General features: G+C 61.0%; 56 protein-coding genes and 4 tRNA genes (2 of these 60 cut by a window edge). 41 read left to right on the top strand and 19 right to left on the bottom strand.

The genetic code is table 11. The features are described from left to right. The 18 genes from V7Q10_RS01495 to cysE all read left to right on the top strand — a co-directional run. A protein-coding gene (locus tag V7Q10_RS01495) for a DNA-packaging protein (RefSeq protein ID WP_333867329.1) crosses the window boundary here: on the top strand, positions 1-1,017 show its 3' portion. The gene continues 327 nt to the left of window position 1, outside the view; 1,017 of the gene's 1,344 nt are visible here — the last part of the coding sequence; its start codon lies off the left edge, out of view; the stop codon is at positions 1,015-1,017. A gap of 117 nt (positions 1,018-1,134) precedes the next feature. Next, positions 1,135-2,322 (top strand): phage portal protein, encoded by a 1,188-nt coding sequence (locus tag V7Q10_RS01500; RefSeq protein ID WP_333867265.1) that lies wholly within the window; start codon positions 1,135-1,137, stop codon positions 2,320-2,322. Beyond that, positions 2,319-2,564, top strand: coding sequence for a GTA head formation protein, RCAP_rcc01685 family (locus V7Q10_RS01505; RefSeq protein ID WP_333867266.1), 246 nt, complete (start codon positions 2,319-2,321; stop codon positions 2,562-2,564). Before V7Q10_RS01500 ends, V7Q10_RS01505 begins: the two co-directional genes overlap by 4 nt. 9 nt (positions 2,565-2,573) lie before the next feature. After that, positions 2,574-3,137, top strand: a complete 564-nt coding sequence (locus V7Q10_RS01510; RefSeq protein ID WP_333867267.1) for an HK97 family phage prohead protease — start codon at positions 2,574-2,576, stop codon at positions 3,135-3,137. Positions 3,138-3,172: 35 nt separating this feature from the next. Then, positions 3,173-4,381, top strand: coding sequence for a phage major capsid protein (locus V7Q10_RS01515; RefSeq protein WP_333867268.1), 1,209 nt, complete (start codon positions 3,173-3,175; stop codon positions 4,379-4,381). Positions 4,382-4,472: 91 nt separating this feature from the next. Next, entirely contained in the window at positions 4,473-5,072 is a 600-nt protein-coding gene (locus V7Q10_RS01520) for a head-tail connector protein (protein WP_333867269.1), read from the top strand. Continuing rightward, entirely contained in the window at positions 5,069-5,407 is a 339-nt protein-coding gene (locus V7Q10_RS01525) for a head-tail adaptor protein (RefSeq protein ID WP_333867270.1), read from the top strand. Before V7Q10_RS01520 ends, V7Q10_RS01525 begins: the two co-directional genes overlap by 4 nt. Then, positions 5,404-5,802: a DUF3168 domain-containing protein gene (locus V7Q10_RS01530; protein WP_333867271.1), complete on the top strand. Its 399-nt coding sequence runs from the start codon at positions 5,404-5,406 to the stop codon at positions 5,800-5,802. Before V7Q10_RS01525 ends, V7Q10_RS01530 begins: the two co-directional genes overlap by 4 nt. A gap of 75 nt (positions 5,803-5,877) precedes the next feature. Next, the gene (locus tag V7Q10_RS01535; RefSeq protein ID WP_333867272.1) at positions 5,878-6,291 is read left to right on the top strand and encodes a phage major tail protein, TP901-1 family; all 414 of its coding nucleotides are present in this window, start codon (positions 5,878-5,880) and stop codon (positions 6,289-6,291) included. Then, positions 6,291-6,608, top strand: a complete 318-nt coding sequence (locus V7Q10_RS01540; RefSeq protein WP_333867273.1) for a gene transfer agent family protein — start codon at positions 6,291-6,293, stop codon at positions 6,606-6,608. The genes V7Q10_RS01535 and V7Q10_RS01540 overlap by 1 nt, the downstream gene beginning before the upstream one ends. Continuing rightward, positions 6,605-6,844, top strand: coding sequence for a rcc01693 family protein (locus V7Q10_RS01545; protein ID WP_333867274.1), 240 nt, complete (start codon positions 6,605-6,607; stop codon positions 6,842-6,844). Before V7Q10_RS01540 ends, V7Q10_RS01545 begins: the two co-directional genes overlap by 4 nt. Beyond that, complete coding sequence (locus tag V7Q10_RS01550) at positions 6,801-7,454, top strand: phage tail tape measure protein (RefSeq protein ID WP_333867275.1); 654 nt, start codon at positions 6,801-6,803, stop codon at positions 7,452-7,454. The genes V7Q10_RS01545 and V7Q10_RS01550 overlap by 44 nt, the downstream gene beginning before the upstream one ends. A gap of 9 nt (positions 7,455-7,463) precedes the next feature. Further along, positions 7,464-8,096 (top strand): DUF2460 domain-containing protein, encoded by a 633-nt coding sequence (locus tag V7Q10_RS01555; RefSeq protein ID WP_333867276.1) that lies wholly within the window; start codon positions 7,464-7,466, stop codon positions 8,094-8,096. Further along, positions 8,096-8,971, top strand: coding sequence for a DUF2163 domain-containing protein (locus V7Q10_RS01560; protein WP_333867330.1), 876 nt, complete (start codon positions 8,096-8,098; stop codon positions 8,969-8,971). The genes V7Q10_RS01555 and V7Q10_RS01560 overlap by 1 nt, the downstream gene beginning before the upstream one ends. Then, positions 8,971-9,411 (top strand): peptidase, encoded by a 441-nt coding sequence (locus V7Q10_RS01565; RefSeq protein ID WP_333867277.1) that lies wholly within the window; start codon positions 8,971-8,973, stop codon positions 9,409-9,411. The genes V7Q10_RS01560 and V7Q10_RS01565 overlap by 1 nt, the downstream gene beginning before the upstream one ends. Before the next feature lie 3 nt (positions 9,412-9,414). Beyond that, entirely contained in the window at positions 9,415-13,326 is a 3,912-nt protein-coding gene (locus tag V7Q10_RS01570) for a baseplate multidomain protein megatron (RefSeq protein ID WP_333867278.1), read from the top strand. A gap of 2 nt (positions 13,327-13,328) precedes the next feature. Next, complete coding sequence (locus V7Q10_RS01575; protein ID WP_333867279.1) at positions 13,329-13,613, top strand: DUF7742 family protein; 285 nt, start codon at positions 13,329-13,331, stop codon at positions 13,611-13,613. 57 nt (positions 13,614-13,670) lie between these two features. Next, positions 13,671-14,480 (top strand): serine O-acetyltransferase, encoded by an 810-nt coding sequence (gene cysE, locus V7Q10_RS01580; RefSeq protein WP_333867280.1) that lies wholly within the window; start codon positions 13,671-13,673, stop codon positions 14,478-14,480. Between the two features lie 53 nt (positions 14,481-14,533). Here cysE and V7Q10_RS01585 read toward each other — a convergent pair whose 3' ends face one another. The 6 genes from V7Q10_RS01585 to V7Q10_RS01610 form a co-directional block, all read right to left on the bottom strand. Next, positions 14,534-15,808, bottom strand: coding sequence for a pyruvate dehydrogenase complex dihydrolipoamide acetyltransferase (locus V7Q10_RS01585; RefSeq protein WP_333867281.1), 1,275 nt, complete (start codon positions 15,806-15,808; stop codon positions 14,534-14,536). Positions 15,809-15,818: 10 nt separating this feature from the next. Further along, a complete protein-coding gene (locus V7Q10_RS01590; protein ID WP_333867282.1) occupies positions 15,819-17,177 on the bottom strand; it encodes a pyruvate dehydrogenase complex E1 component subunit beta in 1,359 nt (452 codons plus the stop codon). 13 nt (positions 17,178-17,190) lie between these two features. Further along, positions 17,191-18,180 carry a pyruvate dehydrogenase (acetyl-transferring) E1 component subunit alpha gene (pdhA, locus tag V7Q10_RS01595; RefSeq protein ID WP_333867283.1) on the bottom strand — a complete coding sequence of 330 codons (990 nt, stop codon included), beginning with the start codon at positions 18,178-18,180 and terminating at the stop codon, positions 17,191-17,193. 151 nt (positions 18,181-18,331) lie between these two features. Beyond that, positions 18,332-18,634, bottom strand: coding sequence for an FtsB family cell division protein (locus V7Q10_RS01600; protein ID WP_333867284.1), 303 nt, complete (start codon positions 18,632-18,634; stop codon positions 18,332-18,334). 134 nt (positions 18,635-18,768) lie between these two features. Continuing rightward, entirely contained in the window at positions 18,769-19,698 is a 930-nt protein-coding gene (locus V7Q10_RS01605) for a class I fructose-bisphosphate aldolase (RefSeq protein WP_333867285.1), read from the bottom strand. A gap of 143 nt (positions 19,699-19,841) precedes the next feature. Next, positions 19,842-21,065 (bottom strand): phosphoglycerate kinase, encoded by a 1,224-nt coding sequence (locus V7Q10_RS01610; protein WP_442885802.1) that lies wholly within the window; start codon positions 21,063-21,065, stop codon positions 19,842-19,844. 85 nt (positions 21,066-21,150) lie between these two features. Here V7Q10_RS01610 and V7Q10_RS01615 point away from each other — a divergent pair, with 85 nt between their 5' ends. Together V7Q10_RS01615 and V7Q10_RS01620 are read left to right on the top strand one after the other, a co-directional pair. Then, a complete protein-coding gene (locus V7Q10_RS01615) occupies positions 21,151-21,660 on the top strand; it encodes a peptidylprolyl isomerase (RefSeq protein ID WP_333867287.1) in 510 nt (169 codons plus the stop codon). Continuing rightward, the gene (locus V7Q10_RS01620) at positions 21,650-22,216 is read left to right on the top strand and encodes a peptidylprolyl isomerase (RefSeq protein ID WP_333867288.1); all 567 of its coding nucleotides are present in this window, start codon (positions 21,650-21,652) and stop codon (positions 22,214-22,216) included. The genes V7Q10_RS01615 and V7Q10_RS01620 overlap by 11 nt, the downstream gene beginning before the upstream one ends. 90 nt (positions 22,217-22,306) lie before the next feature. On the opposite strand, the gene tyrS is transcribed toward V7Q10_RS01620, so the two are convergent. Then, positions 22,307-23,557: a tyrosine--tRNA ligase gene (tyrS, locus tag V7Q10_RS01625; protein ID WP_333867289.1), complete on the bottom strand. Its 1,251-nt coding sequence runs from the start codon at positions 23,555-23,557 to the stop codon at positions 22,307-22,309. 57 nt (positions 23,558-23,614) lie between these two features. On the opposite strand from tyrS, the gene V7Q10_RS01630 reads away from it, so the two are divergent. After that, positions 23,615-24,709, top strand: a complete 1,095-nt coding sequence (locus V7Q10_RS01630; RefSeq protein ID WP_333867290.1) for an anhydro-N-acetylmuramic acid kinase — start codon at positions 23,615-23,617, stop codon at positions 24,707-24,709. Here V7Q10_RS01630 and rarD read toward each other — a convergent pair. The 3 genes from rarD to V7Q10_RS01645 all read right to left on the bottom strand — a co-directional run bounded on the left by rarD (position 24,706) and on the right by V7Q10_RS01645 (position 26,973). Continuing rightward, on the bottom strand, positions 24,706-25,602 hold the full coding sequence (rarD, locus tag V7Q10_RS01635) for an EamA family transporter RarD (protein WP_333867291.1): 897 nt from the start codon (positions 25,600-25,602) through the stop codon (positions 24,706-24,708). The two genes, V7Q10_RS01630 and rarD, sit on opposite strands and share 4 nt — an antisense overlap. Before the next feature lie 73 nt (positions 25,603-25,675). After that, positions 25,676-26,563: a fatty acid desaturase gene (locus V7Q10_RS01640; protein WP_333867292.1), complete on the bottom strand. Its 888-nt coding sequence runs from the start codon at positions 26,561-26,563 to the stop codon at positions 25,676-25,678. Further along, positions 26,560-26,973, bottom strand: a complete 414-nt coding sequence (locus V7Q10_RS01645) for a cupin domain-containing protein (RefSeq protein WP_333867293.1) — start codon at positions 26,971-26,973, stop codon at positions 26,560-26,562. The genes V7Q10_RS01640 and V7Q10_RS01645 overlap by 4 nt, the downstream gene beginning before the upstream one ends. Positions 26,974-27,031: 58 nt before the next feature. On the opposite strand from V7Q10_RS01645, the gene V7Q10_RS01650 reads away from it, so the two are divergent. Continuing rightward, entirely contained in the window at positions 27,032-28,087 is a 1,056-nt protein-coding gene (locus tag V7Q10_RS01650; protein ID WP_333867294.1) for an NAD(P)/FAD-dependent oxidoreductase, read from the top strand. A 54-nt stretch (positions 28,088-28,141) separates the two neighbouring features. On the opposite strand, the gene eno is transcribed toward V7Q10_RS01650, so the two are convergent. The 5 genes from eno to V7Q10_RS01675 all read right to left on the bottom strand — a co-directional run bounded on the left by eno (position 28,142) and on the right by V7Q10_RS01675 (position 33,547). Next, entirely contained in the window at positions 28,142-29,419 is a 1,278-nt protein-coding gene (eno, locus tag V7Q10_RS01655) for a phosphopyruvate hydratase (RefSeq protein WP_333867295.1), read from the bottom strand. A 108-nt stretch (positions 29,420-29,527) separates the two neighbouring features. After that, a complete protein-coding gene (locus tag V7Q10_RS01660) occupies positions 29,528-30,820 on the bottom strand; it encodes an HlyC/CorC family transporter (protein WP_333867296.1) in 1,293 nt (430 codons plus the stop codon). Between the two features lie 54 nt (positions 30,821-30,874). Then, the gene (locus tag V7Q10_RS01665; protein WP_333867331.1) at positions 30,875-31,825 is read right to left on the bottom strand and encodes a tyrosine recombinase; all 951 of its coding nucleotides are present in this window, start codon (positions 31,823-31,825) and stop codon (positions 30,875-30,877) included. An 11-nt stretch (positions 31,826-31,836) separates the two neighbouring features. Then, positions 31,837-33,423: a hypothetical protein gene (locus V7Q10_RS01670; protein ID WP_333867297.1), complete on the bottom strand. Its 1,587-nt coding sequence runs from the start codon at positions 33,421-33,423 to the stop codon at positions 31,837-31,839. Further along, on the bottom strand, positions 33,413-33,547 hold the full coding sequence (locus tag V7Q10_RS01675; protein ID WP_333867298.1) for a hypothetical protein: 135 nt from the start codon (positions 33,545-33,547) through the stop codon (positions 33,413-33,415). Before V7Q10_RS01675 ends, V7Q10_RS01670 begins: the two co-directional genes overlap by 11 nt. Positions 33,548-33,739: 192 nt before the next feature. Between V7Q10_RS01675 and V7Q10_RS01680 the strand changes: the two genes are divergently transcribed. Further along, positions 33,740-34,282 carry a shikimate kinase gene (locus V7Q10_RS01680; protein ID WP_333867299.1) on the top strand — a complete coding sequence of 181 codons (543 nt, stop codon included), beginning with the start codon at positions 33,740-33,742 and terminating at the stop codon, positions 34,280-34,282. A 1-nt stretch (position 34,283) separates the two neighbouring features. Continuing rightward, entirely contained in the window at positions 34,284-35,402 is a 1,119-nt protein-coding gene (aroB, locus tag V7Q10_RS01685) for a 3-dehydroquinate synthase (protein WP_333867300.1), read from the top strand. Here the strand turns inward: aroB and V7Q10_RS01690 are convergent, their stop codons facing one another. Further along, positions 35,403-36,014 carry a TetR/AcrR family transcriptional regulator gene (locus tag V7Q10_RS01690; RefSeq protein ID WP_333867301.1) on the bottom strand — a complete coding sequence of 204 codons (612 nt, stop codon included), beginning with the start codon at positions 36,012-36,014 and terminating at the stop codon, positions 35,403-35,405. It lies immediately after the preceding gene. Between the two features lie 86 nt (positions 36,015-36,100). Between V7Q10_RS01690 and tgt the strand changes: the two genes are divergently transcribed. The 9 genes from tgt (at position 36,101) to V7Q10_RS01735 (ending at position 42,481) form a co-directional block, all read left to right on the top strand. Beyond that, entirely contained in the window at positions 36,101-37,231 is a 1,131-nt protein-coding gene (gene tgt, locus V7Q10_RS01695; RefSeq protein ID WP_333867302.1) for a tRNA guanosine(34) transglycosylase Tgt, read from the top strand. A 202-nt stretch (positions 37,232-37,433) separates the two neighbouring features. Further along, the gene (gene lon / locus V7Q10_RS01700) at positions 37,434-39,842 is read left to right on the top strand and encodes an endopeptidase La (protein WP_333867303.1); all 2,409 of its coding nucleotides are present in this window, start codon (positions 37,434-37,436) and stop codon (positions 39,840-39,842) included. 142 nt (positions 39,843-39,984) lie between these two features. Next, entirely contained in the window at positions 39,985-40,380 is a 396-nt protein-coding gene (locus V7Q10_RS01705) for an HU family DNA-binding protein (protein ID WP_333867304.1), read from the top strand. Positions 40,381-40,393: 13 nt separating this feature from the next. Then, positions 40,394-40,468 (top strand) — tRNA-Val (locus V7Q10_RS01710). A 112-nt stretch (positions 40,469-40,580) separates the two neighbouring features. After that, positions 40,581-40,656, top strand: a tRNA-Val gene (locus tag V7Q10_RS01715). 101 nt (positions 40,657-40,757) lie between these two features. Further along, a complete protein-coding gene (locus tag V7Q10_RS01720; protein ID WP_333867305.1) occupies positions 40,758-41,696 on the top strand; it encodes a pirin family protein in 939 nt (312 codons plus the stop codon). An 81-nt stretch (positions 41,697-41,777) separates the two neighbouring features. Next, positions 41,778-41,854, top strand: a tRNA-Asp gene (locus V7Q10_RS01725). Between the two features lie 191 nt (positions 41,855-42,045). Beyond that, positions 42,046-42,122 (top strand) — tRNA-Asp (locus V7Q10_RS01730). Between the two features lie 137 nt (positions 42,123-42,259). After that, a complete protein-coding gene (locus V7Q10_RS01735; RefSeq protein WP_333867306.1) occupies positions 42,260-42,481 on the top strand; it encodes an RND transporter in 222 nt (73 codons plus the stop codon). Here the strand turns inward: V7Q10_RS01735 and V7Q10_RS01740 are convergent. Together V7Q10_RS01740 and V7Q10_RS01745 are read right to left on the bottom strand one after the other, a co-directional pair. Next, the gene (locus V7Q10_RS01740) at positions 42,478-42,921 is read right to left on the bottom strand and encodes a GNAT family N-acetyltransferase (protein ID WP_333867307.1); all 444 of its coding nucleotides are present in this window, start codon (positions 42,919-42,921) and stop codon (positions 42,478-42,480) included. The genes V7Q10_RS01735 and V7Q10_RS01740 overlap by 4 nt on opposite strands. Then, positions 42,918-44,288, bottom strand: a complete 1,371-nt coding sequence (locus tag V7Q10_RS01745; RefSeq protein ID WP_333867308.1) for a M20/M25/M40 family metallo-hydrolase — start codon at positions 44,286-44,288, stop codon at positions 42,918-42,920. Before V7Q10_RS01745 ends, V7Q10_RS01740 begins: the two co-directional genes overlap by 4 nt. Positions 44,289-44,389: 101 nt before the next feature. Here V7Q10_RS01745 and V7Q10_RS01750 point away from each other — a divergent pair, with 101 nt between their 5' ends. The 4 genes from V7Q10_RS01750 to ispG all read left to right on the top strand — a co-directional run bounded on the left by V7Q10_RS01750 (position 44,390) and on the right by ispG (position 48,639). Further along, positions 44,390-44,785: a hypothetical protein gene (locus V7Q10_RS01750; protein ID WP_333867309.1), complete on the top strand. Its 396-nt coding sequence runs from the start codon at positions 44,390-44,392 to the stop codon at positions 44,783-44,785. A 101-nt stretch (positions 44,786-44,886) separates the two neighbouring features. Continuing rightward, entirely contained in the window at positions 44,887-46,110 is a 1,224-nt protein-coding gene (gene hemA, locus V7Q10_RS01755) for a 5-aminolevulinate synthase (protein WP_333867310.1), read from the top strand. A 114-nt stretch (positions 46,111-46,224) separates the two neighbouring features. Continuing rightward, a complete protein-coding gene (locus V7Q10_RS01760; RefSeq protein ID WP_333867311.1) occupies positions 46,225-47,436 on the top strand; it encodes a helix-turn-helix domain-containing protein in 1,212 nt (403 codons plus the stop codon). 87 nt (positions 47,437-47,523) lie between these two features. Beyond that, positions 47,524-48,639, top strand: coding sequence for a flavodoxin-dependent (E)-4-hydroxy-3-methylbut-2-enyl-diphosphate synthase (gene ispG / locus V7Q10_RS01765; protein WP_333867312.1), 1,116 nt, complete (start codon positions 47,524-47,526; stop codon positions 48,637-48,639). Here the strand turns inward: ispG and V7Q10_RS01770 are convergent, their stop codons facing one another. Next, a complete protein-coding gene (locus tag V7Q10_RS01770; protein WP_333867313.1) occupies positions 48,640-49,395 on the bottom strand; it encodes a DsbA family protein in 756 nt (251 codons plus the stop codon). Between the two features lie 86 nt (positions 49,396-49,481). Here V7Q10_RS01770 and V7Q10_RS01775 point away from each other — a divergent pair, with 86 nt between their 5' ends. From V7Q10_RS01775 to prfB, 4 genes are all read left to right on the top strand, one after another. Next, positions 49,482-50,624 carry a pyridoxal phosphate-dependent aminotransferase gene (locus tag V7Q10_RS01775; RefSeq protein WP_333867314.1) on the top strand — a complete coding sequence of 381 codons (1,143 nt, stop codon included), beginning with the start codon at positions 49,482-49,484 and terminating at the stop codon, positions 50,622-50,624. 37 nt (positions 50,625-50,661) lie between these two features. Beyond that, positions 50,662-51,861, top strand: coding sequence for an N-acetylmuramoyl-L-alanine amidase (locus V7Q10_RS01780; protein ID WP_333867315.1), 1,200 nt, complete (start codon positions 50,662-50,664; stop codon positions 51,859-51,861). Between the two features lie 113 nt (positions 51,862-51,974). Further along, positions 51,975-54,527: a penicillin-binding protein 1A gene (locus tag V7Q10_RS01785; protein ID WP_333867316.1), complete on the top strand. Its 2,553-nt coding sequence runs from the start codon at positions 51,975-51,977 to the stop codon at positions 54,525-54,527. A 73-nt stretch (positions 54,528-54,600) separates the two neighbouring features. After that, a protein-coding gene (prfB, locus tag V7Q10_RS01790; protein ID WP_333867317.1) for a peptide chain release factor 2 crosses the window boundary here: on the top strand, positions 54,601-55,448 show its 5' portion. 280 nt of this gene lie beyond the right edge of the window; 848 of the gene's 1,128 nt are visible here — the first part of the coding sequence; it begins with the start codon at positions 54,601-54,603; its stop codon lies beyond the right edge, outside the window.

Raw genomic sequence — 55,448 nt, forward strand, 5'->3', positions numbered from 1 at the left:
ATTCTTGCCTGCTCGCCCCCCGACAGACGGCCGGAATGGCAGGCCACGCGCAAGCAATTGCTTTGGCCCAATGGCGCGGTGGCGCAGGTCTATTCTGCGCATGATCCCGACAGTTTGCGCGGGCCACAGTTTGATGCGGCTTGGGTCGATGAATTGGCGAAATGGAAGCGCGGGCAGAAGGCTTGGGATCAGCTGCAATTTGCGCTGCGCTTGGGCAAGAACCCGCAGCAGGTGGTGACAACGACGCCGCAGAATGTGGCGGTGCTGAAGCAGATCTTGAAGAACCCCTCGAGCGTGATGACCCATGCCCCCACCGATGCCAATCGCGCGCATCTGGCGGCCTCGTTCTTGGAAGAGGTGCGCAGCCGATATGCGGGGACCTTGCTGGGCGCACAAGAGTTGCAGGGCCTGTTGGTCGAAGATGTGCAGGGCGCGCTGTGGTCAACCGCCACGCTGGAGGCGCAGCGCATCGCACAAGCCCCGCGCTGTCAGCGCATTGTGGTGGCAGTGGATCCGCCTGTCACCGGGCATGGTGGATCGGATGCTTGCGGCATTGTGGTGGTGGGGGCGATCACTGAAGGCGCGCCGCAAAGCTGGCGGGCGGTGGTGCTGGAAGACGCCTCGGTCACGGGGGCCAGCCCCGAGCAATGGGCGCGTGCGGCCATCGCTGCGATGGAGCGGCATAAGGCAGACCGGCTGGTGGCAGAGGTCAATCAGGGCGGTGATCTGGTGGAGGGGGTGATCCGGCAGATTGACCCCTTGGTGCCTTACCGCGCTGTGCGGGCCAGCCGTGGCAAGGGCGTGCGGGCCGAACCGGTCTCGGCGCTTTATGAACAGGGGCGGGTGGCGCATCTGCGCGGGATGCCAGAGCTGGAGCTGCAGATGTGTCAGATGACGGCGCAGGGCTATCTGGGCAAAGGCTCGCCTGACCGCGTGGACGCTTTGGTTTGGGCGCTGACCGATCTGATCGTCGAGCCTTCCGAGAAATACCGCAACCCTCAGATGCGTAGCCTGTAGCCGCAGAGCAGCGCGCGCTGGTCTTAGAGCCTTTAAACTTTTCCGCTTTAGAACGGTTTGCAGACAAGAGGGCGGGCGGTCGTCAAAGGCCGCAGCCACGGATAGGAGCTTTGACAGATGGTTTTCGATTTCCTGAAACGTGCCCCCGAGATGCAGGCTGCCCCTGTGACCGAGACCAAGGCTTCGGCAGTGGGGCGGGTGGTGGCCTTTGGCAGCTCGGGGCGGGTGGCTTGGAGCGCGCGCGATCTGGTGTCCTTGGCCAAGACCGGATTTCAGGGCAACCCGATGGGCTTTCGCGCCGTCAAGCTGATTTCAGAGGCCGCAGCCGCGCTGCCTTTGGTGCTGCAGGACCACGAGCGGCGCTATGACAGCCATCCGGTGTTGGATCTGATCCGCAGGCCGAATGCGGCGCAGGGGCGGGCCGAGTTGTTCGAGGCGATCTACGGGCATCTGTTGCTTTCGGGCAATGCCTATATCGAGGCGGTGCCGGGGATGGACAAGCTGCCGGGCGAATTGCACGTCTTGCGCAGCGACCGCATGGCGGTGGTGCCGGGGCCAGACGGCTGGCCTGCGGGCTATGATTACACCGTAGGCGGGCGCAAGCACCGCTTTGCGATGTCAGAAGAGATGCAGCCGATCTGCCATCTGAAAACCTTTCATCCCGCCGACGATCACTATGGCTTTAGCCCGTTGCAGGCGGCGGCGGTGGCGATTGATGTGCATACTTCGGCCAGTGCTTGGTCCAAGGCGCTGCTGGACAATGCAGCACGGCCATCGGGGGCGATTGTCTATAAGGGCGCGGATGGGCAGGCGCAGCTTTCCAGTGATCAATACGACCGGCTGGTCAGCGAGATGGAGATGCACCACCAAGGCGCGCGCAACGCCGGCCGCCCGATGTTGCTGGAAGGCGGTTTGGATTGGAAACCGATGGGGTTCAGCCCCTCGGATATGGAATTCCAAAAGACCAAAGAGGCAGCCGGGCGCGAGATTGCCACCGCTTTTGGCGTGCCGCCGATGCTGATGGGGATCCCTGGGGATGCGACCTATTCGAACTATCAAGAGGCCAATCGGGCGTTTTACCGCCTGACGGTGCTGCCCTTGGTGGCGCGGGTGACGGCGGGGATTTCGCATTGGTTGTCGATGTTTAGCGGCGAGGTGGTCGAGCTGCGGCCCGATCTGGACCAGATCCCCGCCTTGGCGGTCGAGCGCGATCAGCAATGGGCGCGGGTGGGGGCGGCAGATTTCCTTACGGCTGCAGAAAAGCGGGTGCTTTTGGGCCTGCCTCGGCTGTCGGAGGAGGCATGACCCAGCGCTCTGGCTCGGAAGGTTCGCGCTATGTCTACGACAGCTTTGACGCGGCATCGGCGCGGATAGAGGCGAATGAGCGTGTCGCCCAAGAGCGCTGGGCCGCACTTGAGTATCGGCTGGGCCAAATTGATGCGGTGCTCGAGCGGTTGGAAAAGCGGATTTGGCTCGGCGTTTACGGGGTGGCGGCGTTTTTACTGGCGCAGATGGCCGAGACCCTGCTGCGCGCGGCTGGCAAATAGGAGAATGCGATGAATTGGAAGATGCAAGGCGCGCCCGAGCGCAAATATCACCAGCCAGAGGCCGGTTTGACCGTGACCGATGGCGCCACGGTGGCGGGCTATGCCAGCCTGTTTGGCCGCGTCGATCAGGGCAATGATGTGGTGCAAAAGGGCGCTTATGCGGCCAGCCTTGCCCGGCTTGCGGCCCGCGGCGGTGCGGTGAAAATGCTGTGGCAGCACGACCCCACCCAGCCAATCGGCGTCTGGGACGAGGTGCGCGAAGACGCCACAGGCCTTTGGGTCAAGGGCCGCATTTTGACCGAAGTTGACAAGGGGCGCGAGGCCGCAGCCCTTTTGGGTGCGGGGGCGATTGACGGTTTGTCGATCGGCTATCGCACCGTCAAGGCGGAACGCAACGGCAAGGGGCAGCGCCTTTTGTCCGAGCTGGAGCTTTGGGAGGTCTCGCTTGTGACCTTTCCAATGCTTCCTGAGGCGCGGGTTCAGGCCAAGGGCGATCTGCCCCAGGCCGAGGACTGGCGCGAGCTGGCAGCGCTGTTTCAGACGGCTGCCGAAACCCTGGCCCAGCGCAGCTAGCGCGGCCCCTCACGACCAAACTCAAGGAAACCATGATGACCGAGACAAAGGCTCGGGCTGGGGAAGTTATGCCTCACGCCCAGGAAACAGCCGCCAATCCGGGTGCGGACGTGAAATCCGCGATGGCTGGATTTTTGAATGCCTTCAGTGGCTTTCAAGGCGACGTTAAGAAATCACTGCAGCAACAGGAAGAGCGACTGACCATGCTTGATCGTAAACAGATGACCTATTCCCGCCCCGCGCTTTCGGTTCACGCCGAGCAAGATGTGCCTCATAAAAAGGCCTTTGCGGCCTATGTGCGTTCGGGCGATGACGACGCGATGCGTGGGCTGACGCTGGAAGGTAAGGCGATGTCTTCGGCGGTGGCGGCCGATGGTGGCTATCTGGTGGACCCGCAAACCGCCGACAGCATCCGCACCATGTTGGTGTCAACCTCGTCGCTGCGGGCTTTTGCCAATGTGGTGCAAGTCGAGGCGACCTCTTATGATGTCTTGGTTGATCGCACCGAGGTGGGTTCGGGTTGGGCCACAGAGGCCAGCGCCACCACCGAGACCTCGACCCCGACCATCGAGCGGATCTCGATCCCGCTGCACGAGCTGTCGGCGATGCCGAAGGCCTCGCAGCGGCTGCTGGATGACGCGGCCTTTGATGTTGAAGGCTGGCTGGCGGGCAAGATTGCCACCCGCTTTATTCGCGCCGAGGCTGCGGCCTTTATCAACGGCGACGGAGTGGACAAGCCCAAAGGCGTTTTGCTGGCGCCAAAGCTTGCCAATGACGTTTGGGCCTGGGGCAGCCTTGGCTATGTGGCGACAGGGGCTTTGGATGATTTTGCCACCACCAATTCGGTCGATTGCATCATCAGCTTGGTCTATGCGCTGGGGGCTGATTACCGCGCCAATGCGGCGTTTTTGATGAATTCGAAAACCTCGGGGGCGGTGCGCAAGATGAAGGACGCCGATGGCCGCTTTATGTGGTCGGACGGCTTGGCTGCGGGCGAGCCTGCGCGGCTGATGGGCTATCCGGTGATGATCTGTGAAGACATGCCCGATATCGCCGCCAATGCCTATGCGATTGCCTTTGGCGATTTCAAAGCCGGCTATACCATCGCCGAGCGCCCAGATCTGCGCATTCTGCGCGACCCCTTCTCGGCCAAGCCAAACGTGCTGTTCTATGCCTCCAAGCGCGTGGGCGGCGATGTCACCGATTATGCGGCGATCAAACTGCTGAAAATCGCGGTGTCCTGACATCTGATAAGATGCCCGGCCCACTGTGGGGGCCGGGCATTGGACGGCGCTTGCGGTCACAACAGCAGCGGGTTTCGCGAAGGGAATGGAAATGACGTTAACAGAGATCACCAGCTTTGCCGCCAGCGCCTTGCCCTTGCAGGCGATGAAGCAGCACCTGCGGCTAGGCACAGGGTTTTCCGATGACGCGCTGCAAGACGGGCTGATCGAGAGCTATTTGCGCGCAGCGGCGGTGGCGATTGAGGGGCGGATTGGCAAGGCGCTGTTGCAGCGGCGGTTTCAGCTTTGCCTTGCCGATTGGCGTGGCTTGGACGAGCAGCCTTTGCCGATTGCGCCGATCAGCGCCTTGGTGTCGTTGCGGCTGATAGATGCGAGCGGGGCGGCGGTTGAGGTGGCCCCCGCGCGCTACCGCTTGGTGGCGGATCTGCAGCGGCCAAAGCTGGTGGCTGTGGCTGGGTTTTTGCCTGCGGTGCCAAGTGGCGGCAAGATCGAGCTGGTGTTTGACGCAGGCTTTGGTCCCGATTGGGCGGATGTGCCGCCCGATCTGGCGCAAGCGGTGCTGCTGCTGGCGGCGGAATTTTATGAAAACCGTCACGAGCAAAGCCCGCGCGCGGCGGGTCTGCCGGTCAGCGTGCAGATGCTGATCGAGCGGTGGCGCATCGTGCGGGTGCTGGGGGGGGGCGGGCAATGAGGCCAATCGCTTTGTCGCGGCCTTTGACGCTGGAGGCTTCGCAGACCGTCGCCGATGGTGCGGGCGGCTTTAGTTTGGCTTGGCAGGCGCTTGGCACGCTTTGGGCCGAGGTGGTTGCAGGTACGGGGCGCGAGGCGGCCGGCGAAGAGGTGACGCTGTCAACTGTTGCCTACCGCATCACGGTGCGCGCGGCCCCGATAGGCTCGCCAGCGCGACCACAGCCCAGCCAGCGCTTTCGTGACGGCGCGCGGGTCTTTGCCATCATCGCGGTCAGCGAGCGCGACGCCGAGGCCCGCTATCTGACCTGCATCGCCCGAGAGGAGAGCCCGACATGAGCTATCAGGCCGCAGCGGCGCTTCAGGCCGCAATTTATGCGCGACTGAGCAGCACGCCTGCGCTGGCGGGGGTCAGCATTGTCGATGCCGTGCCTGCGGGGACGAGTTTGGGCAGCTTTGTGCTGATCGGCCCCGAACAGGTGCTGGATCAAAGCGACAAAACCGGTGCCGGGGCCGAGCACCGCTTTGAAGTCTCGGTGATCAGCGATGCGGCGGGGTTTATGACCGCCAAGGATCTGGCGGCAGCGGTTTCAGAGGCGCTGTTGAGCCTGCCGCTTGTGCTGAGTGTCGGGCATCTGGTCTCGATCGGCTTTCAAAGGGCCACGGCGCGGCGCTTGGATCAGGGCGCTGTGCGGCGGATTGACCTGCTGTTTCGCGCCCGGATCGCGTTTTAAAGTTTCACTTATCGAACATTTTTTATCCATTTAGATAAAAATTTTCGACATATTTTTACAAGATCGGAGAGAAGCATGGCGGTACAGAATGGCAAGGACCTGCTGGTCAAGGTTGATATGATCGGGGATGGCAGCTTTGTCACCCTTGCGGGTCTGCGGGCAACGCGGATCAATTTTAACGCTGAAACCGTTGATGTCACCTCTTTGGAAAGTGCGGGCGGCTGGCGGGAATTGCTGGCGGGAGCGGGGGTGAAGACGGCCTCGATCTCGGGGGCGGGGGTGTTTCGCGATGCCGATACAGACGAGCGCGCGCGGCAGATCTTTTTCAACGCCGAAATGCCGCAGTTTCAGGTGGTGATCCCCGATTTCGGCGTGGTGGAAGGCGCGTTTCAGATCACCTCGATCGAATATGCCGGCAGCCATAACGGCGAGGCGACCTATGACATCTCTATCGCTTCGGGCGGCGCGCTGAGCTTTACGGCGCTGTGATGGTGAACCCCTATTGCGGCGAGGTGGCGATCACTTTGGACGGCCAGCGCCACATTGCCAAGCTGACGCTGGGGGCCTTGGCCGAGCTGGAAGCAGCACTTGAGGCGCAGTCTTTGTTCGATCTGGTCGAGCGCTTTGAGCAGGGGCGGTTTTCCAGCCGCGATGTGCTGGCGCTGATTGTGGCGGCTTTGCGCGGTGGCGGCTGGCGCGGCACCGCGGCGGATCTGGCCACGGTCGAGATCGGCGGCGGCCCGCTTGAGGCCGCAAGGGTGGCGGCAGAGCTGTTGGCGCGGGCCTTTGCGCTGCCGCAGCCATGAGCCGGCTGGATTGGGCGGGGCTGTTGCGTGCAGGGCTTGGGCAATTGCGCCTGACCCCGCCCGAGTTTTGGCGGCTTACCCCCGTCGAGCTGAGCATCATGTTGGGGGTCGATCAGGCAGAGCCCCCCCTGACGCGGGCGCGGCTTGAACAGCTTGCGGCGGCGTTTCCAGATCAACCAAAGGGGCCAAGCCATGACGACGGTGAAGGAACTACAAGATCAGATCACAGCGCTTGAAACCACGCTTGCGGGGTCCACCTCGATTGTGGGGGCCTTTGAGGGCGAGCTGTCGCGGATGCGAGAGTCGATGCTGTTTACCGGGCGCGAGGTGGGGGTGCTGTCCACCAGCATCGGCGGCGGGCTGCGGCGGGCCTTTGACGGTTTGGTGTTTGACGGGGCCAAGCTGTCGGATTCCTTGAAGATCGTCGCCAAGACCATGGTCGACACGGTTTACGGCATCGCGATGAAGCCGGTGCAAAACGCGGTGGGCGGCGCTGTGGCCAGTGGCATCAACGGGCTGCTCAGCGGGATTTTGCCGTTTGAAAAAGGCGGCAGCTTTTCCCAAGGCCGGGTGATGCCCTTTGCCAAGGGCGGCGTGGTGGCAGGGCCGACGCCTTTTGCGATGCGCGGCGGGCAGGGGCTGATGGGTGAGGCCGGGCCAGAGGCGATCATGCCGCTGGCGCGCGGGGCCGATGGCCGTTTGGGGGTGCAAACCTCGGGCGGTGGGCGGCCTGTCACGCTGGTGATGAACATCTCGACGCCCGATGTGCAGGGCTTTCAGCGCAGCCAAAGCCAGCTTGCCGCCCAAGCCCAGCGCTTGCTGGCGCGCGGCCAAAGAAATCGGTGAGGACCAAAGATGGCATTTCACGAGATCAGATTTCCCTCCAACGTCAGTTTTGGCTCGCAAGGCGGGCCAGAGCGGCTGACCGAGATCGTCACGCTGGCCAATGGCTTTGAAGAGCGCAACACGCCCTGGCAGGAGTCGCGCCGGCGCTATGATGCGGGCTTTGGTCTGCGCAGTCTGGAGGATCTGGACGCGCTTTTGGCGTTTTTCGAGGCGCGTCGCGGCCAGTTGCACGCCTTTCGCTGGAAGGATTGGTCCGATTATAAATCGGGCGCTTTGGCGCAGCCAACAACCGCGTTGGATCAGGAATTGGGCTATGGCAACGGCATCAAAACCCTGTTTCAGCTGTGCAAGACCTACCGCTCGGGCGATCAGACCTATCTGCGCCAAATCCGCAAACCGGTGGCCGGCACGGTGAAAATCGCCATCGCCGGCGATCCCAAGGTCGAGGGGCAAGAGTTCACGCTGGACCCCACCAGCGGCCTTGTCAGCTTTACCGTAGCGCCAGACATCAACGCGCTGGTCACGGCGGGCTTTGAATTTGATGTGCCTGCGCGCTTTGACACCGACCGGATCGAGACCTCGATCGCCTCGTTTCGTGCCGGTGAATTGCCCAATGTGCCAATCGTCGAGGTGCGGCTATGATGCAGGCTTTGTTGGATCATGCCGGGCTTGGGGTGACGACGCTCTGTCGCGCGTGGCAGGTGACGCGGCGCGATGGGGTGCGCTTTGGCTTCACCGACCATGATTTGGATCTGCGCTTTGAGGATATGCTGTTCAAGGCCAGCACGGGGATGTCGGCGCGGGCTTTGCAAAACAGCACCGGCCTGTCGGTGGACAACAGCGAGGCGATTGGCGCGCTGGCGGATGCGGCCCTAGAAGAGGCCGATCTGATCGCGGGGCGCTTTGATGCGGCAGAGGTGCTGATCTGGCTGGTGAATTGGGCGGATCCTTCGCAGCGGGTCTTGCAGTTTCGCGGCAGCTTTGGCGAGATCAGCCGGGCAGCGGGCGGCTTTAAGGCCGAATTGCGCGGCCTGACCGAAAGCTTGAACCAGCCGATGGGGCGGATCTTTCAGCGCAGCTGTTCGGCGGTTCTGGGCGATGCGCGCTGCGGGCTTGGCCTGAACACGCCCGCCTTTATGGCCGAGGTGGTGCTGGACGGCTTTGACGCGCAGGGGCGGATGTTGGTGTCAAACCTAAACGCCTATGCCGATCGGTGGTTCGAGCGCGGCCGGCTGCGGGTGCAAAGCGGCGCGGCTGCGGGCCTAAGTGCGGTGATCAAGCTGGACCGGCTGCAAAACGCGGGCCGCGTTCTGGATCTGTCGCACCGCCTGAGCGCGCCCTTGCAGGCGGGTGATCTGCTGCGGCTGGAGGCGGGCTGTGATCGCACGGCCGCGACCTGCAAGGCCAAGTTCGGCAACTTTCTGAATTTTCGCGGCTTTCCGCATATTCCGGGCGAAGATTGGCTGTCGTCTTATCCGATCAGCGCGGGCCGCAATGACGGCGGGAGCCTGACCTGATGCCGCAGCCAGAGGTGATTGTGGCGGCAGCGCGCGGCTGGATCGGCACGCCCTATCAGCATCAAGCAAGTGTCAAAGGCGCAGGCGCCGATTGTCTGGGCCTGCTGCGCGGGGTTTGGCGCGAGCTGCTCGGGCCAGAGCCGACCGCCATCCCCGCCTATGCGCCCGATTGGTCGGAAACCGCAGGCGTCGAGGCTTTGGCCGATGCCGCGCGGCTTTGGCTTTGCCCCAAGCCGCCCGAGGCCGAGGCTTTGGGGGATGTGGTGCTGTTTCGGATGCGGGCGGGGGCTATGGCCAAACATCTGGGGCTGATCAGCGGGCTTGGCGCTTGCCCAAGCTTTATTCATGCCTATAGCGGCCACGGCGTGGTGGAAACCGCGCTTTCGGCCCCGTGGCGGCGCAAAATTGTGGCGCGTTTTCAATTCCCTGAAGGACATTAACCCATGGCAACCCTGCTTTTATCTGCTGCCGGTGCGGCAATCGGCTCTGGCTTTGGCGGCACCATTCTGGGGCTTTCGGGCGCGGTGATTGGCCGCGCGGTGGGGGCTACGATTGGCCGTGCGATTGACCAACGCGTCTTGGGCGGCGGGTCAGAAGCGGTCGAGGTCGGGCGGATCGAGCGGTTTCGGGTTATGGGGGCCAGCGAAGGCACGGCGATTGCGCATGTCTGGGGCAGGGTGCGGCTGGCGGGCCAAGTGATCTGGGCCAGCCGGTTTTTGGAACATGTCAACACCACCTCGGTCAGCAGCGGCGGCGGCAAGGGCCGGCCGCGCACGGTGCAAAGCACGACGCAATACAGCTATACCGTCAGCCTTGCAGTGGCCCTTTGCGAAGGCCGCATCACTCGGCTGGGCCGGATTTGGGCCGACGGGGTCGAGATTGCCGCCGACCAGCTGTCGCTGCGGCTTTATCATGGCGACGAGACGCAATTGCCCGACCCAAAAATCACCACTGTCGAGGGTGCAGGCAATGCGCCCAGCTATCGCGGCATTGCTTATGTGGTGATCGAAGACCTTGATCTGTCGCGCTTTGGCAACCGCATTCCGCAGTTTTCCTTCGAGGTGATGCGCCCCGCGCAGGGGCAGGCGGCGCAGGCGCATCAGGGCTTTGATCAGATTATTCCGGGTGTCTGCATGATCCCGGGTTCGGGCGAATATGCTTTGGCCACCACGCCTGTGCATTTCAACGCGGGGCTGGGGTCCAATACCTCGGCCAATGTCCATACGGTCAGCAGCCGCAGCGATTTCTCGAATGCGCTCGAGGCTTTGCGCGAAGAGCTGCCCATGGCCAAGGGCGCGTCTTTGGTGGTGTCGTGGTTTGGCAGCGATCTGCGCTGTGGCCTGTGCCAGCCGCAGCCCAAGGTCGAACAAAACGCCCAAGACGGGGTGCCGATGCCTTGGGTGGTCTCGAACACGCCGCGCGCCACGGCGGCCGCCGTGCCTTTGGTGCAGGGCAGCCCGGTTTATGGCGGCACCCCCGCCGATGCCTCGGTGATCGAGGCGATTGTGGCGCTGAAAGCCGCAGGGCGCGAGGTGACGTTTTACCCGTTTTTGCTGATGGACCAGATGGCGGGCAATGCTTTGCCTGACCCTTGGACCGGGGCTTTGGGCCAGCCTGCCTTGCCCTGGCGCGGTCGCATCACGCTGAGCGCAGCCCCCGGCCAGCCTGCAAGCCCAGACCGCAGCGCCGCCGCCGCAGCCGAGGTGGCGCAGTTTTTTGGCACCGCCCAGCCGTCGCATTTCACCCAAACCGGCCAAAGTGTGCTTTATAGCGGCCCCGCTGAATGGAGCTATCGCCGCTTTATCCTGCATTACGCCTATCTTTGTCGGGCCGCAGGCGGGGTCGATGCCTTTTGTGTCGGCTCCGAGTTGCGGGGCCTGACCTCTATTCGCGGCGCGAATGACAGCTTTCCCGCGGTTCAGGCGCTGCGGCAATTGGCGGGCGAGGTGAAGGCGATTTTGGGCCCACAAACCCAGATCAGCTATGCCGCCGATTGGTCGGAATATTTCGGCTATCACACCGAGGATCATGTTTATTTCAACATGGACCCGCTTTGGGCCGACCCCGCAATCGACTTTATCGGTATCGACAATTACATGCCGCTGTCAGATTGGCGTGATGGCAGCGATCACGCCGATGCCGCTTGGGGCGATATCTATAACCGCGACTACCTTTACGCCAATATCGCTGGTGGCGAGGGGTTTGATTGGTATTACGCCGATGAGGCCGCCGCCGCTGCCCAAATCCGCACCCCGATCCAAGACCCATATTATGGCGAGCCTTGGGTGTTTCGGGTCAAGGATATTCGCGGTTGGTGGGGCAATTCGCACCACGAACGCCATGCAGGGCTGCGCCAAGACAGCCCCACGGCCTGGATCGCGGGATCAAAGCCGATCCGCTTTACCGAATATGGCTGTGCGGCGATTGATAAGGGCACCAATCAGCCGAACCGGTTTTTAGATCCAAAATCCTCGGAATCCGCCTTGCCGCGCGGATCGAACGGGCTGCGCGATGATCTGATGCAGCTGGCCTATTATCAGGTGATGCACCGCTTTTGGACCGATGCTGCGCAAAATCCGCATGCGTTTTTGTACAACGGGCCGATGCTTGATTTCGCGCAGTCTTTGGCTTGGGCTTGGGATGCGCGGCCCTTTCCGGCCTTTCCTGCGGCAAGCTCTGTCTGGTCGGATGGCGGCAATTACGACAAGGGCCATTGGCTGAACGGGCGGGCCAGCAATATCGACCTTTCGGCGCTGATGGCCGAGATTTGCGCGGCCTCGGGGCTTGCGGATGCTGATCTGTCGGGCGCGCGCGGGCTGGTGCGCGGCTATACACTGTCCGAGGTGTCCACCGCGCGCGCGGCCTTGCAGCCTTTGCTTTTGGCCTATCCCAGCGATGTGATTGAACGCGAGGGCCGCTTGGTGGTGCAGGCGCGCCGCGCCAAGGTGGGGCAGTGGCTGGATCCGCAGCGCTTTGTGCGTACGCCTGAACTTGACGGCACGCTTGAACTGACCCGCGCCGCAGAGGCCGAATTGCCGGTGCATCTGCGCATCAGCTATATCGAGGCCGAGGGCGATTTCCCGGTCAGCATTGCCGCAGCCACCGCCGCCGATCACAGCACAGAGGTGGTGTCGCAGTCCGAACTGCCCTTGGTGCTGACCGCATCCGAGGCGGCAACCATCGCAGAACGCTGGCTGGCCGAGGCGCAGGTTTCGCGCGATACCGCCCGCTTTGCGCTGGCCAGATCGCAGATGGCGGTGCGCGTCGGCGATACGGTTGAAGTGGCGGGCCAAGCCTACCGCATCGACCGCGCCGAGCTTTCTGACATGCAGCTTTTGGATGCGGTCAGGGTGGATCCGAACGTCTATCAAGCCTCGGATCTGGTGGTGCCGCGCCGCAGCTGGGGCAGTGTGACGCCAGCGCTGCCGGTCTATCCCTTGATGCTGGATCTGCCGCTGATCACCGGCGGCGAGGTGCCGCAAGCCCCGCATGCCTGTGCCACCGCCCAGCCTTGGCCGGGGCCGGTGGCGCTGTGGCACTCGGCCACGCAGGATGATTTCCGCTATAACATCAGTCTGGACCGCGCCGCGACGATTGGGCTGACGCAGACCCCGCTTGCGCGCGCGCGCTTTGGCCTTTGGGATCGTGGCCCGGCACTGCGCCTGCGCATCGAGACCGGCACGCTTTCGTCAACCACGCCCGAGGCGGTGCTGGGCGGTGCCAATCTTGCCGCCATTGGCGATGGCTCGGCGCAGAATTGGGAGCTGTTTCAATTTGCCAGCGCCACTTTGGTTGGCCCCAAGACCTATGACATCAGCCTGCGGCTGCGCGGCCAATTGGGCAGCGACGCGCTGATGCCAGCGGTCTGGCCTGCGGGCAGCACCTTTGTTTTGCTGGATGCGGCCTTGCAGCAGATTGATTTTCCGCTGTCGGCGCGCGGGCTGGCGCGCAGCTACCGCTTTGTTGCGGCAGATCGCGGCTATGATGACCTCTCGGCGGTGGGGCTGACCCAAGCCTTTGATGGCATTGGCCTGCGCCCCTATGCGGTGGTGCATCTGCGCGCGGCCAAAACCGCCGATGCGCTGGGCTTAAGCTGGGTTCGCCGCAGCCGGATAGATGGTGACAGCTGGCAATCGGTCGAGGTGCCCTTGGGCGAAGATAACGAGGCCTATCTGCTGCGGGTGATCCAAGCCGGTGTGGTGAAACGCGAGGTGACGCTTTCCACCCCCGCCTTTCTCTATACCGCGCAGATGCAGGCCAGCGACGGCGTGGCAGGCGCGGTCAGCATCAGCGTGGCGCAGCTGTCAAACCTTTATGGGGCAGGGCCTGCGCGCAGCTTGAGCCTGATGCTTTAGCAATGCGGCGCTGTCTTATTGGCGATATTTGGGCGGCGGCGGCTTGTGTCGCGGCCTGCCCAGAACCGCAGCGCGAGGCTTTCGCGCGGCTGCTGATCACCCAAGCCGATGCCGCCCACCGCTACGCCAAACGCTTGGGTCGCGCGCATCCGGCTTGGGGCAATGGCAGCCTGATGGCGCGCGCGCTTTTGGCCCGCGCGCCGCAGCCCGCGACAGCTGACGCCAGTTTTCTAACCGCGCTTGGCCTTGTCGCTCACCTGCTTGCCGCGCGAAAATCTGGCCTTTGACTTGGCATTGTCCGACCCGCGCCCCATATGCTATTATAGCGTAACAGGAGGCTGATCATGGCTGAAACCAGCACAAAACTTGCAGCACTAGATCCGGTCTGGCAGCGCGTGCGCCAAGAGGCCTTTGCCATGGTGGAAAACGAGCCGCTTTTGGGCGGGCTTGTGCATTCCAGCCTGCTGCATCACCCCTCGTTGGAACGCGCGCTGGCCTATCGGTTTTCGCTGAAACTCGCCAGCGGCGAGATGAGCGAGCAGATCTTGCGCGAAATCGCGGATGAGGCCTATGCCAGCGACCCCAGCATTGGCCAAGCCGCGCGCGCCGATGTGACGGCGGTGTTTGACCGCGACCCGGCCTGCCTGCGCTTTATCCAGCCGATCTTGTTCTTCAAGGGCTATCAGGCGATCCAAGCCTACCGCATTGGCCATTGGCTGTGGCAAAACGGGCGGCGCGATATGTCGTATTTCGTGCAAATGCGGGTGTCCGAGACCTTTGGTGTCGATATCCACCCAGCCGCGAAAATCGGCCGTGGCATCATGATCGACCATGCCCATTCCATTGTGATCGGCGAAACGGCTGTGGTCGGCGACAATGTCTCGATGCTGCATTCGGTCACGCTTGGCGGCACCGGCAAGGAAGACGGCGACCGTCATCCAAAGATTGGTGACGGGGTGCTGATCGGGGCAGGGGCCAAGGTTTTGGGCAATATCCACGTCGGCCATTGCTCGCGCATCGCCGCGGGGTCAGTGGTGCTGCAAGATGTGCCGCCTAACACCACGGTTGCGGGCGTTCCGGCAAAAGTCGTGGGCGAGGCAGGCTGCGCGCAGCCTTCGGTGACCATGGACCAATTGCTTTGCGGTAAGATCTAACGAAAAAGCCCCCGCAGATCGCTCTGCGGGGGCTTTTTTAGGCTGAGCAGGCTTTAGGCCAGCATCGCCAAGGGGTTTTCCAGATTGTCCTTGATCGCGGTCAAAAGCTGCGCGCCCAAAGCCCCGTCGATCACGCGGTGATCCACCGAGAGCGTCACCGACATCACCGTGCCAACCACAACCGCGCCGTCCTTGACGATCGGTTTGGCCACACCCGCGCCCACAGCCAAAATCGCCGCATGTGGCGGATTGATGATCGCGTCAAAGTTATCAACGCCGAACATACCCAGATTTGAAATCGCAAAGCTGCCGCCTTGGTATTCGTGCGGCGCAAGTTTGCGGTCACGCGCACGCTTGGCAAGGTCTTTCATCTCGGCCGACAGCGCCGAAAGCGACTTGGCTTCGGCATCTTTCAGAACCGGCGTGAACAGCCCGCCTTCAATCGCCACCGCCACCGCGACATCTGATTTCTTGAACTGCAACACCCGATCGCCAGCCCAGACCGCATTGGCCGCAGGCACTTGTTGCAGCGCCAAAGCGCAGGCCTTGATGATGAAATCATTCACCGACAGCTTGACGCCGCGCGCTTCCAGCTTGGCATTGAGCTGACCGCGAAAGGCCATCAGCGCGTCCAGCTCGATATCGCGGCGCAGATAGAAATGCGGCACGGTTTGCTTGGCCTCGGTCAGGCGCGCGGCAATGGTTTTGCGCATGCCGTTCAGGGCGATTTCTTCAAACGGACGGTCAGCATAGGTCTTAAGCACGGTTTCGGTCGAAGGACCGCTTGCCGCTGCAACCGCAGCCACAGGCGCCTGCACGGGGGCCGCTGCCACCGCAGCCACAGGGGCCGCCGCTTTTGCACCTTCAACATCGGCGCGCACGATGCGCCCATGTGGACCCGAGCCTTTGATCGCCGTCAGATCCAGACCCTTTTCCGCTGCAATCCGCCGCGCCAAAGGCGAGGCAAACACCCGCGCGCCGCCAGCTTTAGCCGCCACAGGGGCCGCAACCGCTGCCACCGCTACAGGTGCTGCAACCACGGGGGCCGCAACCACCGCAGCCGCAGGCTTGGCATCCGCCGCATCGCCGTCTTCCAACAGCATCGCAATCGGCGTGTTCACCTTGACGCCCGCAGTGCCCTCGGCGATCAGCAGCTTGCCGATCGTGCCCTCGTCCACCGCCTCGAACTCCATCGTCGCCTTATCGGTTTCGATTTCTGCGATGATCTGGCCCGATTTGACCGCGTCGCCCTCTTTCACCAGCCATTTCGCCAGCGTGCCTTCCTCCATCGTCGGAGACAGCGCGGGCATAAGAATTTCTACAGCCATTTTCGCCTCCTCAGCGGTAGCAAACAGATTTGACAGCAGCGACCACATCGGCGGTCGTCACCAAAGCCAGCTTTTCAAGGTTGGCGGCATAGGGCATCGGCACATCTTTGCCGGTGCAAGTCACCACCGGCGCGTCCAGATAATCAAAGGCGCGCTGCATGATGGTGCTGGCCAAGTGATCGCCGATCGAGCCTACGGGGAAGCCTTCCTCGACGGTGACGCAGCGGTTGGTTTTCTGCACGCTGGCAAGCACGGTGTCATAGTCAATCGGGCGCAGGGTGCGCAGATCAATCACCTCGGCCGAGATGCCCTCGGCGGCCAGCTGTTCCGCCGCTTCCAGCGCATAGGTCATGCCGATGCCAAAAGACACGATGGTCACATCCGTGCCCTCGCGCCAGATCCGCGCCTTACCGAAGGGAATGGTAAAGTCAGCCAAATCAGGCACTTCAAAGGATTTGCCATACATGATCTCGTTTTCAAGGAAGATCACCGGGTTCGGATCGCGGATCGCCTGCTTAAGCAGACCCTTCGCGTCGCTCGCCGAATAGGGCATCACCACCCGCAGGCCGGGGATCGCTGCATACCAGGCCGCATAGTCTTGGCTGTGCTGAGCGCCGACGCGGGCCGCGGCACCATTGGCGCCGCGAAACACAATCGGACAACCCAATTGGCCGCCAGACATATAGTTGGTCTTTGCCGCCGAATTCAGAATGTGGTCAATGGCTTGCATGGCGAAGTTAAAAGTCATGAACTCGACAATCGGGTTCAAACCACCCCAAGCCGCACCAATCGCGATGCCGGTAAAGCCGGCTTCGGTGATCGGTGTGTCAACGATCCGCTTGGGGCCGAACTCGTCCAGCAAGCCTTGGCTGATCTTGTAAGCGCCCTGATATTCGCCAACCTCTTCGCCCATCAACATGACGTTGGGATTGTCGCGCATCTCTTCGGCCATCGCCTCGCGCAGGGCTTCCCGCACGGTCATGGTCTTCATCGGCGTGCCGGCGGGCCAATCGGGGCTGGCCTTTGACACCACCGCCACCGCAGCGGCAACGGGTGCAGCGGCTGCTGCCGCCACAGGTGCGGCAACGGCTGCGGCCACTGGGGCAGGGGCCGCATCAGCCGATTCGCCGTCTTCCACCAAGGTCATGATCGGCGTGTTCACCTTCACGCCCGAGGTGCCCTCGGCCACCAGAATCCGGCCAACCTTGCCTTCATCCACCGCCTCGAATTCCATCGTGGCCTTATCGGTTTCAATTTCAGCGATGATCTGGCCAGATTTGACCATATCGCCCTCTGCGACCAGCCATTTCGCCAGCGTGCCTTCTTCCATCGTGGGCGAAAGCGCGGGCATAAGAACGTCTACTGCCATGGTTTTCTCCCCCTCAGGCGTAAATATCGGTCCAAAGCTCGGACAGGGCCGGCTCTGGGCTTGCTTTGGCGAATTCGGCGCTGGCGTTCACCACCTCTTTGATCGACTTGTCGATCGCCTTCAGATCTTCATCCGAAGCAAGGCCAGAGTTCAGCAGCAAATCGCGCACATGTTCGATGGCATCCTTTTCGGATTTCATCTTTTCGACCTCTTCGCGGGTGCGGTATTTCGCCGGATCCGACATCGAGTGGCCGCGATAGCGATAGGTCATCATTTCCAGAATATAGGGGCCTTTTCCGGCGCGGCAGTGCGCCACGGCCTTTTCGCCCGCTTCTTTGACCGCCAGCACATCCATGCCGTCAACCTGCTCGCCTGCAATGCCATAAGCCAAGCCACGGCCAAACAAGGTTTCCGATTTGGTCGAACGCGCCTGCGAGGTGCCCATGGCGTAGTGATTGTTTTCAATCACAAAAATCACAGGCAGATCCCAAAGTTCGGCCATGTTATAGGTCTCGTAGACCTGGCCTTGGTTGGCCGCACCATCGCCGAAATAGGCGAAGGTCACATTGTCATTGCCTTTGTATTTATCGGCAAAGGCCAGACCTGCGCCCAGCGGCACCTGTGCGCCAACAATGCCGTGGCCGCCGTAGAAATGCTTCTCGCGGCTGAACATATGCATCGAGCCGCCCTTGCCCTTGGAGTATCCCCCCTCGCGCCCGGTCAGCTCGGCCATCACGCCATTGGCTTCCATGCCGCAAGCCAACATATGGCCGTGATCGCGGTAGCTGGTGATGCGCTTGTCACCCTCTTTGGTGCAGGCCTCAAGCCCAACCACAACCGCCTCTTGCCCGATATAGAGGTGACAGAACCCCCCGATCAGACCCATGCCATAAAGCTGGCCAGCTTTTTCTTCGAATCGGCGGATCATCAGCATCTCGCGGTAGAACTTAAGCAGTTCTTCCTTCGACACATTTGATTTCTCTGGGGCTTTTTTCGCAGCCAAGGTGGCGTCCTCCCGTCACGTTGCAAGATCGTTTAGTGTTAAACTATCTATACAGCATCGGTGAAAAAACGCAAAAAAGAAAATGCAGCGAAGTTTCCGCTGCATGGCTGCTATGCAAAATTTGAAATTCAGACAGGTTTGGGTCGCCCGATCAGCGGATCACGACCTCATCGGCGCGCAGATAGCCCAGCACATCGCGCACGCGCTCGTCCAAAAGGTCGATGTCCAGATACTCATCCGACAGCCGTCGCGTCAGATTGTTCATCTGTGCAAGTTCGGATGCAAGCAGATCGCGCTCGGCGGTTAGCTTCACGATTTCGGCGTTAATCTGAACGCGACGGAAAATTCCGTAATCGCCCTGAACCGCCGCAAAGGTGAAGTAACCGCCCAGCGTAAACGCAAGCACAATAAAAAACATGCCACCCATAGCGGGCCGTGATTGCGGGGTAATCATCTGCTCTGCCTCTACGCCCACCCCTCATTGTCGGGGATGGTTCGTTTGGCCACCATGTCACATCTTGCGAATCATGTGAATCCTCAAAATGCAGCTGCAAGCAAAAAAACGCTTATGGCATCAAGGCTTTGGCCTTAGGCGCGGCCGCGATAGATCTCGACCAATTTGCTCAGCATCGCCAAAGCCTCGCCGCGGTCGCGCTGAAACGAATTGCGGCCGATGATCGAGCCGTTGCCGCCGCCGTCGCGGATGGCGCGTGCGTCATCATAGACCGCATCGGCCCCCTTGGCCGCCCCGCCCGAAAACACGATCAAGCGCCGCCCCGCAAAAGAGGCATCGACGCAATGCTTGACCCGCTGCGCCATATCGGCAATGGCAATGCTTTGATCTTCATAGACCTTTTTCGCCTCGGGCAACATCAGATGATCGGTCGACAGTTTGATCTTGATGATATGCGCGCCCAAAAGTGCTGCGATATGGGCGGCGTAGGCGGCGACATCAATCGCGGTTTCGCCCGATTTGCTGATCGCCTCGCCGCGCGGATAAGACCAGATCACGGTGGCAATCCCCGAGGCTGCTGCCTCGCGCCGCATCTCGACGATCTCTTCGAACATATCCAGCGCCATGTCAGAGCCGGGATAGATGGTAAACCCAATCGCCGCACAGCCCAAACGCAGCGCATCAGCCACCGACCCCGTCACCGCCTGATTTTTGCCAGCCGTGTCTGACATCAGCGAATTGGACGAGTTCAGCTTCAAAATCGTTGGAATTTGACCTGCAAAAGTATCTGCCCCGGCCTCAAGCGAGCCCAAGGGTGCGGCATAGGCGTTTAGCCCCGCGTCGATGGCCAATTGATAGTGGTAATGCGGGTCATAGCCTGCGGGGTTTGGCGCAAAGCTGCGGGCGGGCCCATGTTCAAAGCCCTGATCGACCGGCAGAATGATCATCTTGCCGGTGCCGCCCAGCTTGCCCTCCATCAGGATCCGGCACAGATTTGCCTTCACGCCGGGGGTCTCGCCCTCGTAATTGGACAGAATTTTCTGAACGGCCTTTGTCGCGCGCATGGGATGCTCCTCAGCGGGGAAAGTGGTTTCCTTGCTGGTAGAAAGCTTCCGAGCATGGCGCAATATTGGTTACGCTAACATCAGATTTGTTTACGCTAACAAGACCTTAGGCGAGGCACAGCGGCCCCGCCTAAGCCCAATTTTCACCCCAAAGCTGCAACGCCGGGCAGGGTTTTGCCTTCCATCCATTCCAAGAACGCACCGCCTGCGGTCGAGATAAAGGTAAAACCGGCAGCAGCCCCTGCTTGGTTCAGGGCCGCGACCGTATCGCCGCCGCCTGCCACCGAGACCAGCTTGCCGGCGCGTGTCAGCTCTGCTGCGGCCTGCGCTGCGGCATTGGTGGCGGCGTTAAACGGCTCGATCTCGAACGCGCCCAAAGGCCCGTTCCAGATCAGGGTTTTGCAGCCCTCGAACACTTGGCGCAAAGCTGCAACGGTTTGCGGGCCTGCGTCCAAAATCATCGCATCACTGGGGCAATCGGCAGCGGCCATGGTCTGATTGTCGGCGCCTGCCTTGAATTCGCGCGCCACCACCACATCGATCGGCAGATGAATGGTGCAGCCCGCAGCCTTGGCCTTGGCGATGATCTCAAGTGCTGTCGGTGCCATATCGCGTTCGGCCAAGGATTTGCCAACCTCGATGCCTTGGGCGACAAGGAAGGTGTTGGCCATGCCGCCGCCGATCACCAGATGATCGACTTTGCTGACCAGATTGCCCAGCAAGTCGAGCTTGGTCGAGACTTTCGCCCCGCCCACAACCGCGACCACAGGCCGCTCGGGTTTGCCCAAGGCGGCCTCTAGGGCTGCCAATTCTTCGGCCATCAAGCGGCCCGCAAAAGACGGCAGCAAGCGGGCCACGCCCTCGGTCGAGGCATGGGCGCGGTGCGCTGCCGAAAACGCATCATTGCAGAAATAATCGCCCAAAGCCGCCAAATCTGCCGCCATCTGCGGGTCATTGGCCTCTTCCAGCGGCGAAAAGCGCATGTTCTCAGCCAGAACCACCGCGGTTTGCGGCAAAGCGTTGATCGCCTCGCGGCTTGGATGCTCCATAAAGGTCACGCTGCGGCCCAAGGCGGCCTCAAGCGCTGGCAGCACCAAGCGCAGGCTCATCTCGGGCAGGGTTTTGCCCTTGGGGCGGCCGAAATGCGCCAAAAGCACCACCTTGGCACCGCGCGCGATCAGATCTTCGACCGTTGGCACGATCTTTTCGATCCGCGTCGCGTCAGTAACCTGCGCGCCTTCCATCGGCACGTTGATGTCCACGCGGGTCAGCACCACTTTGCCCGCCAAGGCCATATCGTCGATTGTCTTCCAAGTCACAGCGCGCTCCTTATGCAGGCTTTCGGTCTTGCCCCTGTTTCCGCCCATCCGAGGCTTTCGTCAACTGTTTGCCCTTTCCCTTATCCGCATCAAACGCTAGTTTCCGCGTCAAATGTCACAAAGGATAAACCCAATGGCCGAGATCAAAGACCCAGAAAACACCGTGATCATCACCCTCAAAGACGGCGAAGTCGTTATCGAGATGCTGAATGATATCGCGCCTTTGCATGTCGAGCGGATGAAGACGCTGGCGCGTGAGAAGGCCTATGACAATGTTTGCTTTCACCGCGTGATCGACGGCTTTATGGCCCAGACCGGCGATGTCGCCAACGGCAATATGGAAAAAGACTTTAACCTGCGTCGCGCAGGCACCGGTGGGTCGGAATATCCTGATCTGACCCAAGAATTCTCGGGCATTCCGCATGATCGTGGCACCATTGGGGCGGCGCGTTCGTCGAACCCGAACTCGGCCAACAGCCAGTTTTTCATCAACTTTTCCGACAACCACTTCTTGAACCGTCAATATACCGTTTACGGGCGGGTGATTTCGGGAATGGATTTGGTCGATAAGATCACCAAGGGCGAGCCACCAGCAAACCCCGATCGGATGATCACCGTGCGGGTGGCTGCAGATGTTCAATAAGATCGCATTGGCAGCCCTGCTGCTGGCGGCGGCTCCGGCCTTTGCCGAAGGCGACGGCCCCGGCCCGAACCTGGTAATCGAGGTGGACGGCGGCGTGAAGGGCGAGGTCGTGATCGACCTTGACACCCTGCACGCGCCAAAACACGCGGCCCAAATCGTCGCACTGGCGAAATCGGGCGGCTATGATGGCGTGGTGTTTCACCGCGTGATCGACGGCTTTATGGCGCAGACCGGCGACGTGAAGTTTGGCAAAAAGGGCGGCGACACCTCGATGGCGGGCATGGGCGGATCGGATCTGCCCAATATCGCGGCAGAGTTTTCCGACGTGCCTTTTGAGCGTGGCACCGTGGGGATGGCACGCTCGGCGGATCCGGATTCTGCCAACAGCCAGTTCTTCGTGATGTTTGCACCGGGGGATTTCCTGAATGGGCAATATACGGTGATTGGCAAGGTGATCAAAGGCATGGAGGTGATTGACGCGATCAAGCGCGGTGCCGGTGGTAATGGCGAGGTGAGCGAGCCTGACTTTATGGCGCAGGTGACTGTGACCGAGTGATCGCTGCGGCGGCCGGGGGCTTTGCCCCCGGACCCCCAGGATATTTTCAGACAGATGAAGGGGAAGGGCGCGTGCGTCCTGCCCTTTTGTTTAGGCCAAGACCACCAAAGCGTGGCGCTTTTTGCCGACGGTGAGTTTTAGCGGTTCGGCCAGATGGCCCGCGCCAATGCGCAGGCCTGCGTCGGTGACGATTTCGTCGTTCATTTTGGCGCCGCCTTCAAGGATCAGGCGTTTGGCGTCTTTGCCCGAGCCTGCAAGCCCTGCACGCAGGATCAATTGCACGATGCTGATGCCCTCGCCCAGCTCTTCGGTCGAGACGGTGACGGTGGGCAGATCGTCGCCGACGCCGCCGCGCTCGAAGACCTCGCGGGCGGTGGCTTCGGCGGTTGTGGCGGCCTCGGGCCCGTGCAGCAGGGCTGTGACCTGATTGGCGAGGATGATTTTGGCAGCGTTGATCTCGGAGCCTTGCAGCGCGCCGAGGCGGTCGCAGTCTGCAAGCGGCAGTTCGGTGTAAAGCTTGAGGAAGCGGCCGACATCGGCGTCGGTGGTGTTACGCCAGAACTGCCAGAATTCATAGGGCGAGAGCATGTCGCCGTTCAGCCAAACCGCACCGCTGGCGGATTTGCCCATTTTCTTGCCGTCAGAGGTGGTCAGCAGCGGCGAGGTCAGCCCGTAGATATCATGGTCCAGCACGCGGCGCGTGAGATCAATACCATTGATGATATTGCCCCATTGATCCGAGCCGCCCATTTGCAAGATACAGCCATAGCGGCGGTTGATTTCAAGGAAATCATAGGCTTGCAGGATCATATAGTTGAATTCAAGGAAGGACAGCGATTGCTCGCGGTCGAGCCGGGATTTGACCGATTCAAACGACAGCATCCGGTTGACCGAGAAATGCCGCCCGATGTCGCGCAGGAAATCCAGGTAGTTCAGCCCATCCAGCCATTCAGCGTTATTGACCATGATCGCGTCATTGGGGCCTTCGCCAAAGTGCACATAGGGCGCGAAGGCCTGCTTGATGCCGGCGATATTGGCGTCGATCTGGGCCGAGGTCAGCAGCGGGCGTTCTTCGGCACGAAACGAGGGATCGCCGACTTTGGTGGTGCCGCCGCCCATCAGCACGATGGGCTTGCCGCCGCATTTTTGCAGCCAGCGCAGCATCATGATCTGGATCAGCGAGCCCACATGCAGCGATTTTGCCGTGGCGTCAAAGCCGATGTAAGCAGGCACGACCCCTTTGACCAAAGCCTCGTCAAGCGCTTGATAATCCGTGCAATCGGCCAGAAAGCCACGGGTCATCATTACGCTCATGAATTCGGATTTCGGATGGTAGGTCATTGCTCACTCATGCTTTAAGGTAGCATGGGTATAGCGGGGCTGGGGGCTAAAGGGAATATGGGCAAGCAGGCTGATCTGTGGGTTCTGGGCACAATGTCGGGCACTTCGCTGGATGGGGTCGATGCGGCGATGCTGCGCTGCGATGGCCAGCGCATTGCCGAGTTTGGTCCCAAGGCCTATCGCGCCTATTCCGAGGCCGAGCGGGCCACCTTGCGCGCGGGTTTTGGCAAATGGCCGGGGCAGTCGGGGGTGGCGGCTGCGGCCGAGGTGGTTGAAACCGCGCATGCAGAGCTGTTGTCGCGGTTTTCGGGCTATGATCTGATCGGGTTTCATGGCCAGACCTTGGCGCATGATCCGGGGGCTGGGCGCACGCATCAGGCGGGGGATGGCGCGGTTTTGGCGCAGGCTTTGGGCAAGTCTGTGGTCTGGGACTTTCGCAGCAATGATGTGGCGATGGGTGGGCAGGGCGCGCCGCTTGCGCCGTTTTTCCACTTTGCTTGTGCGCAGTATATGCAGGCGGATCAACCGCTTGCGATTTTAAATCTGGGCGGGGTGGGCAATGTCACCTGGATCGACCCGCGCCTGCCTGCGCCTGAAGCTGCGGGCGCTTTGCTGGCCTTTGACACCGGGCCTGCCAATGCGCCGATCAACGATCTGATGCAGAGGCGGCGCGGGCTGGCGCAGGATTTGGGCGGGGCGCTGGCGGCTGCGGGCCGCGTCGATCAGGCGCTGGTAGAGGCGTTTCTGGCGCAGGGCTATTTTCACAAAATCCCGCCAAAATCCTTGGATCGCGATGATTTTGCAGGCTTTTATGCCAAGACCGCAGCGCTGTCTGATGCCGATGCAGCGGCGACGCTGACGGCGATTGCGGCGGCTTGTGTGGCGCAAGCTGCGCAGTTTTTTCCCGCCCCAGTGGCGCAGCTTTTGGTTGCGGGCGGCGGGCGGCACAATGGCGCGCTGATGGCAGAGCTTGCCGCGCGGCTGCCCTGCGCGGTGCGCCCGATCGAGGCTGCAGGCTTTGACGGCGATATGTTAGAGGCGCAGGCCTTCGGCTTTTTGGCCGCGCGGGTGGTTGCAGGCCTGCCCACCTCTTGCGCCAGCACCACGGGCGTTGCGGCAGCGATTGGCGGCGGTAAGATCAGCCGGCCTTAGCGCCCGCGCGCTTGGCGCAGCATCGAGGCGGTATAGATCACCAGCGCCGCCCAGATCATCGGAAAGGCAATCATCCGCGCGGTGCCAAACGGCTCGCCAAAGACAAAAACCGCCGTCAGAAAGATCATCGTCGGGGCGATGTATTGCAAGATGCCGATGGTCGACAGCCGCAGCAGTTTCGCACCATTGGCATAGATCATCAAAGGCACCGCCGTGACCAGACCGCAGCACAGCAGCAGCACCGTGTCAAAGGTTGATCCGGCGATGAAATGCGAGGTTCCCGTAATTTCGGCCCAAAGGATATAGCCCAAGGCAAAGGGCGTAAGGATCAGAATTTCAAGGAAAAAGCCTTGGTTCGGCCCAATCGGCAGCGACTTTTTCAGATAGGCATAGGCGCCCCAGCTGATCGTCAGACCAAGCGCTACCAGCGGCAGCTTGCCTGCCTCGAGTGTCAGCACGATCACTGCCAAGGCCGCCAGCGCAATCGCCCATTTCTGCGACAGGCTAAGCTTTTCGCCCAGCAGCATCGCGCCCAAAAACACCGAAAACAGCGGGTTGATGTAATAGCCCAAGGCCGCGTCCAGCGCATGGCCCGCGCCGATCGCCCAGACGTAAATCCCCCAGTTGATGGTGATCAGCGCCGCCGTCGCCGCCCCCATCAGCAGCATTTTCGGGGTGCGCAGCGCCACCATCAGATCGCCGGTGCGCCCCGTTGCCCAAAGCACCACGCCGGCAATCGGCAGCGACCAGATCACCCGATGCGCGATCACCTCGGCGGGCGAGATATGCGCCAGCGCCTTCATGAAAATCGGCAAAAAGCCCCAAAGCACATAGGCGGTCAGCGCAAAGCCTAAGCCGCGCAGCGAGTCTTCATTTTTTACCGTGGTGTTCATGCCAAACAGCTAACCTGCGGCCGTCCGTACTGCCACCGCAATTTTGTATGCGATACAATCCAAGCGCGCGATATTAGCGGCGGCGGCGCAGATAGGCGGCGGTAAAGGCGCGGTAGCCTGCGGCTGTCACCCGCAACTCGGCCCGCATCAGGCGGTGCAGGCGCGGCAATTGGTAAAACGGCACGGCGGGAAAGACATGATGTTCGGTGTGATAGGGCATGTTCCATGCCAAAAACCGCATCAGCGCCGTGGTCGTGGTGGTGCGGGTGTTCAAAAAGATCTCGGCCACCTTTGGGCAATCGCCATGTTCGGCCAAAAGATAGAGCCGCAGTGCGGGTTGGCCCAAAACCATCGGCAGCAGCCAGACCCAGAACAGCAGCGGCGTCAGCAACAGGCTGAGCGCGACCACCGCGTAGCCCAGCAGCATGACTTGCGCCTCGCGCTGCACCCGCGCCGCTGCGCTGCGGGGCAGATAGCTTGCATCCGTGCGCCCCATGGCATGGTCGGCGATTTGGCGGATCTGGCCGCGCCAATAGGGCAGGCCGCTGACATGAAGTGCCCAATCGCGCCAGCTTTCGGGCTTTGGCCCCGCAAGCTCGGGGTCGCGGCCTTCGATATTGGTCCAGCGGTGATGGGCCAGATGAAAATAGCGAAAGTTTTCAAACGGCAGCAGCAGCAAAAAGCCACAAGCCCGCCCGACCGCCTCGTTTAGCGGTTCCGAGGCAAAGGGCGTCTTATGCGTCGCCTCATGTTCCAGCGTGAACAAAAACACAATCAGCACGCCCTGCACCGGCAGCAAAGCCCACCACAGCGGCAGGCCAAGCCCGATCCACGCGCCGCAAACCGCGATCAAACCGGCATGGCCCAGCAGATGCCGCAGCCCCTCGCGGTCGGATCGCAGCATCAGCCGCGCTTTCACCGCCATCGGCAAGGCGGCGATAAAGGCCTGATCGCGTCTCATCGCGGCAAATCAAAGGTAGGGGGCGCAAGCTCGAACCCCTCAAACCGAAACCCGGGCGAGACGGTGCAGGACACCAAGCTCCAATCCCCCAAACTGCGCGCCGCCTGCCACCAGCCCTGCGGCACCACCGCCTGCACCTGATCGCCGCCCAGCACATCCGGCCCCAAGAGCACCGATGCGGCGCGGTCGGTGCCCAAGGACAGCTCAAGCTTGGCGCCCGCATGCCAAAGCCAAATCTCATCGGCGTCAACGCGGTGCCAATGGCTTGCCTCGCCTGCCTTCAGCAGAAAGTGAATCGCCGTGCCCACCGCGCGGCCCGCAACCTCGGGCCCGACCCAGGTTTGGCGATACCAGCCGCCCTCGGGGTGCGGCGCAAGCCCCAGCTTTGCAATAATCCGGTCAGCGTCCATCGCGGCCCCCTTTCGCATCTTGTGCCAAGATGTCAGCATCGCTGTAAAGGGAGAAGCCATGAAAATCCTTATCATCGGTGCGGGTCTGTTGGGGGCAAGCCTTGCGTTTCGCTTGGCGCGGGCGGGGGGCGAGGTCACGGTGATCGAGGCCGCGCGCCCCGCAAGCGCTGCCTCTGGCCGCAGTTTTGGCTGGATCAACGCCAGCTTTTATGCCGATGCCGCCCACCACCGCCTGCGCGCCGAGGCGATGCGCGCGCATCACCGCCTGCAACGCGAGATGGCGCTGCCCGCGCCGCGCTGGCAAGGTGCGCTGTGGTGGGAGGATCAGGGCCAAGGCTTTGATCAGATGCAGGCCGATCTGGCCGCTTTGGGCTATCCGGCCGATCCGGTGACAGCCGAACAGATCGCGGCCTTGGAACCCGCGCTTGCGCACCCGCCCGCGCGCGCGCTGCACTTTGTCACCGAAGGCGCCACCGATGCCGCAGCCCTGACCCACGCGCTGCTTGCAGCCTCTGGCGCGCGGGTTCTGTCGGGGCTTGCGGCCAAAGGCCTGATCCAGACCGGCGGGCGGGTCAGCGGGGTTGCAAGCGCAATCGGGCCGTTGATCGCCGATCACACCATTCTGGCCGCAGGTGTGGCCACGCCGCAGCTTTTGCACAGCATCGGGCTTGATCTGCCGATGTTGCAGCGGCCCGGCCTGATCTTGCGCAGCGACCCCGTGGCGTTTCGCATCACCCATATTCTTGTCACGCCCGAACAGGAAATTCGCCAAACCGCCGATGGCAGCCTGATCGCGCCCTGTGCAGCGCATCATCAATCTGACCCAAGCGAAAGCATCGCCGAAGGTGCTGCGCAAACCACGCTTGCCAATCTATCAGACCTTTTTGGCAGCAAAATCAGCCTTGCTCAGACCCTGATCGGCCATCGTCCGGTGCCCGGCGATACGCTGCCCGTGCTGGGACAGGCCTGCGACGGGCTTAGCCTTGCGGTGATGCATTCGGGCGTCACCCTTGCCGCCTTTGCCGCCGAGGCTTTGGCCGATCAGATCTTGGGGCAGGGGGCGGATGCGCTGTGGCAGCCCTATGCGCCTGCGCGGCTGTTGCGGGCGCTGTAACGCAAAAGGCGCGCGCAAAGCTGCACGCGCCTTTCTAAAACGAGGCTTGAAACATCAGCCACGCAGGATCGAGCGGCCCGCATATTCTGCGGTCTCGCCCAGCATTTCCTCGATACGGATCAGCTGGTTATACTTGGCCAACCGGTCCGAGCGCGACAGCGAGCCGGTCTTGATCTGGCCGCAGTTGGTGGCCACCGAAAGATCGGCGATGGTGTAATCTTCGGTCTCGCCCGAGCGGTGCGACATCACATTGGTATAGCGCGCGCGATGCGCCATATCGACGGCCTGCAAGGTCTCGGTCAGGGTGCCGATCTGGTTGACCTTGACCAGCATCGAATTGGCGCAACCTGCGGCAATGCCTTCGGCCAAACGCCGCGGGTTGGTGACAAACAGATCGTCGCCAACCAGCTGCACCTTTGCGCCCAAACGGTCGGTCAACAGCTTCCAGCCCGCCCAATCATCTTCCGAGCAGCCATCCTCGATCGAGATGATCGGATAGTCGGCAGCAAGGCCTGCAAGGAAATCGACATTCTCTTCGATGCTCAGCGACTTGCCCTCGCCCTTCATCTCGTATTTGCCGCCCTTAAAGTATTCGGTGGCCGCACAATCCAGCGCAAGATAGATGTCCTGACCGGGCTTGTAGCCGGCTTTTTCGATGGATTTCAGAATGAAATCAAGCGCGTCGCGGGCAGAGCTGAGGTTCGGTGCAAAGCCGCCCTCGTCGCCGATGCCGGTGTTATGGCCTGCGGCTTGCAGCTCTTTTTTCAGGGTGTGGAACACTTCAGAGCCCATGCGGATGGCTTCTTTGATGTTCGAAGCCCCCACCGGCATGATCATGAATTCCTGAATGTCGATCGGGTTGTCGGCATGTTCGCCGCCATTGATGATGTTCATCATCGGCACCGGCAGCATCCGCGCCGAAGTGCCGCCGATATAGCGATACAAAGGCTGGCCGGTGAATTCTGCCGCAGCCTTGGCCACCGCCAAAGACACGCCCAAAATCGCATTGGCCCCCAGACGCGATTTGTTCGGCGTGCCGTCCAATTCGATCATGGTGCGGTCAATGCCGACCTGTTCGGTGGCGTCAAAACCAACGATCTCTTGCGCGATCTCGCCGTTCACGGCCGCCACTGCTTCAAGCACGCCCTTGCCAAGATAGCGCGCCTTGTCGCCGTCGCGGCGCTCGTTGGCCTCATGGGCGCCGGTCGAGGCCCCCGAAGGCACCGCCGCGCGGCCCATAGCACCGCTTTCCAGCAGCACATCCACCTCGACGGTGGGATTGCCGCGGCTGTCAAGAATTTCGCGGGCGTGAATGTCAATGATGGTGCTCATGGAATGGCCTCCAATTGGGCAAAGGGTGCTCTCGCCGCGGTCATAGCGCAGGGGCGCGCGCAAGGAAAGTCTTGGCTTCACCTTGCGCGCAAATTCGGGCAAGGGCGCTTAAATTGGCCGCAGCTTCAGCTTGGTCAGACGGTTTTCCTGCCGTGCGATCACCTCAAAGCGGAAGCCGTGGAACTGAAATACCTGTCCCTCGTTGGGAATGGTCTGGGCCTCGTGGATCACCAAGCCCGCCAGCGTATTGGCTTCGGTGTCGGGCAGGTTCCAATCCATCGCGCGGTTCAAATCGCGAATGGTCATGCTGCCCTCGATCAGAAAATCGCCGTTCTCGCTCATCTTTGGGCCAGAATTGCGCGCCACCACATCGAATTCATCGGTGATATCGCCGACGATTTCTTCCAAGATATCCTCAAGCGTGATCAGCCCTTGCAGCGCGCCGTATTCATCGACCACCATGGCAAAATGCGTGCGCCGTTTCAGGAATTCGCGCATTTGCTCATCAAGACTGGTGGTGTCGGGGATGAAATAGGGCTTCATCGCGACTTTGACGATATCAAGCGCCTCGATCCCGCCACCGTCACCGCGCAACAGGCGGTCCACCTCGCGCAACAGGTCTTTGGCATGGATCACGCCCAAAATGTTTTCCTCGTTGTCGCGGTAAAGCGGCAGGCGGGTATGGGCCGAGGCCAGCACCTTGGTGATCAGATCGCCCGGCGGCAGGTCTGCGTCGATCATCTCGATCTGGCGGCGGTGGCGCATGATCTCGTCCACCGTGCGCTGGCCCAGATCCAAGGCCCCCAAAAGCCGGTCGCGCGCGTCTTTCTCCATCGCGCCTTCGCTATGGCCCAAGGCAATTGCGCCGACGATTTCTTCTTGCAACGCCAACATCTTACGGCTTGGGTCGGTCTTGACGCCCACCAAAAACAGCAGCGCGCGCACCAAGGCCCGCACGATGGTGATCACCGGCGAGAACACAAAGATCAGCACGCGAATAACCGGCGCCACCCGTGCCGCCACCGCCTCGGGGAAGGTGATCGCAAGAGTTTTCGGCAGCACCTCGCCGAAAATCAGGATCAGAACTGTCATCACCAAGGTCGCCACCGCCACCCCATTATGGCCAAACACCCGCGTCAGCAGCGCCGTGGCCAGCGAGGCTGACAGGATATTGACGATATTGTTGCCCAGCAGCAGCGCGCCGATCATGCGTTCGTTGTCTTCGGTGACCTGCATCGCGGCATCGGCACCTTTGGAGCCTTTGTCGGCCTGCGCCTTCAGCTTGCCACGCGAGGCCGCCGTCAGCGCGGTTTCCGAGCCGGAAAAAAAGCCCGACAAAACGATCAATCCCAAAATTCCGGCGGCAGTCAGCCAAAAGGCCATATCGAGCGTGCTATCCATGTCGTCCTGTGTCGGCTGAGTACCAGTTGTTTATGGGGTCTGCGGCGCAGGGGTTCAAGCCTTGCGCGCAGGCTTTGCCAAAGGATGATGCGTCAAAACCAGATCCTTAAGCTGGGCGTCCAGCACATGGGTGTAAATCTCGGTGGTGGCGACATCGGCATGACCCAGCAGGGTCTGGATTACCATCAGATCGGCCCCGCCTGCCAGCAGATGGGTGGCAAAGGCGTGGCGCAGGGTGTGCGGTGTCACCAAAGCAGGCGACACCCCCCCCGCCACCGCGATGTCTTTGATCAGCAGATAGAAATGCTGCCGCGTCAAATGCCCCTCGGCGCCCGGTCCGGCAAACAGGAACTTTGACGCAGGCTTGCCGGCTTTGCGTGCGCCCTCGGCCTCGGCGTCCAGATGCGCCAGCCAATCGCGCAGAGCATCGCGCGCAGGGGGGGACAAAGGCACCAGCCGTTCCTTATCGCCCTTGCCCTTGACCAAGATCATCTGCGGATCGCCGCGCACCGCCGCCAACGGCAGAGTGACCAATTCGGAGACCCGCATGCCGGTGGCATAAAGCAGGTTCAACAGCGCGCGATTGCGCAAGCGGTCGGCAGGGCTGCGGCCATACCCGGCCGCCGCCGCCAAAATCCGGTCAACCTCGGCGAGGCTTAGGGTTTTGGGCAGGGATTTCGCCGCCCCCGGGCCTTTAAGCTGCAAGGCGGGGTTTTCCTTGCGCCAGCCCTCTTCCAGCGCAAAGCGGTAAAGCTGGCGGATCGCGGAAAGTCTGCGCGCGCGGGTGGCTTTGGACAGGCCCTGCGCCTCGCAATAGATCAGATAGTCTTCGACATCGGCGCGGCTGGCGGTGCCAAGCCCTGCGGCGCGCCGTTCCAACCAGCCCAGAAAATCCAACAGATCACGGCCGTAAGCCAGTTGCGTGTTGCGCGCGGCCCCCAGATCAGCGGCAGCGGCGGCCAAAAACCCCGAGATCCACAGCGCATCCGTGGCAGGCCCGCCCATCGCCATCGCCATCAGCCGCGCCGCTCTAGCAGCATCACCTGTAATGCGGTGCGCCGCGCGACATCCTCTAGCCCCAGCACCCGCAGCGTGGCGATGCCTTCTGACACCTTTGACAGATCGCCCTGAAGCCCGGTGCCAACCCGCAAAATCGCCTGCACAATCGCCTCGCCGATGCGCTTTTGCGCCACAAGTTCGGCAATATCTTCGGGCAATGTGGGGGCTGTGAAGGCAGGCGCAATCGCGCGGGCCATGCTGTCAGGTGCGGTCAGGCCCTGCACAGATCCCGCCGCAAGACCCGCCAAGAACCGATCACGCGCATCGGTCAGATTAGGGTTTGCCTTGGCCAAGCGTTCGTATTCATTCGACAAAAGCCCAAGCTCATAGGAAATCCGCGCCGCATCCCCCGTCAGTGTCAGCCGCGCCAGCCGTCCGGCAAACAGCATGGCAAAGGGCACCTCCAGCTCGACATCTTTCATCCGCGCATAGGCCAGTGGCAGACGCTGCTCGACCGCCGTCAGATCGCCCCGCGTCAGTGCCGCATCCAGCCGCTGAAACGCATCGGCACGGTCCCAAACCCCGCCCGAGGCCGCGGGCGCGCGGTCGGTGTAAAGCCCCAGCAGGACGTTTGGCGTGATCGCGCCCACCCGCGCCAATCGCTCGGCAGCCTCTATCTGCGCCTTCCATCCGGCGTGATCGGACAGATCGGCGCGCGCGAAAGCCGTGGGCAGGGTCGAGGTCGGGATGGTTTGGCCAAGCGCATCGTAAATCTTCCAGACCAGCGGCGTCACCGGCTTGGGCGCAGGCGGGATCTCGTCGCTGTCAAACTGCGAAGGGTCTAAAAACCGCGTCAAAAGGCTGTCTTCGGCGGGCGAGATTTTGCCCAAGGCTTGGGCTGTGCGCAGCGTCAGCGCCGCTGCGGTCCAATCGCCTTGCCGCGCCAAGCAAAACACCCGCGTCGTCAGGGTCGGCGACAGCGAGGCTGCCGATTTCAGCAAGGTGCAGGCCTGATTCTCATCGCCTGTCAGCAGGCTAACGTCAAAGCTGCGGCGAAACAGTTCGGCATTGGCATCCGCACCTGCCGCATCAATCAGCGCTTGCGCCTGATCCAGCGCCCCCATCGCCAATAGCTTGTCGATCCGCGCCAACAGCAAACCACCGCCGCCGGTCGAATCAATCGGCGCTTGTGCCTCGGCCAGCAAAAGCGTCACCAGCAAAGAGCGCAGCGCAGGCAGGCTGTCTTCGCCGATTTGACTGATCTGGCTGGCAATCTCGGCGCTTTTGCCGATGCCCCACAGATTGGCCGGAAACCCGGTGACCGTGGGCGGCAAAAGCCCCACCGCGTCCAGCAAGGGCTTGCCCAAAACCGTGGTCGCCACCACCGCAGGCACAGCCCCACTGCTGACCGGGGCCTCGCCCCGCACGGCCGGCAGATTGGCCTGGCTGCGCGCGGGATCGCTTGCCGCCTTGCGCTCGGACAGCGCCACCGATTGCGACAGCCAGCCGATCACCGAAAGCGGCTTGCCTTCGGCCTGTGCAAAAGTGGGCAAGACGCCTGCAAGCGCCAGTACCGCCCAGACCGACGCAGGTTTATTCGCCATGCAACACCACAGGAAGTTTCATCTCGACAGGCACAGGGGCCAGATCCGCCAGATAAGCATAGCCACTCAGACCAATCAGCCCAAGCACCGCGACCGCCACCACCAGTTTGATCACATAGCCCATAGTCCACTGCCTTTCGCGCCACCAACAGCAGGCCGCCGTGACGTCTTGGTGTTTCATCCTCGCAACGGATTTCCCGTCTGGTGCGAATATATATGGCATTTGCGCCAAGTTCACGCCATTCAGGGAAATAAGATTTGCTTGGGCAATCTGCCGCCCCTTTTGCGGTAAACGCCAAGGCATGCAGGGACTTTTATGCTTGGACTAAAGAAAACAATTGTGATGGTGGGCATGATGGGGGCGGGGAAAACCGCTGTCGGAACAGCCCTTGCACGCGCTTTGGGCGCGCCCTTCCTTGATTCGGACGAAGAAATCACCCGCGCGGCGGACCGCTCGATTGCCGAAATCTTCGAGCGTGACGGCGAGCCGTTTTTTCGTGCCCGCGAAACCGAGGTGCTGAACCGGCTGTTGCACGGGGCACCTTGTGTGCTGTCAACAGGGGGCGGGGCGTTTTTGTCCGACACCAACCGCAGCCTGATCCGCAGTACTGGCGTCTCGGTCTGGTTGCGCGCCGATCTGGATGTGCTTTGGGCGCGGGTGCGGCATAAATCGACGCGGCCCTTGCTGCGCACGGCCAACCCTTATCAAACCCTGCGCGCGCTATATGAGACGCGGTTGCCGTTTTACCAAGAGGCTGATCTGGCGGTGGATTCCTCTGCTGATCTGACGGTTGAAGACATGGCCGCGCGTGTGGTCGAAAGCCTTTTGACCCGGCCTGATGTTCTGGAAAGGACCTAAGATGAGCCTTGATACCATCGACGTCGATCTGGGCACACGCAGCTATCAGGTGCGCATTGGTCAGGGGCTTTTGGGGCAGGCGGCAGAGCATATTGCGCCGCTGTTGCACCGCAAAAAGGTGGCCGTGATCACCGATGACACGGTGGCCGCCCTGCATCTGATGACGCTTGCCTCGGCGCTTGAGGCGCGCGGCATCACGATGACCGCGCTGACCGTGCCTGCGGGTGAAAGCTCGAAGGGTTGGGCGCAACTGGCGCGCGCTACCGAATGGCTGCTTGAACAAAAGATCGAGCGGCGCGATGTGGTGGTGGCCTTGGGCGGCGGCGTGGTCGGCGATCTGATCGGCTTTGCCTCGGCGATTTTGCGGCGTGGCGTGCGCTTTGTGCAGATCCCCACGACGCTGCTGGCGCAGGTGGACAGCTCGGTTGGCGGCAAGACTGGGATTAACACGCCGCAGGGTAAGAACCTTGTCGGGGCCTTTCACCAACCCAGCCTTGTACTGGCCGATATTGATGTGCTGGGCACGCTTGCGCCGCGCGATTTTCTGGCAGGCTACGGCGAGGTGGTTAAATACGGCCTTTTGGGCGATGCTGCCTTTTACGACTGGCTTGAGACAAACGCGCCGACCATGGCCAAGGGCGATGCAGCGTTGCGGCAATATGCGGTGAAACGCTCGGTCGAGATGAAGGCGGGCATCGTCAGCCGCGATGAGACCGAAGAGGGCGAGCGCGCGCTGCTGAATCTGGGTCATACCTTTTGCCATGCGCTGGAAAAGGCCACGGGCTATGGTGATCGCTTGCTGCACGGCGAGGGCGTGGCTATTGGCTGCGCGCTGGCGTTTGAACTCAGCCAACGCTTGGGCCTTTGTTCGCAAGAGGCACCAAGCCGCGTGCGCGCCCATCTGCGCGCCATGGGCATGAAGGTGGATATGGCTGACATCCAAGGCGATCTGCCGGATGCCGAGGCGCTTTTGGCGCTGATGGGGCAAGACAAAAAGGTCGTCGACGGCAAGCTGCGCTTTATCCTTGCGCGCGGCATTGGCGAGGCTTTTGTGGCAAGCGATGTGCCTTCGGATGTGGTGCTGGGCGTGCTGCGTGATGCTTTGCGCGGGCGTGGCTGATCAGCTGCCGCCCAAGCGCAGCCGTGCGAACAACACACAACCGTCAAGCCCGTTGCGCACGGCAGCCTCATCGCCGCGCCGCAGCCAATCCAGCCACAGGCCATCCAGCGTTGCCATAATCATATCGGCAACGGCTGGAATGCGGTCGGTGGCGTAATTGGCGGCCATCTGATCCAACAAACTTTCGATGGTGGCGCGCTGTGCGGTGTAAAGATCGCGCTCGATCTGGGCGACCTCGGGGCGCATCAGGGCCGCTGACCACATATCCACCCGCAGCCGCAACTGCGCAGGCGTCATCAAGGTGCTGTCAAAGCCTGCACGCAGATAGCGATCCAAGCGCTCGGCCGCCGTGCCGCCGCTTTGTGCCAGTGCGGCTTGGCCTGCGGCCTGTACCCTCTGCGCGGCCAAATCAAAGGCCTCGGTCAGCACCTGTGCCATGTCCTTGAAATGATAGGTTATATGCCCCAAGGACATCCCCGCCGTCGCTGCCACCCTGCGCGCGGTCAACCCCGAATGGCCAACCTCTTGCAGGCAGCTGAGCGCGGCTTCGGCAATTTTGCGTCTGCGATCGTCAGAAGACAGCCGCACAATCTGGCGTTTCACTGGTAACATCACATACTCTCACAAAGGCTGCATGGCTTGCCCCTTCACTTTCTGCCCTCAATCCCGCAAAAGGGCAACAAAAGACAGGAGCTTCCATGCCAAAGGCCTTCAGCTTTGCGCTTCACGCCACAGATGGCCGCGCCCGCACCGGCGTGATCAGCACCCCGCGCGGCGAGATCCGCACACCGGCCTTCATGCCCGTGGGCACCGCCGCCACCGTCAAGGCGATGATGCCCGAAAGCGTGCGCGCCACGGGGGCCGATATTTTGCTGGGCAATACCTATCATCTGATGCTGCGCCCCACCGCCGAGCGCATCGCCAAGCTGGGCGGCTTGCACAAGTTCATGAACTGGGATCGCCCGATTCTGACCGATTCAGGCGGCTTTCAGGTGATGAGCCTGGCCTCGTTGCGCAAGCTGACCGAAGAGGGCGTCAAGTTTTCCTCGCATATTGACGGCTCGAAACACATGCTGTCGCCCGAACGCAGCATGGAGATTCAAAAGCTGCTGGGTTCAGACATCGTGATGTGCTTTGACGAATGCCCCGCTTTGCCGGCAGACGAGGCCACGGTGGCGAAATCTATGCAGATGTCGATGCGCTGGGCGCAACGCTCGCGCGATGCTTTTGGCGATCGTCCGGGCCATGCGCTGTTTGGCATTCAACAAGGCGGTGTCACCCGCGATTTGCGCGAACAGTCAGCCAAGGCGCTGACCGAGATCGGCTTTGATGGCTATGCCGTCGGCGGCCTTGCAGTGGGCGAGGGGCAAGAGGCGATGTTTGGCGTGCTTGATTACGCCCCCGAGATGCTGCCGCAGGACAAGCCGCGCTATCTGATGGGTGTTGGCAAGCCCGACGACATCGTGGGCGCTGTCGAGCGCGGCATTGATATGATGGACTGCGTGCTGCCCTCGCGCTCGGGGCGCACAGCGCAGGGCTGGACCCGTCGCGGTCAGGTCAATCTGAAAAACGCCCGCCATATGGATGACCCGCGCCCCTTGGACGAGGCTTGCAGCTGCCCCTGCTGCCGCAATTATTCGCGCGCCTATCTGCATCATGTGATCCGCGCGCAAGAAATCATCGGCTCGATGCTGCTGACCTGGCACAACCTGCACTACTACCAAGATCTGATGCAGGGCCTGCGCGACGCGATTGCTGCGGGGCAGCTTTCGGCCTTTGTTGCCAGCTTTCACGCGCAGCGCGCCCAGGGTGATATCGAGCCGCTTTGATGCCAGATGGTAAACGCATTGCTGCGGCTTCATGTTAAATCCGCCGCATTGCGCCCTTGCTCCTGCGTCATCACAGGATCATGATCTGGCCTAAAGGGCAGGTTGACTCCTGCCCATCGCGACACCAGATAAGACTGCCAAAGAGGGGAAGGCACGCTGCCGATCAACGGGGCCAACCTTCCTGCCAGATAAGGACAAACAGATGAGCCAGACCTCCTTCACCAGCTATCCGGTTCTGCCGCTGCGCGATATCGTGGTGTTTCCGCATATGATCGTGCCGCTTTTTGTGGGCCGCGAGAAATCCGTGCGCGCCCTCGAAGATGTGATGGCCGATGACAAACAAATTCTGCTCTCCAGCCAGATCGACCCTTCGGTTGATGACCCTGCGGCTGACGGCATCTATCCCGTGGGCGTGTTGGCCAATGTGCTGCAACTGCTGAAATTGCCCGATGGCACCGTAAAAGTGCTGGTCGAGGGTAAAACCCGCGTCAAAATCACCAAATTCGTCGAAAATGCAAATTTCTTTGAAGCGCAGGCCGAAGCCTTGACCGAGGTTTCTGGCGATCAAGACGCCTCTGACGCAATGGTGCGCGCGGTGGCAGATGAATTTGAACGCTATTCCAAGATCAAGAAAAACATCCCCGAAGAGGCGCTTTCGGCCGTCTCGGACACTCGCGAACCGGCGCGTTTGGCCGATCTGGTTGCAGGCCATCTGGGCGTTGATGTCGCGCTTAAGCAAGACCTGCTGGAAACCCTGAACGTGGCCGAACGGCTTGAAAAAGTCTACGGCCAGATGCAGGGCGAAATGTCGGTGCTTCAGGTCGAGAAAAAGATCAAAACCCGCGTCAAATCGCAGATGGAGCGCACTCAGCGCGAATATTATCTGAACGAACAGATGAAGGCGATCCAGAAAGAACTGGGCGACGGCGAAGATGGTCAGAATGAATTGGCCGAGCTTGAGGCGCGGATCAAGGCCACCAAACTTTCAAAAGAGGCGCGCGAAAAGGCCGATGCAGAGCTGAAAAAGCTGAAATCCATGAGCCCGATGAGCGCGGAAGCCACGGTTGTGCGCAACTATCTGGATTGGCTGCTGGGTGTGCCTTGGGGCGTATCAAGCCGGGTGAAAAAAGATCTAGGTGCCGCGCAAAAGGTGCTGGATGCAGATCACTATGGCCTTGAAAAGGTGAAAGAACGCATCGTCGAATATCTGGCGGTGCAGGCGCGATCGACCAAGCTTAAAGGCCCGATCCTGTGTCTTGTCGGCCCTCCGGGCGTTGGCAAAACCTCGCTTGGCCGCTCGGTTGCCAAGGCCACGGGGCGCGAGTTTATCCGCATCTCGCTGGGCGGGGTGCGCGACGAATCTGAAATCCGGGGCCACCGCCGCACCTATATCGGCTCGATGCCCGGGAAGATCATTCAGGCGCTGAAAAAGGCCAAAACCAACAATCCGCTGATCTTGTTGGATGAAATCGACAAGATGGGCCAAGATTTCCGTGGCGATCCGGCCAGCGCCATGCTCGAGGTTTTGGATCCTGAACAAAACTCGACCTTTGTCGACCACTACCTCGAGGTCGAATACGATCTGTCGAACGTGATGTTCATCACCACGGCGAATTCTTACAACATGCCCGGGCCTTTGCTTGACCGGATGGAGATCATCAGCCTGTCGGGCTATACCGAGGATGAAAAGCGCGAAATCGCCAAGGGCCATTTGGTGCCGAAACAAATCGCAGGCCATGCGCTGAAAAAGGGTGAATTCTCTGTCACCGATGGCGCTTTGACCGAAATGATCCGCACCTATACCCGCGAGGCGGGGGTGCGGAATCTGGAACGTGAGATCGCCAAACTGGCGCGCAAAGCGGTCACCCAAATTGTGAAGAAAACCGCGAAAGTGGTTGAAGTCACAGAAGATTCGCTTGAATCCTATTTGGGAGTGAAACGCTATCACTATGGGCTTGCCGAACAGACCGATCAGGTCGGCGTTGTGACCGGCCTTGCCTGGACCTCGGTCGGTGGTGATCTGTTGCAGATCGAAGCGCTGCGCCTGCCGGGCAAGGGGCGGATGAAGACCACCGGCAAATTGGGCGATGTGATGAAGGAATCCATCGATGCAGCGGCGTCATTCGTGCGCTCGATCAGCCCCGAGTTGGGGGTGAAACCGCCGAAGTTCGAGACGATGGACATCCACGTACACGTTCCCGAAGGCGCTACCCCCAAGGATGGCCCATCGGCTGGTCTGGCAATGGTGACGTCGATTGTTTCCGTTATAACCGGAATAGCGGTGCGCAAAGACATTGCCATGACCGGCGAGGTGACGCTGCGCGGCAATGCGCTGCCGATTGGCGGGCTGAAGGAAAAACTGCTGGCAGCCCTGCGCGGCGGCATCAAAACTGTGTTCATTCCACAAGAGAATGAAAAAGATCTGGCCGAGATTCCCGACAACGTCAAAGCCGGTTTGCAGATCATTCCGGTCAGCAATGTGCGCGAGGTGCTGCGTCAGGCCTTGGTGCGCCAGCCCGAGCCGATCGAATGGGACGAGGCTGCCGAAGAGGCTGCCGCCATCGCGCGCGCGGCCGCGGCACCACATTTGGCCAGCGCCACCGCGCATTGATTGCAGCAAATAGACGAATGGGGGCGTGTCCGCAGGGACGCGCCCCTTTTTCATTAACCATTTGGGTAATATTTCAGTTTATTTTTTGGAAACAATCGGCGATAACCTATCCCAAAGTATAAGCGCATCGGAGTAGCTTAAAATGGCGACCAAAGCCTCGACCAAACCCAGCCGCAAAGCCACAGCCTCGCTGTCGGTTGTGTCACCAGACCCCGATCTGGCCGCTGCCGACGTGGCAGAGGCGGCAAACCCAGATCAGCTGCGGATCAAAGATCTGCTTGATCGCGTGGCCGCTGCCACTGACCAGCCCAAAAATAAACTGCGCAGCGTTGTCGAGGCGACGCTGACCGAGCTTGGACGCGCGCTTGAAGCCGGGGAGGGGATTAATCTGCCGCAGCTGGGCAAAATCCGCATCGTCAACAGCCGCACCGAAGATCAGGGCACGATCATGACACTGAAACTGCGGCGGATGCAGGGAAAATCCGACAAGGCCTCGGGCGAGAATGAAGCCCTTGCAGAGGTCAGCGAAGACAGCTAAACAGCCGCCCAGTGGGAGATTAGCTCAGTGGTAGAGCGCTTCGTTCACATCGAAGATGTCAGGGGTTCAAATCCCTTATCTCCCACCAGTCCTGCAAAAACGCGTCCCTTCGGGGGCGCGTTTTGTTTTTTGCATTTCGATGATTTTTTCCCAAATGTGCGCTTGCATCGCGCCAATCCAGCCGCTAAACGCTGCCTCACGGGTTGTTAGCTCAGTTGGTAGAGCGTCTCGTTTACACCGAGAATGTCGGCGGTTCGAGCCCGTCACGACCCACCATTTCCTCCCCCTGCATCACCGCACAAAGACTCCGCGCAAATGCGCAGGGTCATCGGCCGCAGTTTGCCCTATACTGGACGCCAGTAACCGGAGGCTTTGCGATGAGTTGGAACCCACTGTTGGATGCGCAGGTGCCGCATGGCGCGCAGATTGATGCGATTGAGACCGTGATTATCCCGCGCGCGCGTGATCTGGGCGGGTTCGAGGTGCGCCGCGCGCTGCCCTCGACTCAGCGGCAGATGGTGGGACCGTTTATTTTCTTTGATCAGATGGGACCGGCAGAGTTTTTAACGGGGCAGGGCATTGATGTGCGCCCGCACCCGCATATTGGCCTGTCGACCGTCACCTATCTGATGCAGGGCGCGCTGCATCACCGCGATTCTTTGGGCACCGATGCCTGGATCACCCCGGGCGAGGTCAATCTGATGACCGCAGGCCACGGCATTACCCATTCCGAACGCACCGATGGCGCGGCGCGGCAGGCGCCGCTGACGATGTTTGGCCTGCAAACCTGGCTGGCCTCGAGCCTTGCCGATGAGGATGCGCCCGCAAGCTTTCACAACCGCCCGCAAAGCGCTTTGCCGCTGCTCGAGGCCGAGGGCAAAACCGTGCGGCTGATTCTGGGGGCGGCATGGGGGGCCTCGGTCGATTTGCCGCTTTCGACCGAGACCTTTTATGCCGATGCCACGCTTGCCCCGCACGCAAGCCTGCCGCTGCCCGACAATCACGAAGACCGCGGCGTCTATATTCTGTCGGGCGAGGTGTCGCAGGGCGGGCAAACCCATGCAGCGGGGGCGATGCTGGTGTTTCGCCCCTTGGACAATATCTCGGTCAAGGCAGGGCCGCAGGGCGCGCGGCTGATGCTGCTGGGCGGCGCCACGATGGAGGGGCCGCGCTATATCTGGTGGAACTTTGTGGCCTCTTCGCAAGACCGCTTGCAGGCCGCAAAAGAGGCTTGGCGCGCTGGCGATTGGGCGCATGGCCGCTTTAAATTGCCCCCAGAAGATGACGCCGAATTTATTCCCGCGCCAGATCGTTGAAAAACCGTCACGAAAGCCGCTTGACGCCGCAGAGGCGCTTGCGTAATACCCCTCCACACCCGAGCAATCGGGGGCAAAGCGGCGGTGGTAGCTCAGTTGGTTAGAGTACCGGCCTGTCACGCCGGGGGTCGCGGGTTCGAGCCCCGTCCACCGCGCCATTTGCATAAAAGGCCTCTGCGCAAGCAGAGGCCTTTTGCATTTCAAGCCTTTGATTCTATTCTGTCTTGCAGCCACGCGCGTCGTTTCGCGGCAAAACTTGCGGCGCTGAAATAACCGCGCCTTGCTGGACGATCTCTCTGCTTTTGGGCTTGACGCCCCCCAGCGCATCGCCTAATCAGCCAGCAATCGCGCGGTGGTAGCTCAGTTGGTTAGAGTACCGGCCTGTCACGCCGGGGGTCGCGGGTTCGAGCCCCGTCCACCGCGCCATTTGCAAAACGCCAGCCTTCGGGCTGGCTTTTGTGTTTCTGGGGGCTTGCGGCAAAACGCCCGTCAGATTCTGCGGATTTCCCATATGCAAGGTTTTGAATATGGTGTAACCCCAGACCAAACCGCAAAGGACTGCCATGGCCTATCTTGACCAAATCCCGCTGAACCTTCTGATTCTGGCCTGTCTGACGCTGGGGCTGGCACCGTTTTTCCCCGAGCCGCATATCTGGGAAAAGCTGAAGATGCTTGTCGCGGGCAATCTGGTGAAGCCCGTTGATATCTTTGATCTTTTGATGCACGCCGCCCCCTTTGTCTTGCTGGCGGCAAAACTGCTGCGGGCGGCGCTGCAAAAGGGCTAAAGCCGGATGCGATAGCGGATATGGCCATCGCTTGGCGCAAAGCTGTCATAAAGTTTGCGGGCGGTGGCGTTGTTTTCATCCGTGTGCCAGTAAAGCCTGTTCCAGCCCTTTGATTTCGCAAGGCTTTTCAGATCTTCAATCAGCGCGCGCCCCACGCCTTTGCCGCGCGCTTCGGCGGTCACAAACAGGTCTTCCAGATAGCAATCATCCCCCATTACCCAAGTCGAGCAATGGTGGTGATGAATGGCAAAGCCCAGCAGGGCCTCGCCGTCAAAGGCCAGCCGCACCGTCATCGGATGCGCGGGGTCGATCAGCCGCGCCCAAGTAAAGGCGGTGATCTCTTCGGGCAGATCGGTGGCGTAAAAGTCTAAAAACCCCTGCCACAGCCCGCGCCAAGCGGCCTGATCGCTGGCAACCGCGTCTCTGATTTGCAGGCTCATGACAGTTTCGCCAAAATACGCGCCCAAGACCGGATGCCTTTGTGGAAACACTCTAGATCGTATTTCTCATTCGGGCTGTGGATTTGATCGTCATCGCGGCCAAAGCCCATCAGCAGCGCATCCATGCCCAGATAGGTCTTGAAATAGCCCGCAATCGGGATCGAGCCGCCGCAGCCGACATAGGCCGCCGCACGCCCCCATTCCTCGGTCAGGCCAGCCCGCGCCATCTCGAAGGCCGGATCGTCAATCGCCATCACGCCTGCGGGCGAATTGCCGTGGTCTTTCCATTCAATGCGGCAATCGGCGGGCAGCTGCGCCTCGACCCAAGCGCGAAAGTGTTTGCGCAGGGCATCGGGGTCTTGATCGCCCACCAGCCGGAACGAGACTTTGGCATGCGCCTCGGCCGGCAGCACGGTTTTAAAGCCGTCGCCGGTATAGCCGCCCCAGATGCCATTGATCTCGGCGGTGGGGCGCGACCAGATCATCTCGAGCGGGGTGCGGTCTTGCTCGCCTGCCGGAACCGACAGGCCGACGCCTGCCAAAAACGCCGCGTGATCAAAGGCAAGGCTTTGCCATTGCTGGCGAATCGCATCCGGCAGCTCTGTCACCCCGTCATAGAAATGTGGGATGGTGATATGGCCCTGATCGTCGTGCATCTTGCCCAAAATCCGGGTCAGAACCCGGATGGGGTTTTGCGCAGCCCCGCCATACATGCCCGAATGCAGGTCTTTGTTGGCGGCATGGATGGTCATTTCCTCGCCCAAAAGACCGCGCAACATGGTGACGATCGCAGGGGCGGTATCGGCGAAAAGCCCGGTGTCACAGATCAGCGCAATATCGGCGCGCAGCTCGGCAGCATTGTCTTGCAAGAAAGGAATAAGGCTGGGCGAGCCGGATTCTTCTTCGCCTTCAAAAAAGATCGTCAGCTTGGCAGGAAGGCTGCCATTGACCGCTTTCCACGCGCGACACGCCTCGAGAAAGGTCATCAACTGGCCCTTGTCATCCGAGGCCCCCCGCGCGCGAATAACGCGGCCTTTGGCGGTGTCTTGGATTTCAGGATCAAAGGGGTCGCGATCCCAAAGCGACAGCGGATCAACGGGTTGCACGTCGTAATGGCCATAAAACAGCAGGTGTTTGTCGCCGCTGCCGCCATGGGCCACCACCATCGGATGGCCGGGGGTGGCGCGGGCCGAGGCGTCAAACCCCAGTTCTTGCAGCTCGGCCACCAGCCAATCGGCGGCACGCGCGCAGTCGGGCTTAAAGGCGGGGTCGGTGGAAATCGACGGAATGCGCAAAAGATCCAGCAATCGGTCCAGCGATTGCGGCAGGTCGGCATCAATACGGGCGAGGACAGCGTCAAGCGACATGAGGGGCTCCTTGGTCACGGCAAATTCAAGCCTAGGCGCGGGCGCGGGGACTGTCCAGCGCTGCGGGCTTGCGCTAAAAGGCAGAAAAACCGGAGGCTCTGATGCAAAAAACCTATCTTGCGGCGGTGTTTATGCTTTTGGCGGCACCCGCCTTGGCCCAAGACATCGCAACCGAGACGACCACGCTTGGGGCCAGCGCGATCACGCTGCATGTGCAGCCCTTCCTAGACGCGACCGAGCTTGCGACCCTGCGTTTGGTGGCCAGCAACAAAGACGCTTTGGCGCTGTTTGTGCCCAATTCCCAAGGCTTTGCGGCGATGGCCGCGGCCCCAGAGGAGGGCTTTATCAAAGACGGCGCGCCGGTGGCTTCGGCCAAAGCGCTGTCTGATCTGCCCGATGCGGCAGCGGCGGCAACTGCGGCGCTTGACGCTTGCAACAGTGCGCGCAGCACCACGTCGCCTTGCGTGCTTTTGCTGGAAATCGGCCCAAAAAACTAGGGGGTGGCAATTTGCCCTCTTTTTCTCAAGCCTTTGTTGATACACATCAAGGCAAGGTTCAGCCATCGCATTAGATCGCTGAAGAGGAACTGGAGACTGCTATGAATTATGATGCCGCTCTTGAGACTGCGATTGGCCATTTGCACAGCGAAGGCCGCTATCGCACCTTTATTGATATCGAGCGGCGTCAGGGCGCCTATCCGCATGCGATCTGGCGCAAACCCGATGGCAGCGAGGCCGATATCACGGTTTGGTGCGGCAATGACTATCTGGGCATGGGCCAGCACCCCGCGGTTCTGGCCGCGATGCACGAAGCACTAGAGGCCACGGGCGCAGGCTCGGGCGGCACCCGCAATATTTCCGGCACCACGGTTTATCACAAACGCCTTGAGGCTGAACTTGCCGATCTGCACCAAAAAGAAGCGGCGCTGATTTTCACCTCGGCCTATATCGCCAATGATGCCACGCTTTCGACGCTGCCCAAGCTGTTTCCGGGGCTGATCATCTATTCCGATGCGCTGAACCATGCCTCGATGATCGAAGGCGTGCGGCGCAATGGCGGGGCCAAGCGGATTTTCCGGCACAACGATTTGGCGCATCTGCGCGAATTGCTGGCGGCCGATGATCCGGCGACGCCTAAGCTGATTGCGTTTGAGTCGATCTATTCGATGGATGGCGATTTTGGCCCGATCAAAGGCATCTGCGATCTGGCCGATGAGTTCAACGCGCTGACCTATATCGACGAGGTGCATGCGGTGGGCATGTATGGCCCGCGCGGGGCAGGGGTGGCCGAGCGTGACGGGCTGATGGGGCGAATCGACATCATCAACGGCACCCTTGCCAAGGCCTATGGTGTGTTCGGTGGCTATATCGCGGCCAGCGCCAAGATGGTGGATGCGGTGCGCTCTTACGCTCCTGGTTTTATCTTCACCACCTCGCTTCCACCTGCGGTTGCAGCAGGCGCTGCGGCCTCGGTTCGGGTGCTGAAAACCGCGCAATATTTGCGCGACGAACAGCAGACCAATGCGAAAATCCTTAAGTTGCGGCTAAAGGGCATGGGCCTGCCGATCATCGACCATGGCTCACATATTGTGCCTGTGCATGTCGGAAACCCAATCCATTGTAAGCTTTTGTCCGATATGCTGCTGGAAGGCTTTGGCATCTATGTGCAGCCGATCAACTTTCCGACCGTGCCGCGCGGCACCGAACGGCTTCGGTTTACGCCCTCGCCGGTGCATGATTCACAGCAAATTGATCGACTTGTGAAGGCGATGGACGAGCTGTGGCAGCACTGTGCGCTGAATCGCGCCGAAATCTCGGCCTAAGCATGCTATCCATATGTAGAATCGCTTGCTCTGTGTTAATTTTCCGTCAATAGACAAAATCAGAAACGCTTTTTTGGTTGAGTAGGGGCAGCGGGCAATTATGGGGCGCATCGCATGATTGGGCGGAGAATTTCGGCTCCGGCACCCGAAGAGATGAAGCCTAAGGGCTTTGACGACTTCGAGCTGCGCTTGGGTGACCTGATGCGCGGTGAGCGCGCGACTTTGGGCAAAAGCCTGCTGGATATTCAGCGCGATCTCAAGATCAAAGCCACCTATATTGCGGCGATTGAAAACGCTGATGTCTCTGCGTTTGAAACCCCTGGGTTTATTGCGGGCTATGTGCGGTCTTATGCGCGCTATCTGGGTATGGACCCGGACGCGGCCTTTTCAAAGTTCTGCCATGAGGCTAAGTTTGAAGTGGCGCATGGCATGTCTGCGGCGGCCTCTTCGGCATCGCTGACCGCAATGCGGGCGCGGCAAACCTTGGAAGAGCGTGATCCGTTTGCGCAGGTAAATCCCGCCTTTATTCCGCCGCGGCAAAATCTGTTCTCTCGCCTCGAGCCCGGGGCAATTGGGTCTTTTGCGGTGCTGATCGCTTTGATCGGGGCTTTGGGCTATGGGGCTTGGTCGGTGCTGCAAGAGGTGCAGCGCGTGCAATTGGCGCCGGTCGATCAAGCACCGGTGGTGGTGGCCGAGATTGATCCGCTGGCCAATGTTACCCCTGCTGCACCGGCAGTGGCTGCGACGCCTTTGCAGCAGTTGGCGATGGATGCCAATGCGCCGGTTGCCGATCCCTTGGACCGGCTTTATCGCCCCGAGGCCTTGGCCGCTCCGGTGATGATCGCGCGCGACGGCCCGATCTCGGCAATCAATCCGCGGATGATGGGCACGCAGCTGGTCGAACTGGCCACCGCCGAAGCTGATACCAGCAGCAAACAAGCCATCGAGGATGCGGTGCAGGTGGTTGCGGCCGCCAAGCCGGGGGTCGAGCTTTTGGCGGTGCGCCCGTCTTGGGTACGGGTCTCGGCGGCGGATGGCACAGTGCTGTTTGAAAAGATCCTGAATGCGGGCGAACGTTATGCCGTGCCGCAGTTGCAAGAAGCGGCCTTGCTGCGGGCAGGCAATTCCGGCTCGATCTATTTCGTGGTTAACGGCCAAACCTTTGGTCCGGCCTCGCCTGGGGCGGCTGTGGTCAAGAACGTCGCCCTTTCGGCCGAGGCGCTGACCCAAACCTATGCCGCTGCCGATATTTCTGGCGACGCCGACTTGGCGCAATTCGTCAATGTCGCTGATGCAGCCGGTCTGACCCCGCCTGCTTCGGAATAACCGTAAGAGTTATGCTGCAAACAGCCTCGGACAGTTGCTCCGAGGCTTTTGCATGTCTATCTATAGGCAAAGCAGAAGGAGCCCGCCATGACCCATAACCCGATCCGCCCTTGGCGCAACATCGAGCGGCGCGTGTCGCGGCAGATCAAGGTGGGCAAAGTCTTGGTGGGCGGCGATGCGCCGATCTCGGTGCAGACCATGACCAACACCCTAACAACCGATATCGCGGCCACCATCGAACAGATCCAGCGCTGCGCTGTGGCGGGGGCTGACATTGTGCGGGTCTCGACACCGGATGAAGACAGCACCCGCGCGCTGCGCGAAATCGTGCGCGAATCGCCGGTGCCCATCGTGGCCGACATCCATTTCCACTACAAACGCGCCATCGAGGCCGCCGAGGCCGGTGCGGCCTGTCTGCGGATCAATCCGGGCAATATTGGCGATGCGCGCCGCGTGCGCGATGTGGTGCAAGCGGCCAAGGATCATGGCTGTTCAATCCGCATTGGCGTCAATGCGGGGTCGTTGGAAAAGCATCTGCTGGACAAATACGGCGAGCCTTGCCCCGATGCGATGGTCGAATCCGGCATGGATCATATTCGCCTGCTCGAAGATAACGACTTTCGCGACTATAAAATCTCGGTCAAGGCCTCGGATGTGTTTATGGCTGCGGCCGCCTATCAGCAATTGGCAGGGGCCACCGATGCGCCGATCCATCTGGGCATCACCGAAGCCGGTGGTCTGGTGTCAGGCACGGTCAAATCCGCCATCGGGCTGGGCAATCTGTTGTGGATGGGGATTGGCGACACCATTCGCGTCAGCCTGTCGGCCGATCCGGTCGAAGAGGTCAAGGTCGGCTTCGAGATCTTGAAATCGCTGGGGCTGCGGCATCGCGGTGTCACGATCATCTCTTGCCCGTCTTGCGCGCGGCAGGGGTTTGATGTGATCAAAACCGTCTCGGCACTTGAAGACCGGCTGGCCCATATCACCACCAGCCTAAGCCTGTCGATCATCGGCTGCGTGGTCAATGGCCCCGGCGAGGCTTTGATGACCGACATCGGCTTTACCGGCGGCGGCGCAGGCTCGGGCATGGTTTATTTGGCCGGCAAGCAAAGCCACAAGCTGAGCAACGAAGCAATGGTCGATCACATTGTCGAGCAGGTCGAGAAAAAGGCGGCCGAGCTAGAGGCCGCCAAGCCCGTGTGATCAGCCCTTTTTACGCTCGTCTGCCACGATCTGCTGCATGCCGTCCAAGGGCACATAGCCGCGCAACAGGCTGCCCTGAATAACAAAGGTCGGGGTGCCCGAGATCTGCATTTTGCTGCCAAGATCCTGATTTTTCGCGATCACCGCACTGACCTCATCCGAACCCATTTTGGCCACCACCTCGGCCCCGTCAAAGCCCAGATCGGCGGCGAGTTTGGTCAAAGTGGGCGCATCAGGTTTGCCGCGCAGGGTGATTAGCGCGTCATGCGCCTTTTTATAGGCCTCATTGCCATGAAGTTGCAGCACCGCGATGGCAAAGCGCGACGAGATCGTCGAATCTTCGCCCAAGATCGGATATTCTTTGAAAATCAAGCGGATGTTGCCATCGGCTTTCACCAGTTGTTCGACCTCTTCATAGGCCTTGCGGCAATAGCCGCAGCGGTAATCCATGAATTCAACCAGCGTGATGTCGCCGTCAGGATTGCCGCCGACCCAAGAATGGCTGTCGGCAAACAGATCGTCCTTATAGGTGACCAAAAGCTGCGCCTCATTGGCCGAGGCGGCTTGGTCTTGGCGGGCTTGCAGCTCGGTCATCACCTCGACCATGACTTCGGGGTTTTCGATCAGATAGCTGCGCACCTCGGCGCGAAAAGCGGCGCGTTCGGCATCGGTCATGTCGCCCAAACCGCCGGCAAGGGCGGGGGCGGCGATCAGGCAGGCAGAGGTCAGGAGGGCAGCAATCTGGGGCAAACGCATGGGCGGACCTTTGTCTGATGGCGGCGGGCAGGCTTGACCTTGCGCGCGGTGAGGGAACATACAGCCCTTAGCATAGGGGGTGTCGAATGCGAAGATCAAGCCGAGGCCAAGTGGATGCCTTTATTGTGATGGATATGGTGGCCGAGGCTGCAAAGCTGGAGGCCGAGGGGCGCCACATCATCCATATGGAGGTGGGTCAACCCGGCAGCGGTGCGCCTGCGGTGGCGGTCGAAGCGGTGACGGCGGCGATGCAGTCTGAAAGCCTTGGCTATACCATGGCGCTTGGCCTGCCAGAGCTGCGGCGCGGCATCGCGGATCTATATAAGCGCTGGTATGGCGTCGATCTGAACCCCGAGCGGGTGATTGTCACCTCGGGTTCGTCTGGCGCGTTTCTTTTGGCCTTTACCGCACTTTTTGAGGCCGGCGATCGGGTGGGGCTGGGCGAGCCGGGCTATCCGTCGTATCGCCAGATCTTGAAAGCGCTGTCGCTGGAGCCTGTGGGCATTGCGACCTCTGCCACCAACCGCTTGCAGCCGGTGCCTGCCGATCTGGAGGGGGTCGAGATGGCCGGGCTGATCGTCGCCTCGCCCGGCAATCCCTCGGGGACGATGCTGAGCAAAGCCGCTTTGGCCGATCTGATCAGCTATGCCCAAGCCCGCGACATCGCCTTTGTCTCGGATGAGATTTACCACGGGCTGCATTACGGCGCACGCGCGCATTCGGCGCTTGAGATCAGCGATGACGTCTATGTGATCAACAGCTTTTCGAAATATTTCAGCATGACCGGCTGGCGGGTGGGCTGGATGGTGGTGCCACAAGATCATCTGCGCACCGTCGAGCGTTTGGCGCAGAATATGTTCATCTGCGCGCCACATGTCGCCCAAATCGCGGCGCTGGCGGCCCTGCAGGCGGAACCAGAGCTGGAGGCCAATCGCGCGATCTATGCCGAAAACCGCCGCCTGATGCTGCAAGGCCTGCCCGAGGCGGGATTTGACAAAATTGCGCCGCCGGATGGGGCGTTTTATATTTATGCCGATGTCTCGGACCTGACAGAGGACAGTTTGGCCTTTGCGCGCGATATCTTGCATAAAGCAGGGGTGGCGGTGACGCCGGGGCTTGATTTCGACGCCAAACGCGGCGGGCAGACACTGCGGTTTTCCTATGCGCGGGCGACGGCAGATATTGTTGAGGGTTTGGCGCGGTTGAAGGCCTATTGCGGAAAGCGGTGATTTACTTTTCGCCTCCGGCGGGGATATTTAGACCAAGATGAAAGCAATTTTGAGCCTGTGTTTGATGATCTGGGCCTCGGCCTGTGGGGCGCAAGAGCTTTCGGCTTTGGCGCGTCTGGAGGCTGGGCGCTCGCAGATTGTCGATCGGGGGGCGGGGCTGGAGCTGGAGCTTATGCTGTCGCAGCCGGTGCCTTGGCGGGTCAGGGTTTTGGATGATCCGATGCGGCTGGTGCTGGATTTTCGCGAGGTGGATTGGGCGGGGTTGGCGCAGATGCCGGTGCGCTCGGAACAGATCGGCGCGCTGCGGGCGGGGGTGTTTCGGCCCGGATGGTCGCGCTTGGTAATTGAATTGACCCAGCCGATGTTGGTGGCGCGCGCGCAGATGCAGACGCAGGGCGGGCAAACACGGGTGGCGCTGCGCTTGGAGCCGAGCACGCCAGTGGCTTTTGCCGCCGAGGCGGCTTTGCCCGAGCCAAGTGCTTGGGCGCTGCCAAAGCCGGTGATTTTGCCGCAGCCCTTCGAGCGCGACGCGGGCCTTATCAAGGTTGTGCTGGATCCGGGGCATGGCGGGCTTGATCCAGGCGCCGAGCGGGATGGGCTGTCGGAGGCGGCTTTGGTGCTGCAATTTGCGCGCGATTTGAAGGAAGTGCTGCTGCGCGATGGCAGGTTTGCGGTGCAGATGACGCGCGACAGCGATATCTTTGTGCCTTTGGAGGAGCGGATTTCGATTGCGCGGGCGGCGGGGGCGGATGTGTTTTTGTCTTTGCATGCCGATGCGATTGCGCAGGGCGAGGCGGTGGGGGCTACGGTCTACCGCTTGGCTGCTGCGGCCAATGATGCAGCCTCGGCGACTTTGGCTGAGCGGCATGACCGCGATGATCTTTTGGCAGGTGTGGATTTGGCCCAGCAAGATGATCTGGTGGCCGAGGTCTTGTTGGATATGGCCCGCGCGCAGACCAGTCCGCGCACGGCGAAGTTGTCAGAGGCTTTGGTTGCGGCGATTGCGGCCAAAGGCTTGGCGATGCACCGTCACCCGCAGCAAGAGGCGAGCTTTTCGGTGTTGAAATCGGCCGATATTCCGTCGCTGCTGTTGGAGCTGGGGTTTTTATCCTCGCAAGCCGATCTTGCGCGGTTGCAAGACAGCGGCTGGCGTCAGACGATGGCAGAGGCGCTGCGCGCCGGGCTGCTGGCTTGGGCGAGCGACGATCTGGCGCGCCGCAGCCTGCCTTTGCGCTGAGGCATCGACATTTTGGCAGCGCTTTGCCGCTGTGGTGATCTTTGCGGCAAGGTGTTTTGACCTTTGGCCGCAGGCTTGTATATAAGCGCGAAGAAGTGCAGGGGTTTTGTCGCGTGATCAGATTTATTGGGTCCTTTTTAGGGGGCATCTTTACCACCATCACGCTGGGCCTGATGTTCGGCGCTCTGACGGTCGGTGCAATTTTTTGGATGTATTCGGCGGATTTGCCGAGCCACGAGAGCCTTGCCAAATATGCGCCCCCCACCATCAGCCGGATTTATTCGGGCGAGGGGCGGATCATTGACGAATTTGCGCAAGAGCGGCGGCTGTTCGTGCCGATTGAAGATGTGCCCGATCTGGTGAAAAACGCCTTTATCTCGGCGGAAGACAAGCATTTTTACACCCACAAGGGCTATGATGTCACCGGTATGATCGCGGCGGGGGTGGCTGCGATCAAATCGGGTGGGCGCAATGCGCGCGGGGCCTCGACCATCACCCAGCAGGTGATGAAGAACTTTTTGCTGGATGGCAGCCGTTCGGTCGAGCGTAAGGTTAAGGAAATTATCCTGGCCAGCCGGTTGGAGCAGACGCTTTCCAAGGATAAAATCCTTGAACTTTACCTGAATGAGATCTTTCTGGGCCAGAATTCCTATGGGGTGGCCGCCGCGGCGCAGACCTATTTCAACAAGACGCTGGATCAGCTGACGCCCGCAGAGGCCGCCACGCTTGCCTCGATGCCGAAAGCGCCTTCGGATTATAACCCCGTGTCGCAGAAGAAACGCCTGACCGATCGGCGCAATTATGTTTTGAACGAGATGTATCAAAACGGCTTTATCGACGCGGCGATGCTGCAAATCTCGCTGAATGATCCGTTGAAATCGGTGCAGAACGGCGATTATCCGGCGTTTAGGCAGTCTTTGCCGCCGCGGGGCTATTTCACCGATGAGATTCGCCGCCAGCTTTCTGGCACCTTTGGCGAGCGCGAATTCTTTGGCGGCGGGCTGTCGATCCGCGCCACGGTGGACCCCGAGTTGCAATCTATTGCCCAGTTGGCGCTGCGGCGCGGGCTAGAAAAATACGACCGCGCGCAGGGCGTTTGGCGCGGCACCGGTAAGGTGATCGCGACCGATGTTTTGGGCGATGAGGCGGCTTGGCGTAAGGCGCTGTCCGAGACCCGCGATCTGCCGCGCGATGTCGAGGGCTGGCATGTTGGTGTGGTGCTGAAGCTTGGCAAAAGTGATGCGGTGATTGGGGTCGAGGATGGCCCCAAGGATGCGGTGGTGCCGGCCGAGGATGTGACTTGGGCCCGCAAGCGGCTGGAGGCGGGCAAGCTGGGGCCAAAGGCCAAGACCGCAGCCGATCTTCTGGCGGTGGGCGATGTGGTCTTGCTGCGCGAATTGACCGACGACAAAACCGGCGCTGTGCTGCGCTGGTCGCTGCGCCAAGTGCCCGAGGTGCAGGGCGGGTTCATGGCGATGGATGTCAACACCGGCCGTGTGCTGTCGATGCAGGGCGGCTTTAGCTATCAGGCTTCGGTGTTTAACCGCGCCACCCAAGCCACGCGGCAGCCAGGGTCGTCGTTCAAACCCTTTGTCTATGCAGCAGCGCTTGATTCTGGCTTTAGCCCTGCCACCATTGTCGTCGATGCGCCGATCGAGATTGAAACGCCGCAGGGGCTGTGGACGCCAAAGAATTCGTCAAACAAATTCTATGGTCCGACGCCAATGCGCACCGGCATCGAGCAATCGCGCAACCTGATGACCATTCGGATCGCGCAAGATATCGGCATGGATGTGGTGGCAAGTTATGCCGAGAAATTCGGGGCCTATGACAGCTTGCAGCAGGTTCTGGCCAATGCTTTGGGCGCGCAGGAAACCACGCTTTACAAGATGGTCGCCGCCTATGCGATGTTCGCCAATGGTGGCGAGAGGGTGGAACCTACGCTGGTGGACAGGGTGCAAGACCGCTTTGGCAAGACGATATATCGCCACGATCAGCGCAGCTGCACCGATTGCAACTCACCACGGCTGCCGCAGGGGCAGGGGGTGAATATTACCTCCAACCGCGAGCGTGTGATGGATGCGATCACCGCCTATCAGCTGACCTCGATGATGCAGGGGGTCATTCAGCGCGGCTCGGGCACGGGGGTCAAGCTGCCGGTGCCGGTGGCGGGCAAGACCGGCACCACCAATGACGCCAAGGATGTGTGGTTTATTGGCTATACTTCGAACACGGTTGCAGGCTGCTATATGGGGTTTGACCAACCGCGCACGTTGGGGCCGGGGGCTTATGGCGGCACGCTTTGTGTGCCGATCTTTCAGGAATTCATGAAAGAGGTGGTCAAGCGGCGCGGCGGCACGGCGTTCAAGGTGCCAGCGGGGGGCTATTTCCAAAACATCGACCGCTATAGCGGTGCGCCTTTGGCGGCGGATGCCAGCGGTGAAAATGTGGTGGCCGAATACTTCCGCGAGGGCGAAGACCCGATGCTGGCCTTTGGCAATATCGTCGATGGCGGCTTTACCATGGGCGCGAACCTGCCGCTGTTTGCCCAAGGCGAGGTGGATCGTGGCGACGGTGTCGATACGGTTGTCACCTCGGATGGCACCAGCAAGGCGGTGCCCAAGAAGGCTGATTTTGGCACACTTTCCTCTGGCGGGCTTTACTGACGCCTGCCGCTTGCCGCGCGCGGGACAAGCCTGTATCACGCGGCCAAACTCTCGTTCCTGAAGGACGCACCCTATGCGCGCCGAAACGCAAAACAATGTCGATGCCATCACCAAATCGCTGAAGCTTTTGGCGCAGCGGATGGATCTGGAAACCGCAGGCCACCGGCTTGAGGAATTCGACGCCATGATCGAAAATCCCGATCTGTGGAACGATCCCGCGCGGGCGCAAAAGCTGATGCGCGAACGCCAAGGCCTGCTTGAGCAGATTTCGACCTATAAGCTGATCGACACCGGCTTGCGCGACAATGTCGAGCTGATCGAGCTGGGCGAGTTAGAGGGCGACGCCGAAATCATCACCGAGGCTGAAAAGTCGCTGAAAGCCTTGGTGGAATTGGCGGGCAACAAAGAACTTGAGGCTTTGCTGGATGGCGAGGCCGATGGCAATGACACCTTCCTTGAAATCAACGCCGGTGCGGGGGGGACCGAATCTTGTGATTGGGCCTCGATCCTTGCGCGGATGTATGTGCGTTGGGCCGAGAAAAAGGGCTATAAGGTCGAGCTGCAATCGGAAACCGATGGCGACGAGGCGGGCATCCGCTCTGCCGCCTATAAGATTTCGGGCAAGAACGCCTATGGCTGGCTTAAGTCGGAAAGTGGCGTTCATCGGCTTGTGCGGATCTCGCCCTTTGATTCGGCGGCGCGGCGGCATACCTCGTTCAGCTCGGTCTGGGTCTATCCGGTGGTGGATGACAATATCGAGATCGACATCCCCGACCGCGATATCCGCATTGATACCTATCGCTCGTCGGGTGCTGGCGGGCAGCACGTTAACACCACCGACTCGGCGGTGCGGATCACCCACTTGCCGACCAATATCGTGGTGACCTCTTCGATGAAATCGCAGCACCAGAACCGCGAAGC

Origin of the sequence: Cypionkella sp., from assembly GCF_036782355.1 — a bacterium.
Lineage (GTDB): Bacteria > Pseudomonadota > Alphaproteobacteria > Rhodobacterales > Rhodobacteraceae > Cypionkella.

Bases quoted from the DNA above. Each gene is read 5' to 3' on its own strand.
- V7Q10_RS01500 (WP_333867265.1), top strand. From the start codon at position 1,135: ATGGTTTTCGATTTCCTGAAACGTGCCCCCGAGATGCAGGCTGCCCCT.
- V7Q10_RS01505 (WP_333867266.1), top strand. From the start codon at position 2,319: ATGACCCAGCGCTCTGGCTCGGAAGGTTCGCGCTATGTCTACGACAGC.
- V7Q10_RS01510 (WP_333867267.1), top strand. From the start codon at position 2,574: ATGAATTGGAAGATGCAAGGCGCGCCCGAGCGCAAATATCACCAGCCA.
- V7Q10_RS01515 (WP_333867268.1), top strand. From the start codon at position 3,173: ATGACCGAGACAAAGGCTCGGGCTGGGGAAGTTATGCCTCACGCCCAG.
- V7Q10_RS01520 (WP_333867269.1), top strand. From the start codon at position 4,473: ATGACGTTAACAGAGATCACCAGCTTTGCCGCCAGCGCCTTGCCCTTG.
- V7Q10_RS01525 (WP_333867270.1), top strand. From the start codon at position 5,069: ATGAGGCCAATCGCTTTGTCGCGGCCTTTGACGCTGGAGGCTTCGCAG.
- V7Q10_RS01530 (WP_333867271.1), top strand. From the start codon at position 5,404: ATGAGCTATCAGGCCGCAGCGGCGCTTCAGGCCGCAATTTATGCGCGA.
- V7Q10_RS01535 (WP_333867272.1), top strand. From the start codon at position 5,878: ATGGCGGTACAGAATGGCAAGGACCTGCTGGTCAAGGTTGATATGATC.
- V7Q10_RS01540 (WP_333867273.1), top strand. From the start codon at position 6,291: ATGGTGAACCCCTATTGCGGCGAGGTGGCGATCACTTTGGACGGCCAG.
- V7Q10_RS01545 (WP_333867274.1), top strand. From the start codon at position 6,605: ATGAGCCGGCTGGATTGGGCGGGGCTGTTGCGTGCAGGGCTTGGGCAA.
- V7Q10_RS01550 (WP_333867275.1), top strand. From the start codon at position 6,801: ATGACGACGGTGAAGGAACTACAAGATCAGATCACAGCGCTTGAAACC.
- V7Q10_RS01555 (WP_333867276.1), top strand. From the start codon at position 7,464: ATGGCATTTCACGAGATCAGATTTCCCTCCAACGTCAGTTTTGGCTCG.
- V7Q10_RS01560 (WP_333867330.1), top strand. From the start codon at position 8,096: ATGCAGGCTTTGTTGGATCATGCCGGGCTTGGGGTGACGACGCTCTGT.
- V7Q10_RS01565 (WP_333867277.1), top strand. From the start codon at position 8,971: ATGCCGCAGCCAGAGGTGATTGTGGCGGCAGCGCGCGGCTGGATCGGC.
- V7Q10_RS01570 (WP_333867278.1), top strand. From the start codon at position 9,415: ATGGCAACCCTGCTTTTATCTGCTGCCGGTGCGGCAATCGGCTCTGGC.
- V7Q10_RS01575 (WP_333867279.1), top strand. From the start codon at position 13,329: ATGCGGCGCTGTCTTATTGGCGATATTTGGGCGGCGGCGGCTTGTGTC.
- cysE (WP_333867280.1), top strand. From the start codon at position 13,671: ATGGCTGAAACCAGCACAAAACTTGCAGCACTAGATCCGGTCTGGCAG.
- V7Q10_RS01585 (WP_333867281.1), bottom strand. From the start codon at position 15,808: ATGGCTGTAGAAATTCTTATGCCCGCGCTGTCTCCGACGATGGAGGAA.
- V7Q10_RS01590 (WP_333867282.1), bottom strand. From the start codon at position 17,177: ATGGCAGTAGACGTTCTTATGCCCGCGCTTTCGCCCACGATGGAAGAA.
- V7Q10_RS01600 (WP_333867284.1), bottom strand. From the start codon at position 18,634: ATGATTACCCCGCAATCACGGCCCGCTATGGGTGGCATGTTTTTTATT.
- V7Q10_RS01605 (WP_333867285.1), bottom strand. From the start codon at position 19,698: ATGCGCGCGACAAAGGCCGTTCAGAAAATTCTGTCCAATTACGAGGGC.
- V7Q10_RS01610 (WP_442885802.1), bottom strand. From the start codon at position 21,065: ATGGGCGGAAACAGGGGCAAGACCGAAAGCCTGCATAAGGAGCGCGCT.
- V7Q10_RS01615 (WP_333867287.1), top strand. From the start codon at position 21,151: ATGGCCGAGATCAAAGACCCAGAAAACACCGTGATCATCACCCTCAAA.
- V7Q10_RS01620 (WP_333867288.1), top strand. From the start codon at position 21,650: ATGTTCAATAAGATCGCATTGGCAGCCCTGCTGCTGGCGGCGGCTCCG.
- tyrS (WP_333867289.1), bottom strand. From the start codon at position 23,557: ATGACCTACCATCCGAAATCCGAATTCATGAGCGTAATGATGACCCGT.
- V7Q10_RS01630 (WP_333867290.1), top strand. From the start codon at position 23,615: ATGGGCAAGCAGGCTGATCTGTGGGTTCTGGGCACAATGTCGGGCACT.
- rarD (WP_333867291.1), bottom strand. From the start codon at position 25,602: ATGAACACCACGGTAAAAAATGAAGACTCGCTGCGCGGCTTAGGCTTT.
- V7Q10_RS01640 (WP_333867292.1), bottom strand. From the start codon at position 26,563: ATGAGACGCGATCAGGCCTTTATCGCCGCCTTGCCGATGGCGGTGAAA.
- V7Q10_RS01645 (WP_333867293.1), bottom strand. From the start codon at position 26,973: ATGGACGCTGACCGGATTATTGCAAAGCTGGGGCTTGCGCCGCACCCC.
- V7Q10_RS01650 (WP_333867294.1), top strand. From the start codon at position 27,032: ATGAAAATCCTTATCATCGGTGCGGGTCTGTTGGGGGCAAGCCTTGCG.
- eno (WP_333867295.1), bottom strand. From the start codon at position 29,419: ATGAGCACCATCATTGACATTCACGCCCGCGAAATTCTTGACAGCCGC.
- V7Q10_RS01660 (WP_333867296.1), bottom strand. From the start codon at position 30,820: ATGGATAGCACGCTCGATATGGCCTTTTGGCTGACTGCCGCCGGAATT.
- V7Q10_RS01665 (WP_333867331.1), bottom strand. From the start codon at position 31,825: ATGGGCGGGCCTGCCACGGATGCGCTGTGGATCTCGGGGTTTTTGGCC.
- V7Q10_RS01670 (WP_333867297.1), bottom strand. From the start codon at position 33,423: ATGGCGAATAAACCTGCGTCGGTCTGGGCGGTACTGGCGCTTGCAGGC.
- V7Q10_RS01675 (WP_333867298.1), bottom strand. From the start codon at position 33,547: ATGGGCTATGTGATCAAACTGGTGGTGGCGGTCGCGGTGCTTGGGCTG.
- V7Q10_RS01680 (WP_333867299.1), top strand. From the start codon at position 33,740: ATGCTTGGACTAAAGAAAACAATTGTGATGGTGGGCATGATGGGGGCG.
- aroB (WP_333867300.1), top strand. From the start codon at position 34,284: ATGAGCCTTGATACCATCGACGTCGATCTGGGCACACGCAGCTATCAG.
- V7Q10_RS01690 (WP_333867301.1), bottom strand. From the start codon at position 36,014: ATGTTACCAGTGAAACGCCAGATTGTGCGGCTGTCTTCTGACGATCGC.
- tgt (WP_333867302.1), top strand. From the start codon at position 36,101: ATGCCAAAGGCCTTCAGCTTTGCGCTTCACGCCACAGATGGCCGCGCC.
- lon (WP_333867303.1), top strand. From the start codon at position 37,434: ATGAGCCAGACCTCCTTCACCAGCTATCCGGTTCTGCCGCTGCGCGAT.
- V7Q10_RS01705 (WP_333867304.1), top strand. From the start codon at position 39,985: ATGGCGACCAAAGCCTCGACCAAACCCAGCCGCAAAGCCACAGCCTCG.
- V7Q10_RS01720 (WP_333867305.1), top strand. From the start codon at position 40,758: ATGAGTTGGAACCCACTGTTGGATGCGCAGGTGCCGCATGGCGCGCAG.
- V7Q10_RS01735 (WP_333867306.1), top strand. From the start codon at position 42,260: ATGGCCTATCTTGACCAAATCCCGCTGAACCTTCTGATTCTGGCCTGT.
- V7Q10_RS01740 (WP_333867307.1), bottom strand. From the start codon at position 42,921: ATGAGCCTGCAAATCAGAGACGCGGTTGCCAGCGATCAGGCCGCTTGG.
- V7Q10_RS01745 (WP_333867308.1), bottom strand. From the start codon at position 44,288: ATGTCGCTTGACGCTGTCCTCGCCCGTATTGATGCCGACCTGCCGCAA.
- V7Q10_RS01750 (WP_333867309.1), top strand. From the start codon at position 44,390: ATGCAAAAAACCTATCTTGCGGCGGTGTTTATGCTTTTGGCGGCACCC.
- hemA (WP_333867310.1), top strand. From the start codon at position 44,887: ATGAATTATGATGCCGCTCTTGAGACTGCGATTGGCCATTTGCACAGC.
- V7Q10_RS01760 (WP_333867311.1), top strand. From the start codon at position 46,225: ATGATTGGGCGGAGAATTTCGGCTCCGGCACCCGAAGAGATGAAGCCT.
- ispG (WP_333867312.1), top strand. From the start codon at position 47,524: ATGACCCATAACCCGATCCGCCCTTGGCGCAACATCGAGCGGCGCGTG.
- V7Q10_RS01770 (WP_333867313.1), bottom strand. From the start codon at position 49,395: ATGCGTTTGCCCCAGATTGCTGCCCTCCTGACCTCTGCCTGCCTGATC.
- V7Q10_RS01775 (WP_333867314.1), top strand. From the start codon at position 49,482: ATGCGAAGATCAAGCCGAGGCCAAGTGGATGCCTTTATTGTGATGGAT.
- V7Q10_RS01780 (WP_333867315.1), top strand. From the start codon at position 50,662: ATGAAAGCAATTTTGAGCCTGTGTTTGATGATCTGGGCCTCGGCCTGT.